Source organism: Modicisalibacter sp. MOD 31.J (assembly GCF_020147985.1).
GTDB classification, from domain to species: Bacteria; Pseudomonadota; Gammaproteobacteria; order Pseudomonadales; family Halomonadaceae; genus Modicisalibacter; species Modicisalibacter coralii.
Map to the genome: position 1 here is coordinate 168,703 of NZ_JAGXFF010000001.1, position 57,671 is coordinate 226,373.

The 57,671-nt window shown below is 66.0% G+C and carries 50 protein-coding genes (2 of these 50 only partly in view); 15 read left to right on the top strand and 35 right to left on the bottom strand.

What is annotated here, in order from left to right; genetic code table 11:
* On the bottom strand, positions 1-1,573 hold the 5' portion of the coding sequence (locus KGR00_RS00780) for a hypothetical protein (RefSeq protein ID WP_224418073.1). 179 nt of this gene lie to the left of the window's left edge; 1,573 of the gene's 1,752 nt are visible here — the first part of the coding sequence; it begins with the start codon at positions 1,571-1,573; its stop codon lies off the left edge, out of view.
* A 287-nt stretch (positions 1,574-1,860) separates the two neighbouring features.
* Between KGR00_RS00780 and KGR00_RS00785 the strand changes: the two genes are divergently transcribed.
* On the top strand, positions 1,861-4,050 hold the full coding sequence (locus KGR00_RS00785; protein ID WP_224418072.1) for an alkaline phosphatase PhoX: 2,190 nt from the start codon (positions 1,861-1,863) through the stop codon (positions 4,048-4,050).
* A gap of 110 nt (positions 4,051-4,160) precedes the next feature.
* On the opposite strand, the gene KGR00_RS00790 is transcribed toward KGR00_RS00785, so the two are convergent.
* The 6 genes from KGR00_RS00790 to hemB form a co-directional block, all read right to left on the bottom strand.
* Positions 4,161-4,514, bottom strand: coding sequence for a cytochrome C oxidase subunit IV family protein (locus KGR00_RS00790; RefSeq protein ID WP_224418071.1), 354 nt, complete (start codon positions 4,512-4,514; stop codon positions 4,161-4,163).
* Positions 4,511-5,131 (bottom strand): cytochrome c oxidase subunit 3, encoded by a 621-nt coding sequence (locus KGR00_RS00795; RefSeq protein ID WP_129140240.1) that lies wholly within the window; start codon positions 5,129-5,131, stop codon positions 4,511-4,513. The genes KGR00_RS00790 and KGR00_RS00795 overlap by 4 nt, the downstream gene beginning before the upstream one ends.
* Positions 5,128-7,239, bottom strand: a complete 2,112-nt coding sequence (locus KGR00_RS00800) for a cbb3-type cytochrome c oxidase subunit I (protein WP_224418070.1) — start codon at positions 7,237-7,239, stop codon at positions 5,128-5,130. Before KGR00_RS00800 ends, KGR00_RS00795 begins: the two co-directional genes overlap by 4 nt.
* Positions 7,236-8,291, bottom strand: a complete 1,056-nt coding sequence (locus KGR00_RS00805; RefSeq protein ID WP_224418069.1) for a cytochrome ubiquinol oxidase subunit II — start codon at positions 8,289-8,291, stop codon at positions 7,236-7,238. The genes KGR00_RS00800 and KGR00_RS00805 overlap by 4 nt, the downstream gene beginning before the upstream one ends.
* A gap of 403 nt (positions 8,292-8,694) precedes the next feature.
* A complete protein-coding gene (gene ppk1, locus KGR00_RS00810; RefSeq protein WP_224418068.1) occupies positions 8,695-10,908 on the bottom strand; it encodes a polyphosphate kinase 1 in 2,214 nt (737 codons plus the stop codon).
* Between the two features lie 42 nt (positions 10,909-10,950).
* Positions 10,951-11,958, bottom strand: coding sequence for a porphobilinogen synthase (gene hemB / locus KGR00_RS00815; RefSeq protein WP_224418067.1), 1,008 nt, complete (start codon positions 11,956-11,958; stop codon positions 10,951-10,953).
* A 285-nt stretch (positions 11,959-12,243) separates the two neighbouring features.
* On the opposite strand from hemB, the gene elbB reads away from it, so the two are divergent.
* A complete protein-coding gene (elbB, locus tag KGR00_RS00820; RefSeq protein ID WP_224418066.1) occupies positions 12,244-12,897 on the top strand; it encodes an isoprenoid biosynthesis glyoxalase ElbB in 654 nt (217 codons plus the stop codon).
* Positions 12,898-12,982: 85 nt separating this feature from the next.
* Here elbB and tatC read toward each other — a convergent pair whose 3' ends face one another.
* The 13 genes from tatC to KGR00_RS00885 all read right to left on the bottom strand — a co-directional run bounded on the left by tatC (position 12,983) and on the right by KGR00_RS00885 (position 25,739).
* A complete protein-coding gene (gene tatC, locus KGR00_RS00825; protein WP_224418065.1) occupies positions 12,983-13,771 on the bottom strand; it encodes a twin-arginine translocase subunit TatC in 789 nt (262 codons plus the stop codon).
* A complete protein-coding gene (gene tatB / locus KGR00_RS00830; RefSeq protein WP_224418064.1) occupies positions 13,768-14,151 on the bottom strand; it encodes a Sec-independent protein translocase protein TatB in 384 nt (127 codons plus the stop codon). Before tatB ends, tatC begins: the two co-directional genes overlap by 4 nt.
* 6 nt (positions 14,152-14,157) lie before the next feature.
* Positions 14,158-14,412, bottom strand: a complete 255-nt coding sequence (gene tatA / locus KGR00_RS00835) for a Sec-independent protein translocase subunit TatA (protein ID WP_129140247.1) — start codon at positions 14,410-14,412, stop codon at positions 14,158-14,160.
* Positions 14,413-14,442: 30 nt separating this feature from the next.
* On the bottom strand, positions 14,443-14,781 hold the full coding sequence (locus KGR00_RS00840) for a phosphoribosyl-ATP diphosphatase (RefSeq protein ID WP_129140248.1): 339 nt from the start codon (positions 14,779-14,781) through the stop codon (positions 14,443-14,445).
* Between the two features lie 196 nt (positions 14,782-14,977).
* Positions 14,978-16,600 (bottom strand): ubiquinone biosynthesis regulatory protein kinase UbiB, encoded by a 1,623-nt coding sequence (ubiB, locus tag KGR00_RS00845; protein WP_129140249.1) that lies wholly within the window; start codon positions 16,598-16,600, stop codon positions 14,978-14,980.
* On the bottom strand, positions 16,597-17,241 hold the full coding sequence (locus KGR00_RS00850; RefSeq protein WP_129140250.1) for an SCP2 sterol-binding domain-containing protein: 645 nt from the start codon (positions 17,239-17,241) through the stop codon (positions 16,597-16,599). The genes ubiB and KGR00_RS00850 overlap by 4 nt, the downstream gene beginning before the upstream one ends.
* Before the next feature lie 7 nt (positions 17,242-17,248).
* Positions 17,249-17,995, bottom strand: coding sequence for a bifunctional demethylmenaquinone methyltransferase/2-methoxy-6-polyprenyl-1,4-benzoquinol methylase UbiE (gene ubiE, locus KGR00_RS00855; RefSeq protein ID WP_224418063.1), 747 nt, complete (start codon positions 17,993-17,995; stop codon positions 17,249-17,251).
* A gap of 205 nt (positions 17,996-18,200) precedes the next feature.
* Complete coding sequence (locus KGR00_RS00860; protein ID WP_224418062.1) at positions 18,201-18,584, bottom strand: DUF971 domain-containing protein; 384 nt, start codon at positions 18,582-18,584, stop codon at positions 18,201-18,203.
* Positions 18,585-18,740: 156 nt separating this feature from the next.
* The gene (gene hslU, locus KGR00_RS00865; RefSeq protein WP_129140253.1) at positions 18,741-20,066 is read right to left on the bottom strand and encodes an ATP-dependent protease ATPase subunit HslU; all 1,326 of its coding nucleotides are present in this window, start codon (positions 20,064-20,066) and stop codon (positions 18,741-18,743) included.
* A 1-nt stretch (position 20,067) separates the two neighbouring features.
* A complete protein-coding gene (hslV, locus tag KGR00_RS00870) occupies positions 20,068-20,589 on the bottom strand; it encodes an ATP-dependent protease subunit HslV (protein WP_129140254.1) in 522 nt (173 codons plus the stop codon).
* A 185-nt stretch (positions 20,590-20,774) separates the two neighbouring features.
* Positions 20,775-21,449, bottom strand: a complete 675-nt coding sequence (locus tag KGR00_RS00875; protein WP_224418061.1) for an SPOR domain-containing protein — start codon at positions 21,447-21,449, stop codon at positions 20,775-20,777.
* Positions 21,450-21,452: 3 nt separating this feature from the next.
* Entirely contained in the window at positions 21,453-23,138 is a 1,686-nt protein-coding gene (argS, locus tag KGR00_RS00880; protein ID WP_224418060.1) for an arginine--tRNA ligase, read from the bottom strand.
* 354 nt (positions 23,139-23,492) lie between these two features.
* A complete protein-coding gene (locus tag KGR00_RS00885; protein WP_224418059.1) occupies positions 23,493-25,739 on the bottom strand; it encodes a primosomal protein N' in 2,247 nt (748 codons plus the stop codon).
* A 297-nt stretch (positions 25,740-26,036) separates the two neighbouring features.
* On the opposite strand from KGR00_RS00885, the gene rpmE reads away from it, so the two are divergent.
* Complete coding sequence (gene rpmE / locus KGR00_RS00890) at positions 26,037-26,252, top strand: 50S ribosomal protein L31 (protein WP_129140258.1); 216 nt, start codon at positions 26,037-26,039, stop codon at positions 26,250-26,252.
* Positions 26,253-26,415: 163 nt separating this feature from the next.
* Here rpmE and KGR00_RS00895 read toward each other — a convergent pair whose 3' ends face one another.
* The 3 genes from KGR00_RS00895 to KGR00_RS00905 form a co-directional block, all read right to left on the bottom strand.
* Complete coding sequence (locus KGR00_RS00895; protein WP_224418058.1) at positions 26,416-27,858, bottom strand: GMC family oxidoreductase; 1,443 nt, start codon at positions 27,856-27,858, stop codon at positions 26,416-26,418.
* On the bottom strand, positions 27,858-28,088 hold the full coding sequence (locus tag KGR00_RS00900) for a hypothetical protein (protein ID WP_224418057.1): 231 nt from the start codon (positions 28,086-28,088) through the stop codon (positions 27,858-27,860). The genes KGR00_RS00895 and KGR00_RS00900 overlap by 1 nt, the downstream gene beginning before the upstream one ends.
* An 82-nt stretch (positions 28,089-28,170) precedes the next feature.
* Positions 28,171-29,049, bottom strand: coding sequence for an AEC family transporter (locus KGR00_RS00905; protein ID WP_129140261.1), 879 nt, complete (start codon positions 29,047-29,049; stop codon positions 28,171-28,173).
* 226 nt (positions 29,050-29,275) lie between these two features.
* Between KGR00_RS00905 and KGR00_RS00910 the strand changes: the two genes are divergently transcribed.
* From KGR00_RS00910 to purU, 7 genes are all read left to right on the top strand, one after another.
* Entirely contained in the window at positions 29,276-30,331 is a 1,056-nt protein-coding gene (locus tag KGR00_RS00910) for a GlxA family transcriptional regulator (protein WP_129140262.1), read from the top strand.
* 289 nt (positions 30,332-30,620) lie between these two features.
* Positions 30,621-31,940 carry a serine hydroxymethyltransferase gene (glyA, locus tag KGR00_RS00915; RefSeq protein ID WP_129140263.1) on the top strand — a complete coding sequence of 440 codons (1,320 nt, stop codon included), beginning with the start codon at positions 30,621-30,623 and terminating at the stop codon, positions 31,938-31,940.
* 24 nt (positions 31,941-31,964) lie between these two features.
* Complete coding sequence (locus tag KGR00_RS00920; RefSeq protein ID WP_224418056.1) at positions 31,965-33,215, top strand: sarcosine oxidase subunit beta family protein; 1,251 nt, start codon at positions 31,965-31,967, stop codon at positions 33,213-33,215.
* Positions 33,216-33,227: 12 nt separating this feature from the next.
* Positions 33,228-33,620, top strand: coding sequence for a sarcosine oxidase subunit delta (locus KGR00_RS00925; RefSeq protein ID WP_129140265.1), 393 nt, complete (start codon positions 33,228-33,230; stop codon positions 33,618-33,620).
* Positions 33,617-36,667 (top strand): sarcosine oxidase subunit alpha family protein, encoded by a 3,051-nt coding sequence (locus tag KGR00_RS00930; RefSeq protein ID WP_224418055.1) that lies wholly within the window; start codon positions 33,617-33,619, stop codon positions 36,665-36,667. The genes KGR00_RS00925 and KGR00_RS00930 overlap by 4 nt, the downstream gene beginning before the upstream one ends.
* Entirely contained in the window at positions 36,660-37,301 is a 642-nt protein-coding gene (gene soxG / locus KGR00_RS00935; RefSeq protein ID WP_224418054.1) for a sarcosine oxidase subunit gamma family protein, read from the top strand. Before KGR00_RS00930 ends, soxG begins: the two co-directional genes overlap by 8 nt.
* A gap of 282 nt (positions 37,302-37,583) precedes the next feature.
* Positions 37,584-38,447, top strand: coding sequence for a formyltetrahydrofolate deformylase (gene purU / locus KGR00_RS00940; protein WP_129140268.1), 864 nt, complete (start codon positions 37,584-37,586; stop codon positions 38,445-38,447).
* Positions 38,448-39,019: 572 nt separating this feature from the next.
* Here purU and KGR00_RS00945 read toward each other — a convergent pair.
* The 10 genes from KGR00_RS00945 to KGR00_RS00990 form a co-directional block, all read right to left on the bottom strand.
* Positions 39,020-39,469, bottom strand: a complete 450-nt coding sequence (locus KGR00_RS00945; protein WP_224418053.1) for an SMI1/KNR4 family protein — start codon at positions 39,467-39,469, stop codon at positions 39,020-39,022.
* A gap of 158 nt (positions 39,470-39,627) precedes the next feature.
* Entirely contained in the window at positions 39,628-40,323 is a 696-nt protein-coding gene (locus tag KGR00_RS00950; protein WP_224418052.1) for a hypothetical protein, read from the bottom strand.
* Positions 40,324-40,409: 86 nt separating this feature from the next.
* Entirely contained in the window at positions 40,410-40,760 is a 351-nt protein-coding gene (locus KGR00_RS00955; protein ID WP_224418051.1) for an SMI1/KNR4 family protein, read from the bottom strand.
* Between the two features lie 225 nt (positions 40,761-40,985).
* Positions 40,986-41,462 (bottom strand): SMI1/KNR4 family protein, encoded by a 477-nt coding sequence (locus KGR00_RS00960; RefSeq protein WP_224418050.1) that lies wholly within the window; start codon positions 41,460-41,462, stop codon positions 40,986-40,988.
* A gap of 401 nt (positions 41,463-41,863) precedes the next feature.
* A complete protein-coding gene (locus tag KGR00_RS00965) occupies positions 41,864-42,442 on the bottom strand; it encodes a suppressor of fused domain protein (RefSeq protein WP_224418049.1) in 579 nt (192 codons plus the stop codon).
* A gap of 410 nt (positions 42,443-42,852) precedes the next feature.
* Positions 42,853-44,154, bottom strand: coding sequence for a TRAP transporter large permease subunit (locus tag KGR00_RS00970; RefSeq protein WP_224418048.1), 1,302 nt, complete (start codon positions 44,152-44,154; stop codon positions 42,853-42,855).
* A 58-nt stretch (positions 44,155-44,212) separates the two neighbouring features.
* Positions 44,213-44,776 (bottom strand): TRAP transporter small permease, encoded by a 564-nt coding sequence (locus tag KGR00_RS00975; RefSeq protein ID WP_224418047.1) that lies wholly within the window; start codon positions 44,774-44,776, stop codon positions 44,213-44,215.
* 61 nt (positions 44,777-44,837) lie between these two features.
* Complete coding sequence (locus KGR00_RS00980; RefSeq protein ID WP_224418046.1) at positions 44,838-45,842, bottom strand: TRAP transporter substrate-binding protein; 1,005 nt, start codon at positions 45,840-45,842, stop codon at positions 44,838-44,840.
* Between the two features lie 73 nt (positions 45,843-45,915).
* Positions 45,916-46,866 carry a LysR family transcriptional regulator gene (locus KGR00_RS00985; RefSeq protein WP_129140272.1) on the bottom strand — a complete coding sequence of 317 codons (951 nt, stop codon included), beginning with the start codon at positions 46,864-46,866 and terminating at the stop codon, positions 45,916-45,918.
* 7 nt (positions 46,867-46,873) lie between these two features.
* Positions 46,874-47,311: a VOC family protein gene (locus tag KGR00_RS00990; RefSeq protein WP_224418045.1), complete on the bottom strand. Its 438-nt coding sequence runs from the start codon at positions 47,309-47,311 to the stop codon at positions 46,874-46,876.
* Positions 47,312-47,684: 373 nt separating this feature from the next.
* Between KGR00_RS00990 and KGR00_RS00995 the strand changes: the two genes are divergently transcribed.
* From KGR00_RS00995 to KGR00_RS01015, 5 genes are all read left to right on the top strand, one after another.
* Positions 47,685-48,437 (top strand): 5-oxoprolinase subunit PxpA, encoded by a 753-nt coding sequence (locus tag KGR00_RS00995; protein ID WP_129140274.1) that lies wholly within the window; start codon positions 47,685-47,687, stop codon positions 48,435-48,437.
* Positions 48,434-49,138 carry a 5-oxoprolinase subunit PxpB gene (gene pxpB, locus KGR00_RS01000; protein WP_224418044.1) on the top strand — a complete coding sequence of 235 codons (705 nt, stop codon included), beginning with the start codon at positions 48,434-48,436 and terminating at the stop codon, positions 49,136-49,138. The genes KGR00_RS00995 and pxpB overlap by 4 nt, the downstream gene beginning before the upstream one ends.
* Positions 49,135-50,067, top strand: coding sequence for a biotin-dependent carboxyltransferase family protein (locus tag KGR00_RS01005; RefSeq protein ID WP_224418043.1), 933 nt, complete (start codon positions 49,135-49,137; stop codon positions 50,065-50,067). Before pxpB ends, KGR00_RS01005 begins: the two co-directional genes overlap by 4 nt.
* Before the next feature lie 97 nt (positions 50,068-50,164).
* Positions 50,165-51,820 (top strand): multidrug ABC transporter permease/ATP-binding protein, encoded by a 1,656-nt coding sequence (locus KGR00_RS01010; protein WP_129140277.1) that lies wholly within the window; start codon positions 50,165-50,167, stop codon positions 51,818-51,820.
* 140 nt (positions 51,821-51,960) lie between these two features.
* Positions 51,961-54,033, top strand: coding sequence for a TonB-dependent siderophore receptor (locus tag KGR00_RS01015; RefSeq protein WP_224418042.1), 2,073 nt, complete (start codon positions 51,961-51,963; stop codon positions 54,031-54,033).
* Between the two features lie 81 nt (positions 54,034-54,114).
* Here the strand turns inward: KGR00_RS01015 and KGR00_RS01020 are convergent, their stop codons facing one another.
* Both KGR00_RS01020 and KGR00_RS01025 read right to left on the bottom strand, forming a co-directional pair.
* Positions 54,115-54,693, bottom strand: a complete 579-nt coding sequence (locus KGR00_RS01020) for a PRC-barrel domain-containing protein (RefSeq protein ID WP_224418041.1) — start codon at positions 54,691-54,693, stop codon at positions 54,115-54,117.
* A 223-nt stretch (positions 54,694-54,916) separates the two neighbouring features.
* Positions 54,917-57,671 carry the 3' portion of a cellulose binding domain-containing protein gene (locus KGR00_RS01025; protein ID WP_224418040.1) on the bottom strand. The gene runs 317 nt beyond the window's last position, so the window shows 2,755 of its 3,072 coding nt (coding positions 318-3,072); its start codon lies off the right edge, out of view; it ends in the stop codon at positions 54,917-54,919.

Consider the following 57,671-nt stretch of genomic DNA (forward strand, 5'->3'; position numbering starts at 1 on the left):
GCCCTGCCGGCAGCGTGTCGAGATGGGCACGTGCCCCCGCGGCGGCGCCGTAGTCGAGCGTCCAGCGGGTTGCCGAGAGGCGCGGCAGGTCGCGGCTGTCATTGAGGATCAGCGGCAGGCCCAGACTGCTGTCCAGCGCGCGTTCGAGCAGGCGCTTCAGCGCGTCGGGGTCCGGCGTGAGGTCGACGACCCGCGCCGGATGGCCGCCGCTCAGGCGCCACAGATGGTCGCGGGTGATCGTTTCGCCGGGGGCCAGCAGGGTGTCGTGGCGTAGCCCCGGGAGCAGCGCGCGGGTGGCGTCGCTATCCGCGCTGAGGGCGGCGGCGATCAGGCCGTCCCAGCTGCCACCGACGCTGTCGCGGCGCCACAGCCAGCCGGGGGCACTGCCCAGCGGGCGGTCGAGCCAGCCGGCGTAGGGCGCGCGCAGGGCGTCGAAGCGCGCCTGCAGCTCGCCAGCCGCGGCGTCCGGGGTGACGTCGTTGCGTTGGAACTCGGCGTGGATCTGCCAGCCGCTCCGGGTGCTGTGGCAACTGAGATGGAAGAAGCCGCTGGCGTGGCTGCCGGGCAGACACAGCGGCACCGGGGCGCCGTGGGGGGTGTCCACCGCGATCAGCGCGGGCCAGAAATCCTGACCGCGGGCGCCCAGCACCAGATCGACCCGCGGCAGGCGTCCGGCCAGCCAGCGTGCGGTGGCGCTGCCGGTATCGGCCATCAGCACCACCAGCTCGGCGTCCTCGGCGGCCTTGGCCACGCTCTCGGCCAGAGCCTGGTACCACTGGTCGAGGGGGCGGGTCTCATCCAGGGCGTTGGGGTCGCTGGCGCCGACCACCGCCACCCGCACGCCGTCGCGCTCGAAGCGGGTCGCGGTGCTGACGCCGGCGGGCGGCGCGGCCAGATTGCCCAGCACCGGGCGTGCGTAGTCGCGGTAGAGCGCTGCGGCACGCTGCGGCCAGAGCACGCGCTCGTCGCTGCTGACCCGGGCATCGCTGGCGAGCAGGCGGCTGGCGGCGACGCCGACGCTGCCGTTGGCGAGATGCCCCAGGCCGCTGCCGCTCCAGCACTGGCCGTTCTCCAGGGTCAGGGTGCGCTCGGCACCGAGTTCACGGCGCAGCCGCGCGAGCTGGGCGGCCAGGCCGCCATAGCCGGCGGTATGGCGCCGCGCGGCGCGGCGTGGGGTATACAGGTCGGCCCATTCGGCGCCAGCGCTGCCGGCCAGCGTAGTCACGCCGTCCGCGGTGGCCCAGGGCGCGCCACCGAGCAGCTCCGCCGGGCCGAGATAGGTGGCGGGGGCGACGATCCGCGTGGGGCCGAGACACTCCAGGGTATCGGCGACATAGAGCAGCTCGACCTGGCGTCCGGGTGTCGAGGCGCGCGCGGCGCCTGTCAGCGGCGTGGCGCAGCCGCTCAGCGCGCCACCCATGCCGGCGCCGAGCCCCGCGCCCAGCAGGGCACCGATGAAGCGGCGGCGGGCCGGGTCGGGTCGCCGGCCGTCGGTGGCCTGAGCTTCAATGGCTGGGGCATTGTTGGCCGGGGCGTCGATGGCCGGAGCATTGATAGAAAGGGGATCGGTCATGGGGCTCCCGCGAATGATCCAACGCGGCGCGCGGTCTTCGCCGCCGCCGGACTCGGCATCCTAATGACTGGGCGATGACGGTTTCGTGACCGTGCAGCGGGCGCGGCGCTGCCGCCAAGTCGTCATGGCGTTGTCACGTTGCTGCTCTAAGTTGCCTCCGGGTAACGCAGCCCGGTGGCCGCAGTCACCGGGACGCCGAGTGGCCGGCGTCGCGCATCGCCGGCCCGGGCGCCGTGGACTGGCAGACCGTCATTAGTGGATCACTCACAGAACAGAGAGGGGACCCCATGAGCAAGGAAATCGAGGATCAGCGCATTCTCAACCAGAGCGTCAACGAGCCATTCTCGGCCGTGCTGTCTCGCCGGCTGTCGCGCCGCGGCATCATGCAGGGGGGCGCCGGACTGGCCGCCATGAGCCTGCTCGGCGGTTTCGGTCTGGCCGGCTGCAGCAGTGACGGTGACGACGACGACAATGGTTCCGCCGGTGGCGACAAGCCGGAAGCCACCCCGCTGGCGCTGGCGTTCGCCGCGATCCGCGGCTCGCGCACCGATGCGGTGGTGGTGCCCGAGGGTTACGTCGCCCAGGTGCTGATCCCCTGGGGTACCCCGCTCGACAACAGCGTTGGCGCCTGGTCGGCCACTCGCGCCGTGACGCCCGACTACCAGGCGGCCAGCGTGGGCATGAACCACGACGGCATGCACAACTTCGCGCTGAGCGACGAGAGCGCCTCGCGCGAATTCATCATGGCGCTCAACAACGAGTACATCGATCAGGGCGCGCTGTGGGCGCCCCAGGGCGGCCCGACCAATGCCGACAGCGGCGCCCGCCCGGCCGACGAAGCGCGCACCGAGATCAATGCCCATGGCGTGACCCTGGTCAAGCTGTCGCTCGGCAGCGATGGTCAGTGGCGTGAAGAGCGCGGCTCGCGCTACAACCGCCGTATCACCTCGGCCACGCCGATCGAGCTCGCCGGCCCGGTGCGCGGCAGCGACTACGTGGTCACCGCCTACTCCACCAACGGCACCCGCACCCGCGGCACCAACAACAATTGCGCCAACGGCTTTACGCCGTGGGGCACCTACCTCACCTGTGAGGAGAACTGGCCCAACGTCTTCACCAAGGCGAGCGATCGCTATCGTGACGACGACCGCCTCGGGGTGCCCACGGGCCGTGCCCGCTATGGCTGGGAGACCGCCCAGGGCGGGTCGAACGGCGAGTTCGCGCGCTTCGATGCCACGCCGAGCGCGGCCTCGGCGTCCGGCGACTACCGCAACGAGCCACGTACCTTCGGCTACGTGGTGGAGATCGACCCCTACGGCAACACCGCCAGCGTGGGCACCGAGACCGCCGCGCTCAAGCGCACCCATATCGGCCGCTTCCGTCACGAGGGCTGCTGGCCGGGCAAGGTGATCGAGGGCGAGCCGGTGGTGCTCTACTCCGGCCACGACTCGCGCAACGAGTACATCTACAAGTTTGTCTCCAAGGCCAAGTGGGATCCCAAGGATGCCAACCGCCCGGGTCAGGACTACGATCGCCTGGCGATCGGTTCCAAGTACCTGGACGAAGGCACCCTCTACGTGGCGCGCTTCAATGCCGACGGCAGTGGCGAGTGGCTGCCGCTGACGCCGGACGCCACCACCCAGGACGGCCGGCCGCTGTGGCAGGCGCTCAATCTGGCCAACGCGCGCGATCTCGCCGGGGTGATCATCAATACCTGCGACGCCGCCGACTTCATGGGCGCGACGCCGATGGATCGTCCCGAGTGGGGCACCGTCGACCCCTCCTCGGGCGAGGTCTACATGACCCTGACCAACAACTCCAAGCGCACCGCCGAGGGCACCGCCGCCACTTACACCAATGGTGGCAGCGACGTCGAGGCGCTGGGCGCGGGTTACGCCACGGCCCCGGTCAACGCCGCCAACCCGCGGCCCGACAACGAGGGCGGTCAGGTCATTCGCTGGCGCGAGCCGTCACCCGCGGACACCCGCTTCGAGTGGGAAGTGTTCGTGTTCGGCGCCGCCGAGAGCGATGCCGACAACTTCTCCGGGCTCACCGAACTCAACCAGTTCGCCAGCCCCGACGGCCTGTGGTACGACGACCGCGGCGACGGCCAGGGTATCCTGTGGATCGAGACCGACAACGGCTACGACAATGTCACCGATTACACCAACGACCAGGTGCTGGCGGTGGTGCCGGGCAACGTCAGCCGCGGCCCGGGTGACAAGGCGGTGATCGATGCCGCCGACCAGGCCCAGCTCAAGCGCTTCGCCGTCGGCCCCAACGGCTGCGAGGTGACCGGTATCTTCGCCACGCCGGACAAGACCTCGCTGTTCATCAACATCCAGCATCCGGGCAACTGGCCGGCCGACCCCGGTGCCAACGAGCAGGATGCCACGGTTGCCGCCTCGGGCGAGGTTCGCCCGCGAGCCTCCACCGTGGTGATCCGCAAGCGCGACGGCGGTGAGATCGGCGTGTGACACGCGTCTGAACGGCCGACAGAGGAAACCGCGCCTCCCGGATGGGAGGCGCGGTTCTTTCTAGGCTTGATACGAAGATTGCCCGCGTTTGCCGACTTTTCGGGCAAAACCTAGGGCAGCATCGCCGGTGCCATGCGCCCATACAGGTTGAAGATGATCCACAGCGTGCCGCCGGCCATGAGGATCAGGATCAGCGTCGAAAAGAGGATCAGGTGCAGGTCCTCGCGCTTCTGCCTGGCCAGGGAGATGTGCAGGAAGAAGCGGAAGTGCACCACGACCTGGACCAGGGCGCAGAGACCGATCGCCCACAGCAGGGTGACCCGCGGCCAGTCGCTCCAGGCCACCAGCGCGAAGGGGGGCAGGGTCAGGGCCAGCGCCAGGCCGTAACCCCACAGGTAGCTGCCCAGCTCGCGCCTGCGCTCCTTGTCGTCGACCACGTCGGATTGCCGTTGCGTCTCGCTCATGCCAAGCCTCCGAGATAGACCAGGGAGAAGATGCCGATCCAGACGATGTCCAGGAAGTGCCACAACAGCCCCAGGCGAACCAGTCCCGTCTTGACGCCGGTATCCAGCCCGTAGACCAGCATCTGGACGATCAGCACGATCATCCAGAGGCAGGCGGTGGCGACGTGCAGCCCGTGCAGCGGGACCAGCCCGAAGAAGGCGGACGCGAAACCGCTTTGGCTCGGCGCACCGCCCTTGTCGATCGTCACCCGGAAGTCGTGCAGCTCGAAGCCGATGAACGACAGCCCCAGCGCCAGCGTGACCACCAGCCAGAACAGCAGGGCGCCCCGACCGTTGCGGTACTTGAGGCAGTAGGCGGCCATGCCGTAGGTGAAACTGCTGGTCAGCAGCAGCATCGTCTCGATGAAGGCGCTCTTCATCTCGAAGAGGTCCTTGGGGCCGGGGCCGCCGGCCAGGGCATCGAGCTGGGTGACGTAGTTGGCGAAGAGCAGCCCGAAGATGATCAGGTCGCTCATCATGAAGACCCAGAACCCGAAAACCAGCCCTTCGCAGGCGTGGTGGGCTTCCGGATGCGCGCGACCGAGGTTGAGGCCCGGGTGCCTGGATGGCGTCGTCATTGCACGGCTCCCGACACGGGGGCGGCGGGCAGCCCCCGGTTGCTGGTGTCTCGTTCCTGGTCACGCTTGACGGCCCGCGTTTCGGCGACCTGGCGCAGCCAGGCCTCGTGGGTCTCGCGGACTTCCGCGGCGCTGATGATCCTGGTGGTCTTGCGCACGAAGCTGCGCGCGATCAGCGCCGCGATCGAGACGCCGCCGGCGAGGAGCACCAGCCACCACAGGTACCACACCAGACCGAAGGCCATCAGAAAGCCGGTGGCGGTGAGGATCGGCCCCAGGGCGCTGTTGGCCGGCATCGTGATATCGCGGTATTCGGCAGGCCGCTGGTAGGCCTGGCCGAGGTCCTTCTCGCGCATGAAGGCGTCGCGACTGAAGACCTCGGGGATCACCGGGAAATTGTATTCCGGCACCGGGGCCGGGGTGGCCCATTCCAGGCTGCGGCCATCCCAGGGGTCGCCCACGGGCACCCGGTTGGCGTGACGCTGGCGCAGGCTCAGCCAGAGTTGCATGGCCAGGCTGAACAGGGCGAAGAGGATCACCAGCGCGCCGAAGCCCGCGATGATCGTCCACGGCAGGTAGGCCGGCTCGACGAAGCTCACGGTGCGCCGCGGCATGCCCAGCAGCCCCAGGGCGTAGAGCGGGAAGAAGGTCAGGATGAAACCGACGATCCAGGCGTAGGCGGCGCGGTAGCCCCAGCGCTCCTCGAGACGGAAGCCGAAGGCCTTGGGAAACCACATGTTGTAGGCGGCCAGCATGCCGAACAGCAGCCCCGGCACCAGCATGTTGTGAAAGTGCGCGACCAGGAACAGCGTGTTGTGGACCTGGTAGTCGATCGACGGGTTGGCCAGCAGGATGCCCGTCAACCCGCCGAGGACGAACAGGGTGATGAAACCCAGCGCATAGACCATGGGGATCGTCACGCGTACCCGCCCGCGGAACATGGTCAGCATCCAGTCGTAGACCTTCACCCCGGTGGGCACGCCGATCAGCATGGTGGCGATGCCGAACACCACGTTGACGTTGGGCGACTGACCCATGGTGAAGAAGTGATGCAGCCAGACCGTGAACGACAGCACGGCGATGACCATGGTCGCGATCACCAGACCGGTGTAGCCGTACAGGCGCTTGCCCGAGAAGGTCGAGAACACTTCCGAGAATACCCCGAAGGCGGGCAGGATCAGGATGTAGACCTCGGGGTGGCCGAACAGCCAGAACATGTTGACGTAGTTCATCATGTCGCCGCCGAGGTCCTGGGTGAAGAAATGGAAATCCAGGTAGCGGTCGAGTGCCAGCAGGGCCGTGGCCACGGTCAGCGGCGGCATGGCGAAGATCATCAGAATCGAGGTGCACAGCGCGGTCCAGCAGAACAGCGGCATGCGGAACAGGTGCATGCCCGGGGCCCGCTCCTTGTAGATCGTCACCGCGAAGTTGATGCCGGTCATCGTCGAGCCGATCGACGACAGGGTCACCGCCCAGATCCAGTAGTCGACCCCGGCGCCGGGATTGAAGGAGCTCTCCGTGAAGGGCGGATAGCCGCTCCAGCCGCCGGTGGAAAAGGGCGTGAGCACCAGCGAGACCATGACGATGGCCGCGCCGGCCGCGGTCAGGCCCAGGCTCACCGAGTTCATCACCGGGAAGGACAGGTCCCGGGCGCCGATCTGCAGCGGCATCACGTAGTTGATCACCCCGGTGAGGAACGGCATCGCCATGAAGAAGATCATGATCGTGCCGTGGGTGGTGAAGAACTCGCCGAAGTGCTCGGCCAGCAGGAAGCCGCCGTCCAGGCCGAATGCCTGCTGGGCACGCATGAACACCGCCTCGATGATCGCGCGAGCCAGCATGACCAGGGCGATGACGATGAACATGATACCGATGCGCTTGTGGTCGACGCTGGTCAGCCATTCCGACCACAGCACCTTCCACTTGCCGTGCCGGGTCAGCAGTACCACCACGGCCAGCGCCCCGAGCACCACCAGGGAGGCGGCGGCCGTGACGATGGCGGCGTTGACGATGTGCAGGGTGTCGGGCGTCTGGATCGCATCCCAGAAGGGCAGGGCATTCCAGTCGAGGCGTCCCAGCGCGATGTCCAGGAAGTGAGTCAGCGTCACGGCGTTTCCCCCTGCTGGTGATGGCGCGGTGATCCTGCCGGTGGCAGGGAAACCATGGCGTCGTCGGCTGCGTGGAGCGGTGTCAGGGTGGCGGCGGCCGCGACCGGGCCATCTACGCCGGTCGCGACGCGTTGAAACGCGAGCGGTGTCTGCTGCGCCGCCATGGAAACCGGGCCGGGAGCGAGGGCCTCGCCCGGGGTGCCCGCCACGATCGCCGAGAACAGGTCGTCCGGCGTGGCCGAGAAGCGCAGCGCCTCGGTCTGCCCGTCCTCGCCCAGCGCCCTGGCCAGTTCGCGGACGGTATTGCGGCCGTCGAGCACCTGATAGGTCGGGCGGTCGAGGGTATGGCCGTGCCGGCGGGCGCCCGCGATGAAGTCGTCGAACGCGGCCTCGGTCACCGCCTTGGCCGTGAAGTGCTGCTCGTGAAAGCGCTCGCCGTTGTACTGGGTGTTCTCGCCGCGATAGGTTCCGGGGTGATCGGCCAGAAGATGCAGGCGCGTGACCATGCCGTGCATGGCGTAGATCTGGCTGCCCAGCGCGGGGACGAAGAACGACTGCATCACGGTATCGGAGGTCAGCTCGAGTTCGAGCGGACGTTCGGCGGGGAAGACCAGTTCATTGACGGTAGCGATGTTCTGCTCGGGGTAGATGAACAGCCATTTCCAGTCGTAGCCCACGACCTGCACGTGCAGCGGCTTTTGATCCGACGGCAGCGGCTTGTAGGGGTCCAGCGAGTAGGTCTGCTGCCAGAGGAAATAGCCCAGGATCGCCACGATCAGGAAAGGCACGCCCCAGATGAGGTATTCCAGACGCTTCGAGAAGCTCCAGCGCGGCCGATAGGTCGACTCGCCACCGTAGCGGTATTTCCAGACGAGTACCGGGGTGAGCACGATGACCGGCAGCACCACCACCAGCGTCAGCGCGACGACGATCCAGAAGTGGGTGCGCTGGGCGGCGGCGACCGGTCCGTGCGGGTCGAGAAAGCTCAGGTTGTTCTGACTGCAGCCGGTCACGACAAGCAGGGCGAGCAGCCCCAGAAACGCACGTGCCAAGGGGCCCGCGTTACGCGGCTGCACGGCGTTGCACGATCCTCCTGTCACGATCTGACTCCCTACGTCCCTGTCGGTTTGGAGGGGATGTCACCTTCATCGATCCGACACCACGAGCCTTCGGAAGGCCCTGCCGGGGTCGATGACGTCATTCCGGCCATTCCCTGGTCGGATGGTTAGCGGGTCACATGGTGTTACCACACCCGGAAAACGTAGTGGATGTTCGGCGCCGGCTCAAATGGTGGTACGGGCCGAGGCGATCTCAGAGGGAGCTTACAAATTAGGCGAGCGAAGACAAGACAAGGCAAAATCGGCCGAAAAAGCGGAGTTTACACGGGGTAAATGAGCATTTTGAGGCCGATTTTAACGCCGTATTGTCAAGCGCAGGCATTTTGTAAACACCCTCTCAGGCCTTGGCGGCATAGGCGTAGAGCAGCGTCTCCTGGGCGCTGATCGGGGCCGCGTCGCCGGGCTCCTGCTTGCGGTAGCTGCCGTCCTCCTGCAGCACCCAGCTCTGACAGTTGTCGACCAGGTAGGTCTCCAGGTCCTTGCGCACGCGTTGGGCGAGCTTCTTGTCGAGGATCGGGAAGCAGGTCTCGACGCGGTGGAACATGTTGCGTTCCATGAAGTCGGCGCTCGAGGCCCAGATCTCGCTCTTGCCGTCGTTGTGGAAATGGAAGACCCGGGTGTGCTCGAGGAAGCGGCCGATGATCGAGCGGACCCGGATGTTCTCGGAGATGCCCGGCACGCCGGGACGCAGGCAGCACATGCCGCGAATGATCAGGTCGCACTGCACGCCGGCGCGCGAGGCGCGGTACAGCGCGCGAATCAGTTGCGGCTCGGTGAGCGAGTTGCACTTGATGATCAGGTGCGCCTTCTTGCCCTTCTCGGCGAACTTCGCCTCGCGGTCGATCATCGCCACCAGCCGATCGTGGAGCACGAAGGGCGCGTGCAGCAGGGTGTGGATATTGCGTGGCTTGCCCATGCCGGAGAGCTGCTGGAAGACCATGTGGACGTCCTCGCAGAGCGTCTCGTTGGCGGTCAGCAGGCTGTAGTCGGTGTAGAGCTTGGCGGTCTTGGAATGGTAGTTGCCGGTGCCCAGATGGGCGTAGTAGCGCAGCTCGCCCTTCTCGCGGCGCACGATGTGCAGCATCTTGGCGTGGGTCTTGTAGGCCATCACGCCATAGATGACGATCGCCCCGGCTTCCTGCAGCCGCGAGGCCAGCGCCAGGTTGTCGGCCTCGTCGAAGCGTGCCCGCAGTTCGATGACCACGGTCACTTCCTTGCCGTTGCGTGCCGCCTCGACCAGCGCGCTGACGATCGGCGAGTCGGCCCCGGTGCGATAGAGGGTCTGCTTGATTGCCAGCACCGCGGTGTCCCGGGCCGCCTCGCGCAGCAGATCCTCGATCGGAGCGAACGACTGGAAGGGGTGGTGGAGCAGCACGTCGCCCTGGTCGATCACCTCGAACAGACTGCCCTCCGGCTTGAGGTTCTTGGGCAGGCCCGGCGTGAACGACCGGTAGAGCAGATCGGGGCGGTCGATATCGCCGAGCACCGACATCATGCGCGTCAGGTTGACCGGGCCGTTGACCCGGTAGAGATCCTGCTCGTCGAGCTCGAACTGCTTGAGCAGGAACGTCGACAGCGTATCGGGGCAGTTGTCGGCGACCTCCAGGCGCACCCCGTCGCCGTAGCGTCGGGCGAGCAGCTCGCCGCGTAGTGCCGAGGCCAGGTCGGAGACCTCCTCGGGGTCCACCGACAGGTCGGCGTTGCGGGTCAGGCGGAACTGATAACAGCCGCGCACCTCCATGCCCGGGAAGACCTCCTGGGCATGGGCATGGATCATCGAGGACAGGAACACATAGTCGGTGTAGCCCTCCTCGGCCAGGTGTTCCGGCAGGCGGATCACCCGCGGCAGCGAACGCGGTGCGGGCAGGATCGCCAGGCCGCCCTCGCGGCCGAAGGCATCCTTGCCCTCGAGCTCGACGATGAAGTTGAGGCTCTTGTTGACCAGCCGCGGAAAGGGGTGCGACGGGTCCAGCCCGATGGGGCTGATCACCGGCATGATCTCTTCGTCGAAGTATTCGCGAACCCAGTCGCGCTGTTGCTGCGTCCACTGCGCGCGGCGCCGGTAGCGGATGCGCTGCTCCTCGAGGGCGGGGATCAGTATCTCGTTGAGGATGCGGTACTGGCGCTCGACCTGCTCGTGGGCGATGCGCGATATCTCGGTCAGGACGCGGCGCGGCGAGAGCCCGTCGCCGCCGGTCTCCTCGCTGCCGAGCATCAGTTGATGCTTGAGGCCGGCGACGCGGATCTCGAAGAATTCGTCGAGGTTCGACGAGAAGATCAGCAGGAACATCAGCCGGTTGAGCAGCGGATGCGAGGTGTCGAGGGCCTGCTCGAGCACCCGGATGTTGAACTGCAGGTTGGAGAGTTCGCGGTTGAAGTACAGCGACGGGTCGTCGAGATCGGCCTCCGGCGAGGGCGTGGGCTTGGCGTGGATGCCGGTGCGGGTGCGATTGACCCGCAGCGGCGGCGCCTCGCCCGACGCCTCGCTGGCGGAGGTGTCCTGGGGGCTGTCCAGCGCGGCGGATACCGGTTGGCTGCGCGACTCTTCCATCGCAAGACTCCTTGGCGACGAGAGGGCGCGCGGCCCCCTCGATCATGAATTGAGAAGCTGGGCGGCGCGTTTGGCGAAGTAGGTCAGCACGCCGTCGGCGCCGGCCCGTTTGAAGCACATCAGCGACTCGAGCATCACGCCGTCGGCATCGAGCCAGCCGTTCTCGAAGGCCGCCATGTGCATGGCGTACTCGCCGCTGACCTGATAGGCGAAGGTCGGCACCCGGAGTTCCTGCTTGATGCGGTGCAGGACGTCGAGATAGGGCATGCCCGGCTTGACCATCACCATGTCGGCACCCTCGGCGATGTCCAGCGCGGTCTCGTGCAGGGCCTCGTCGCTGTTGGCCGGGTCCATCTGATAGGTGGTCTTGTCGGCCTTGCCCAGGTTGCCCGCCGACCCCACTGCATCGCGGAACGGCCCGTAGTAACGCGAGGCGTACTTGGCGGAGTAGGCCATGATCCGGGCGTTGTGCAGCGCTTCCTGTTCGAGTACCGCGCGGATCGCGCCGATCCGCCCGTCCATCATGTCCGAGGGCGCGACCACGTCGGCACCGGCCTCGGCGTGGGACAGCGCCTGCTTGAGCAGGGTCTCGACGGTGCGGTCGTTCTGCACGTAGCCCTGCGCGTCGAGGATGCCGTCCTGGCCGTGGCTGGTGTAGGGGTCGAGTGCCACGTCGGTGATGATGCCCAGCTCCGGGCAGGCGTCCTTGATCGCGCGCACGCTGCGCTGGACCAGGCCGCTGGCGTTGTAGGCTTCCTCGGCGAATTCGCTCTTCAAGGCGGTATCGATCACCGGGAACAGCGCCAGTGCCGGGATCCCCAGGTCGGCGACCTCGCGGGCCTGTTCGACCATCAGGTCGAGCGACAGCCGTTCCACCCCGGGCATCGAGGGCACGGCTTCGCGACGGCCCTCGCCGTCGAGCACGAAGACCGGCAGGATCAGATCGTTCGGGGTCAGGGTCGATTCGCGCATCAATCGGCGCGAGAAATCATCCTTGCGCATGCGCCGCATGCGCGTGGTCGGATACTGGCGTGGCGTTAACGGATTCAAACGGATATCTCCGGTCGTGAATGGGGTCGCGACCGCCATGCGACACAGCCTGACCGACGACTATGACAATGCCATGACAGCGGCGACGCTGACCCCGAGTATATCAACGCAGGCCGATACGCGAATGCCTCCGCTTGTCGCACCGGCGGCCAGCTTCTAGATTGTAGTTTCCCCGCCGCGCTGCATCGGGGTCCGCCATACCCATCGCCGCCGCCAGGCGCGCGCCTTCCAGGTCGGTCCGGGTCGCCGGTGAGCGTCTCGGACGAGCGTAGGAGAATGACGGCTATGAACAAACAGGTCGCGGTCATCCTGTCCGGTTGCGGAACCGAGGACGGTTCGGAAGCCCGGGAAGTGATACTCACCTTGCTGGGGCTCGATCAGCGCGGCATCGGCTATCGCTGTTTCGCGCCCGATGGCGACCAGCCGCGGGTCGTCGACCATCGCAGCGGTGAAGCCTACGACGCGACGCGCAACGTCCTGCGCGAGGCCGCGCGGCTGGGCGGGCGCGAGACGCTCGACCTCGCGGCGCTCGACCCCGACGACGTCGACGGCGTGGTGATCCCCGGCGGGGTGGGCGTGATCCACACGCTCTCGGACTTCGCCACGGCGGGTACCGAGATGAGCGTGCTGCCGCAGTTGCGCGACGCCCTGGTGCCCTTCCACGAGCGGGGCAAGCCCTTCGGCCTGATGGGCTACGCGCCGTTGCTGGTGCCGCGGCTGCTCGGCGAGGGCATTGCCGTCACCGTGGGCCAGAATGCCGAGCTGGCGGGGGCGATCAGCAGCATGGGCGGGCTGCACAAGAGCTGTGCGGTCAACGAGGTGGCGATCGACCGCGAGCACCGGGTGGTGTCGACGCCGGCCTTCCTGCTCGCCGGCGGGCCGGCCGAGGCCTCGACCGGCATCTTCAAGCTGATCGATCGGCTGGCGGAGATGCTCTGAAAGGGTGGCCGTGACAGCGCTGCCGGCGCGACGACAAGCGCCCCGGCTCCCTGCGCCGGGGCGCTTGCGGTCAGGGGCCGATGCGTCAGGTGTCGTCGTCGATATCGTCCGATGGCGTCTTGCGGCGGACGATGCGGCCGAACAGGATGCCGATCTCGTAGAGCAGCCACATGGGCACCGCCAGCAGGCTCTGCGAGATCACGTCCGGCGGGGTCATCAGCATGCCGATCACGAAGCAGCCCAGGATCACGTAGGGGCGTTTCTTCGACAGGTTCTCGACGCTGGTGGCGCCGGTCCAGATCAGCAGGAAGGTGGCGATGGGGATCTCGAACGCCACGCCGAAGGCGAAGAACAGCTTCAGCACGAAGTTGAGATACTGGTTGATGTCGGTCATCACCGCGACGTTCTGCGGCCCGGCATGCACGAAGAAGTTGAACAGCAGCGGAAAGACCACGTAATAGGCGAAGGCGGCGCCCCCGTAGAACAGCGCCACGCTGGAGACCAGCAGCGGCACGGCGAGGGTCTTCTCGTTCTCGTACAGGCCCGGGGCGACGAAGGCCCAGGCCTGATGCAACACGAAGGGGATGGCGATGAATACCGCCACCACCAGGGTCAGCTTGAACGGTGCCAGAAACGGCGAGGCGACCTCGGTGGCGATCATCTGCGAGCCCGCCGGCAGCAGCGCCATCAACGGGTCGGCCACGAAGCTGTAGATGTCGTTGGAGAAGGCGTAGAGCGCCAGGAAGATCACCCCGATGGCGATCACCGCGCGCAGCAGACGGCTGCGCAGTTCGACCAGGTGCTCGATCAGCGGTGCGTGGGAGGCGTCGTCGTGCGGCTTGTCGTCGTCACGCGGGGAGGAGGAGTCACTCATCGCGGCGCGGAATCCTTGTCGGCGGGAGGGGGCGGCGACTCGGCCGTGGTCGATGCCTCGACCGGCTCGTGGGCGGCGGTGTCGACGGCAGTCGACGACGAGGTGTCACGCCGGGGCTCGCTCTCGACGCTGCTCTCGACGTCGCGGCGCGCCTTATCGAGCCCCTCGTTGAGTTTCCGTTCCTGCTCGGCGAGCTTCTGGCGCAGTTCCTCCGCCTCGAGTTGCTCGTTGATCTCGCGCTGCATGCCGGCGACGCTGCGCCTGAGCTTGCCGATCCACAGCCCCGCGGTGCGCGCGGCCTTGGGCAGGCGCTCGGGCCCGAGCACCAGCAGGCCGACCACGCCGATCAGCAGCAGTTCGAGAAAGCCGATGTCGAACATGATCGCCTACTTCTGTTCTTCTTTGCGGCTGTCCCGCTGTTCCGCCTCGGCGTCGTAGGTATGGCCCGTTTCCTCGTGGCGCACCTGCCGCTGGGTGGTGTCGTCCGTGTCCGCCTTGTCGTCGTCGTTCATGGCCTTCTTGAAGCCCTTGACCGCGCCACCCAGGTCGCCGCCGATGTTGCGCAGCTTCTTGGTGCCGAAGATCAGGATGATGATGCCGAGAACGATCAGCAGCTGCCAGATACTGATACCACCTAACATGAACTTTCTCCCCTCGGGCCAGGCCCGGATCTACTCGTTGTTGCGGGCGGCCTTCTCGTCCAGCCCGGAGATGCCGAAACGGCGTGCCAGCTCGTCGAGTACCGCCTGCGAGTCGATGCCCAGATGCGAGAGCATCACCAGGCTATGAAACCACAGGTCGGCGGTTTCGGCGACTACCGCCTGACGGGTGGCGTCATCGTCGGCGCGGGCATCCTTGGCGGCGATGATGGCCTCGGTGGCTTCCTCGCCGACCTTCTCCAGAATCTTGTTGAGCCCCTTGTGGTGCAGGGAGGCCACGTAGGAGGTGTCGGGGGCGGCCTGACGGCGGGTGTCGAGCACCGCGTCGAGCTGTTTGAGAATATCGCTCATCGATGACAATCCTGAGTCAGTGAGTCGAAAGGGCTTGGTAAAACAGGTCACTAAGGAAGCGCTGAATAAATCGGCGAGCGGCGCAAAGCACGAGGCGTACGGAGCACAGGATCCGGAGCCTATGGGGCATAGGTGAGGAATCCGAGCACCGCACAACGAAGTGATTGGCCCGCGCAGCCATTTATGCAGTGTTTCCCTAACGCCAGGCGAGCAGCACGACGCCCACTGCCGCGGCGAGCAGCACCGGCCAGGGCTGCTCCAGCGCCCAGGCTTCCAGCGGCTGCCAGGCCAGCGCCAGGGCCAGCAGCAGCGCGCCGATGCGCAGGCGGCGTGCGCTGCGCCCGGTGCGTGCCATTGATGCCTGCATCTGGGCCAGCGACTCGACCTGCTGATGGCGCTGGCGGCGCTCGCTCTCCACCCGCGCCAGCGCCTGGTGGGCGAGCACCGGCAACTCCGGCAGTTGGCGGCTGAGCTCGGGGGCCTGTTTCTGCAGCGAGGCCCACAGCCCGCGTGGGCCGGCGCGCTCCTTCATCCAGCGTTCGAGATAGGGCTTGGCGGTCTGCCACAGGTCGAGGTCGGGATAGAGCTGCCGGCCCAGGCCCTCGATGTTGAGCAGGGTCTTCTGCAGCAACACCAGTTGCGGCTGGACCTCCATGTTGAAGCGCCGGGCGGTCTGGAACAGCCCCAGCAGCACCTGGCCGAAGGAGATGTCCTTGAGCGGCTTCTCGAGGATCGGCTCGCACACCGCGCGGATCGCCGCGGCGAACTCGTTGGCGCGGGTGCCCTCGCCGACCCAGCCCGATTCGATGTGCAACTGGGCGACCTGGTAATAGTCCTGATGGAAGAACGCCAGCAGGTTGCGCGCCAGGTAGTCCTGATCCTCGCGGGTCAGGCTGCCGACGATGCCGCAGTCGATGGCGATGTACTGCGGGTCGTCGGGCTTGCCGTGGGCGACGAAGATGTTGCCCGGGTGCATGTCGGCGTGGAAGAAGTTGTCGCGGAACACCTGGGTGAAGAAGATTTCCACGCCGCGCTCGGCGAGCTTGTGCAGATCGGTGCCCTGGGCCTCGAGGGCCGCCATGTCGGCCACCGGGATACCATGGATGCGCTCCTGCACGAGGATGCGCCGTCGCGTCAGCGGCCAGTGGATCGTCGGCACGTAGAGCAGCGGCGAGTTCTTGAAGTTGCGCTTGAGCTGCGAGGTGTTGGCGGCTTCCTTGTGCAGGTCCAGCTCGTCGAAAAGCGTCGCCTCGTAGTCCGACACCACCTCCACGGGGCGCAGGCGGCGGGCCTCGGGCACGCGCCGCAGCAGGCGCGCCAGGGTGTACATCAGGCCGATGTCCTGGCGCATCACCCGGTCGATGCCCGGGCGGATCACCTTGACCACCACGTCCGCGCCATCGTGCAGCCGTGCGGCGTGGACCTGGGCCACCGACGCCGAGGCCATGGGGTCGGTGTCGAAATGCGCGAAGGCGGACTCGATGCTGCACTCGAGTTCTTCCTCGACCACCGTGCGGGCGCGCTCGCCGGGGAAGGGCGGTACCTGATCCTGCAGGCGCTTGAGCTCGTCGGCGATGTCCGGCGGCAGCAGATCGCGGCGGGTCGAGAGCATCTGGCCGAACTTGACGAAGATCGGCCCCAGCGCTTCCAGGGCCAGCCGCAGCCGTCGCCCGCGGGAATGGCCCCCGGTGGGCAGCAGGCGCAGCGGCGACAGGCGTACCACCAGGCGCAGCAGCGGCGGCAGGCGGTCGAGCGGGATCAGGCTGTCCAGCCGATAGCGGGCGACCACCCACAGGATGCGCAGCAGTCGCAGGCTCACGTCGTCGCCTCCCGGCGTTCGGCGAGCTTGCGCTGGAGCCGGGCGAGGCGTGCCTCGAGCCGGTCGGTGGCGACCTCGAGTTCGGTGAGATGGTCGCGCAGCACCTCGCGCTGTGAACTGCCGGGCAACAGCCGGGCCTCCTCGAAGAGGTACTCGGCGAGATCGGCGCGCAGCTCACGCTGACCGCGCAGGCCGAAGCGGGCGAAACGCCGCATGCCCTCGGCAAGGGTGTTGGCCGGCACGTCGCCGAACCATTCGGCCAGCGCGCCTTCCCAGTCGAGGTCCAGATCCATCAGCAGGTCGCGGGCCGCCTCGAGCAGGTGGGTCTGGCCGCGCAGCGACAGCCGGCCGTCGAACATCAGGTGTTCCAGCGACTCGCCGGCGAGCAGGGCGCCCAGGGCTTCGCTGTCGACCTCGACGACGGCGTCGGCGTCGCCTTCCTCGGCCTGCGGGTGGTGAAACAGCTTGAGGCCCTGTGCGTGGAAGGCGATCAGCAGTTCGAGCTGCGGGCGCTCCAGGCGCAGCAGCAGGCGCTTGCCGGCGAGCCGGCGCAATCGCGACGGCGCGGCGGGGTCGCGGGCGAGCAGGGTATTGAAGGTCTTCTCGGCACAGGCCAGCAGCAGGGGGGGAGTCAATGCCATCGGGTCCTCACAGCTTGACGCCGCGGTGGAGGGCGACGATGCCGCCGGTCAGGTTGGTGTACTCGACACGCTCGAGCCCGGCGCGCTCCATCATCGCCTTGAGGGTTTCCTGATCGGGGTGCATGCGGATCGATTCGGCCAGGTAGCGGTAGCTGTCGGCGTCGTTGGCGACGAGTTCGCCCATCTTCGGCAGCAGCCGGAAGGAGTATTCGTCGTAGACCTTCGAGAGCGCCTGGTGAGTGGGCTTGGAGAACTCCAGCACCAGCAGCCGGCCGCCCGGTTTGAGCACGCGGGCCATCGAGGCCAGGGCGGCGTCCTTGTCGGTGACGTTGCGCAGGCCGAAGGCGATGGTGATGCAGTCGAAGGTGTTGTCGGCGAACGGCAGGCACTCGGCGTTGGCCTGGACGTACTCGACGTTGCCGCCGGCCCCGTGGTCGAGCAGCTTGTCGCGTCCCACCCGCAGCATCGAGGCGTTGATGTCGGCCAGCACCACCCGCCCTTCGCTGCCCACCCGCTGGGCGAACTTGAGCGTCAGGTCGCCGGTGCCGCCGGCGATGTCGAGCACCGTCTGGCCGCGGCGCACCGCCGAACGCTCGAGAGTGATGCGCTTCCACAAGCGGTGGATGCCCATCGACATCAGGTCGTTCATCAGGTCGTAGCGCCCCGCCACGGAGTGGAAGACGTCGGCGACACGGGCGGCCTTCTCCTCGACCGGAACTTCCTGATAGCCGAAGTGGGTCGTGCGCTTGTTCATGGGCTTCCCTTGCTGTGCAGGTGGCGCGGCTCCGGCCTCGGCATGGGGCCGGCACGTTCCGGCGGCGGCGTGGCGAGCACGGCGGGCCGGGTTCGATGAAGTGGGCGCCATTGTAGCGTCGCCGGACGGGGCTTGTCTGCGCTTGGCGGCCATGCCGCCGCCCTGGGCGTGGCCATGGCGCGCCGCAGACGCGATGGGGCGTGGGCTAGACCGATTTCAGGGGAATGCCCAGCGGCTCGCGGGAGGCGCCGGCCGCCTCGAGCTGCTTCAGGTAATCGGCCCAGTAGGCGTCCCGATGGGTCGCCAGGTCGTAGAGGTATTCCCAGCTGTAGAGGCCGGTGTCGTGGCCGTCGTCGAAGTGCAGCTTGAGCGCGTAGCGGCCGGTCTGGGTGATGTTCTTCAGGCCCACGTACTTCATGCCGGTCTGCAGCGTGGCGGTGTCGGGGCCGTGGCCGCGCACCTCGGCCGACGGCGAGAACACCCGCAGGTACTCGGCGGAGAGCCGGTAGCATTCGCCGTCGGCGTAGGCCAGCTCGAGTTCGCGGGCCTGCTTGTGATAGTGCACGCGGGTGGGGATCGGGGCGGTCATGAGAAAACTCCTGGCTGTAAGCCATAAGCTGTAAGCCGTAAGTCTTGGCCCAGGCCAGGGAGAGATGCAAATGGAAGAGAAGAACCCCGTCCTTGGCCATTCTTCTCTTCCCGCCGCGAAGCGGCGCTCTTCCCGCTTACAGCTTACAGCTCCTCGTCAGAGGATGTAGCGCGACAGATCCTCGTCCTTGGCCAGTTCGCCGAGCTGCGAGTCGACGTAGGCGGCATCGACCACCAGCGGGCCCTGCAGGTCGCCGCCCTGGAACGAGGCTTCCTCGAGCAGGCGTTCCATCACCGTGTGCAGGCGGCGCGCGCCGATGTTCTCGGTGCCTTCGTTGACCTGCCAGGCGACCTCGGCGATGCGCGCGATGCCGTCCTCGGTGAACTCGATCTCGAGGCCCTCGGTGGCCATCAGCGCCTGGTACTGCTTGGTCAGCGACGCGGAGGGCTCGGTGAGGATGCGCTTGAAGTCGTCCGGGGTCAGCGCCGAGAGCTCGACACGGATCGGCAGACGGCCCTGCAGCTCGGGAATCAGGTCCGATGGCTTGGAGAGATGGAAGGCCCCGGAGGCGATGAACAGGATGTGGTCGGTGCGCACCATGCCGTGCTTGGTCGACACCGTCGACCCCTCGATCAGCGGCAGCAGGTCGCGCTGCACGCCCTCGCGGGAGACCTCGCCGCCGCTCGACTGGCCACCGCCCTTGGCGACCTTGTCGATCTCGTCGAGGAACACGATGCCGTTCTGCTCCACCGACTCGACGGCACGGCGCTTGATCTCTTCCTCGTTGACCAGCTTGGCGGCTTCCTCGTCGCGCAGCAGTTGCCAGGCGTCCTTGACCTTGACCCGCTTGGTCTCGGTCTTCTGCTTGTTCATGCTCGAGAACAGGCTCGACAGCTGCTGGGTCATCTCCTCCATGCCCGGCGGGGTCATGATGTCGATGCCGCCGCCGGCCGGGGTGATCTCGATGTCGATCTCCTTGTCGTCGAGCTGCCCTTCGCGGAGCTTCTTGCGGAAGGCCTGACGGGTCGAGGAGTCGTCGCGGGCATGGTCGTACTCGCTGCCCCGCGGGGGCGGCAGCAGCGCGTCGAGGATGCGATCCTCGGCGGCATCGTCGGCCTTGTGGCGAACCTCTTCCTTGGCCTGCTCGCGAACCATCTTGATCGCCATCTCGACCAGGTCGCGGATGATCGACTCGACGTCGCGACCCACGTAGCCGACCTCGGTGAACTTGGTCGCCTCGATCTTGATGAACGGCGCGCGGGCGAGCTTGGCCAGGCGCCGGGCGATCTCGGTCTTGCCGACCCCGGTGGGGCCGATCATCAGGATGTTCTTGGGGGTCACCTCGGGGCGCAGGTCGTCGTCGAGCTGCATGCGCCGCCAGCGGTTGCGCAGGGCGATCGCCACCGCCCGCTTGGCGTCGTGCTGGCCGATGATGAACTGGTCGAGGGCGTGGACGATCTCGCGGGGGGTCATCTGTGACATGTCAGGCGAGCTCCTCGATGACGGCGTTGTGGTTGGTGTAGACGCAGATGTCGGCGGCGATGTCGAGCGACTTGGCGGTGATCTCCTTTGCCGACAGCTCGGTGTTGTCGAGCATCGCCCGCGCCGCGGCCAGCGCGTAGTTGCCGCCGGAGCCGATGGCGATCACGCCGTATTCCGGCTCCACCACGTCGCCGTTGCCGGTGATGATCAGCGAGGCGGTCTTGTCGGCGACCACCAGCATCGCCTCGAGGCGGCGCAGGGCGCGATCGGTGCGCCACTCCTTGGCCAGCTCGACGGCGGCCTTGGTGAGGTGGCCCTGATATTTCTCGAGTTGCGCCTCGAAGCGTTCGAACAGGGTGAAGGCATCGGCGGTGCCGCCGGCGAAACCGGCCAGCACCTGGCCGCGATAGAGGCGCCGCACCTTGCTGGCGTTGCCCTTGAGCACGGTGTCGCCCAGGGAGACCTGGCCGTCGCCGGCCAGGGCGACCTGACCGTTGCGGCGCACGGAAACGATGGTGGTCATGTAACGGAAACTCCGTTGCGGGGTGACGCCGTCGCGCCGGCGGCGTGGCACCCGATGACGAATGATGCACCGGTGTGAAACCAGTACCCGACGAAGGTGTGAGGCAGAGATGCGGGCGGCGTCGACGGAAATCAAGCGATGCCGCGACGGCCCGGGCGGGCCGTCGCGTGTCGGGCGGGCGGGGATCAGTTCTGCAGGCGGATCATCAGCGGTTCGATGCCCTGGGTGACCATCAGGTCCTGGGCCCGGGTGAGCTCGCGGGTGTCCTCGTAGGGGCCGACCTGGACGCGGTGCCAGGTCTGGTCGCCATTGGCCTTGACGTCGGTGATCTTGGCCAGCAGGCCGAAGTCCTTGAGCTTGCCGGCCAGGCGCCTGGCGTCGGCCATGTCCTTGAACGAGGCGGCCTGGAGCATGTACTTGCCGCCCTTGGCCGCGGCCTGGGCGGCGCCTCCGTCGTCATCGTCGCTGGGGCGCGGCGTGGATTGGTAGGCGTCGACCTTGGGCGCGACCACCTCGGATTCCGGCAGCAGGGTGTAGAACTCGAAGGTCGGCATGGCCGGTTCGTCCTTCGCCGCGGCGCTCTCGCCCTGAGACCGGGACGCGGCCTTGCCGGCGGATGCCGCCGTGGCGTCCGCGGCCTCGGTGGCGGGCTTGGGCATCAGCGTCGCCACCGGCGCGGCGCTCTGCTGGAAATACTGCGACAGCGCGAAGCCGGCGATCAGGCCGATCAGACCGCACAGCCAGCCGGGGACGCGCGCCCCCTGACGCGTTTTCTGGCGCGGCGCCCGGCGGGTCGTGGCGCCCTTGCGGGGCGCGGCCTTGCGACGGTTGCCGTTCTGCGCGGCGGCGGTACGGGCCATGGTCTACATCTCCTCGGGAGCGTTCACGCCCAGCAGGTCGAGGCCGTTGCGCAGCACCTGACGCGCGGCCAGCCCCAGGGCCAGGCGCGCGTTGCGCAGGGCCGGCTCGTCGACCATGACCTTGACGGCGTTGTAGCAGCTGTGGAAATCGGCGGCGAGATCCTGCAGGTACTGGGCGACCTGCTGCGGCTCGCGACTGGCGGCGGCGTGCTCGACCACCTCCGGGTAGCGGGCCAGGCGGTTCATCAGCGCCTTTTCCGGGTCGCTGTCGAGCAACGCCAGATTGGCCATCGCCAGGCCGTGGTCGAAGGGCACGCCGTCGGCCTCGGCCTTGCGCATCACGCTGCACAGCCGCGCATGGGCGTACTGCACGTAGTAGACCGGGTTGTCGTTGGACTGCGAACGGGCCAGGTCGATGTCGAAGGTCAACTGCGAGTCGGCGCGCCGCGCGGCGAGGAAGTAGCGGGTGGCATCGCGGCCCACCTCGTCGATCAGATCGCGCAGGGTGACGTAGCTGCCGGCGCGCTTGGAGAGCTTGACCTCGACCCCGGAGCGGGTCACCAGCACCATCTGGTGCAGCACGTAGTCGGGCCAGCCCGACGGGATGCCGGCTTCCAGGGCCTGCAGGCCGGCACGCACGCGGGTCACCGTGGAGTGGTGGTCGGCGCCCTGTTCGTCGATCACCTGCTTGAAGCCGCGCTGCCACTTGTCGAGGTGATAGGCGACGTCGGGGACGAAGTAGGTGTAGTCGCCGTCACGCTTGCGCATCACCCGGTCCTTGTCGTCGCCGAAGTCGGTGGTGCGCAGCCACAGGGCGTCGTCCTGCTCGTAGGTGTGGCCCTTGTCGATCAACTGGCGGACCGTGTCCTCGACCTTGCCCCCGCTGTACAGCGAGGACTCGAGGAAGTAGACGTCGAACTCGACGCCGAAGGCCTTGAGGTCCAGGTCCTGCTCGCGGCGCAGGTAAGCCACCGCGAAGCGGCGGATGGCGTCGAGATCGTCCGGGTCGGCCGCGGCGGTGACGTGCTGGTCGTCGGCGTCGACGGTCTCGCCGGCCAGATAGCTCCTGGCGACGTCGGCGATGTAGTCGCCACGGTAGCCGTCGTCCGGCCAGGCCGGGTCGTCGGGCGTGATGCCCTTGACGCGCGCCTGGACCGAGAGCGCCAGATTCTGGATCTGCACCCCGGCGTCGTTGTAGTAGAACTCGCGGGTGACATCGTAACCGGTGGCCTCGAGCAGCCGGCACAGGCAGTCGCCGATCGCCGCGCCACGGCCGTGGCCGACGTGCAGCGGGCCGGTGGGGTTGGCGGAGACGAACTCCACCTGCACCTTCTCGCCGGCCCCGGTCATGCTGCGGCCGAAGGTGTCGCCGGTATCGAGGATGGCGGCGACCACCCGGGCCACCGCGTCGGTGGCGGCGAAGAAGTTGAGAAAGCCCGGGCCGGCGATCTCCACGCGACGCACCGCCGGGCTTTCGGGCAGGGCGTCGACGAGCGCCTGGGCGACCTCGCGCGGCGGCTTGCCCGCGGGCTTGGCGAGCGTCATGGCCAGGTTGCTGGCGTAGTCGCCGTGGGCCTTGTCCTTGGTGGGGTCGACCTTGTACCTGGGGGCGGCGTCGGCGGGCACGATGCCCTGCTGCTTGAGGGCGGCCAGCGCCTCGTCGAGCAGCGCGATGATGGTGTCTTTCATGTGGCTTGCGTGCAGTATCCTGTGGCCCGGGCGAGCGGCGAGGTCAGCGGGGATACGCGACTCGCGGCGCCGGCGTGGAAAAGCGTCGCTCGTGGAGCATGGCCGCTCATTATCGGCAATTGCGGGTCGGCTTTAAACCCCAGCCCCTAGCGGGGAGCTGTAAGCCATGAGTTTTAAGCTGTAAGACAAATCTACCGGCCGATTCTGCAGGGACAAAACGATGGTGTTCCGGCTTACGGCTTACGGCTTACGGCTTACGGCTTACGGCTTAGGGCTTACGGCTTACGGCTTACGGCTTACGGCTTACGGCTTACGGCTTACGGCTTACGGCTTACGGCTTACGGCTTACGGCTTTTAGGCCAGCGTCTGCGGATCGACGTCCAGCGACCAGCGGACACGTCTCGCCCCGGGGTGGGCCTCGAGCCAGTGGGTCAGCCAGGCGCAGGCTTCGTGGAGCGGCGCGCGGCGCGCGGCGCTGAGCATCAACTGGACGTGGTAACGATTCTGGCGGCGCTCCATGGGCGCCGGGACGGGGCCCAGGCAGTCGACCCCCGGGGCGCGTTCGCCGAGCCAGCCACGCAGCGCGTCGGCGGCCTCGCCGGCGAGTTGGTTGGCGTCGGCCTCGCGCGGGCTCTCCAGGCGCAGCAGGGCCAGGTAGCGGTAGGGCGGCAGGCCGGCCAGGCGGCGATCCTCCAGCAGCGTCTCGGCCAGGGCGTCGTAGCCGCTCTCGGCGAGCAGGCGCAGGTGCGGGTCGTCGGGGTGCAGGGTCTGTACCAGTACCCGGCCGGGGCGCTCGGCGCGCCCGGCGCGTCCTGCCACCTGGACCAGCAACTGGGCGCTGTGCTCGAGCGCGCGGAAGTCGCTGGCGTAGAGGCCGGCGTCGGCGTTGACCACCACCACCAGGGTGACGTGGGGCAGATGGTGGCCCTTGGCGATCATCTGGGTGCCCACCAGCAGCGCCGGCTCGCCGCGACGAATCTCCGCCAGGGTCTGCTCGAAGGCATCCTTGCGCCGGGTGCTGTCACGGTCGATGCGATGCACGGCGACATCGGGAAACAGCGCGCCGAGGGTTTCCTCGCTGCGCTCGGTGCCGGTGCCCAGCGGGCGCAGGTCGGCGCTGCCGCAGTCGGGGCAGGCATCGGGCAGGCGATAGTGGCGCTCGCAGTGGTGGCAGGTGAGCTGCGGCGGCTGGCGGTGCAGGGTCAGGCGCGCGTCGCAGTGCTCGCATTCGGCGAGCCAGCCGCAGGCGTGGCAGGCCAGGGTCGGCGCGAAACCGCGGCGGTTGATGAACACCAGTACCTGGCTGCCGGCGGCGAGGGTCTGGCGAATGGCGTCGATCACCGGCGGAATCAGCCCGCCCTGACGCGGCCGGCCGCGCAGGTCGACGAGTTCCAGCCGCGCCGGGGCATGATGGCTGGCGCGGCGGGTCAGTCGCAGATGGCGATAGTTGCCGGCACGGGCCTGGACCAGACTCTCCAGCGACGGCGTGGCGCTGCCCAGCACCACCGGGATGGCGTCGCGATGGGCGCGGGCGATCGCCAGGTCGCGGGCATGGTAGCGCAGGCCGTCCTGCTGCTTGAACGAGCCGTCGTGCTCCTCGTCGACGATGATCGCCCCGGGCCGGGCCAGCGGGGTGAAGATCGCCGAGCGGGTGCCGATGACGATCGGCGCGCGGCCCGCGCGGGCGGCTTCCCAGGCGTCCAGGCGCTCGGCGTCGGTGAGCTGCGAATGGAGCGCCACCACCGGCACGCGGAAGCGGCGCTTGAAACGCGCCAGGGTCTGCGGGGTCAGCCCGATCTCGGGCACCAGTACCAGGGCCTGGCGGTCGTGGGCCACCACGGCCTCGATCAACTGCAGATAGACCTCGGTCTTGCCGCTGCCGGTGACGCCCTGCAACAGGCAGGGGTGAAAACGATCCAGCCCCTGGTGCAGCTCGGCGAGTGCCGCCGATTGCTCGCGGTTGAGCGTCAGTGCCGGTTCGGCGAGCAGGCCGCCCTGGCGTGGCGCCGGGGCGGCGGTGAGCGGCTCCTCAACGCTGTCGGCCAGGCCCTTGTCGGCCAGCGCCCGGAGCTGGCTGCGCGTGAAGCCCTGGGCGCTGATCACCGAGCCCACCACGCCACGCGGGTGCTGGCGCAGCAGCTCGAGCAGTTCCGCCTGACGGCGTGCCCGGCCCAGGCGCTCGGCAGGCGTGTCGCGACCGGTCTCGGTGAGTTGCCAGCGCTCGCGGGTACGCGCCTCCAGCGGCCGGCCCTGGCGCAGCAGCACCGGCAGGGCCTGATGCAGGGTGTCGCCCAGGGCGTGCTGGTAATAGCGGGCGGTGAAGCGGCACAGCCACAGCCAGTCGGCGGGCAGCGGCTGGGCGTCCAGACAGGTCGTGACCGGCTTGAGCCGATCGAGGGGCAGTTCGCTGGTGGGCCGGCACTCGACGACGATGCCCACCACCTCGCGCTTGCCCAGCGCGACCTTGACGCGCAGCCCCGGCTGCCAGCCGCCCTCGGGCGCGGGCTGACAGGGGCGGTAGTCGAACAGGCGGCGCAGGGGCGTGGGCACGGCGACGCCGAGCACCCGCGGCTCGGCGGTGTCGTCGGGGGTGGTGGACAATTGGCCTCCGCAAATGGCTTTGCTATAATGCCCGGCCTTCTTGCACCCTGGCGATGTCGGCCGGCGGGCGGGGAGGATAACCGGTTATCACAACCCGTGTGCGGTGCCCGACGGGCTGGAAGTCGAGCTACGATCGTCGCTCACGATGGCGAGGCCAGGCGGAATACCTCGAAGACGCGCAGTTTACACGAAGTCCATGCGCATTCTGAGAGGCATTCAACGCCGCATCGCCGAGTGCAGTAGATCATCGCCGGCTTCCCGGATCGGGTGGCGGCACACCGTCCAACGAGGCTCACGATGAAACAAGGTATCCATCCGGAATACAAGACGGTCACCGCGACCTGCTCCTGCGGTGCCACTCACACCGTTGGTTCCACCGCCAGCGAAGATTTCTTCCTGGACGTCTGCTCCAACTGCCACCCGTTCTACACCGGCAAGCAGAAGCAGGCGACCACCGGCGGCCGTGTCGAGCGCTTCAACAAGCGCTTCGGTGCCGCGCTCAAGCGCACGTAAGCCGGCGTTCCCGCCCGCCCCTGGCGCGGGCGTTCTGCCCGAGAAAGACCCCGAACCGCTCCGGCGGCTCGGGGTCTTTTCATTAGCGCTCTTCGCTGCAGCGGGGTGCGCCTCGCCGGGCTGCGGGTCACGCGGGTGCGTGGCCCGTTTTCGGTCGCTGTCCTCAGGCCAGCCGCGCATCGAGATGGTCGGCCAGGCGCATCGCCAGCTGAACCAGGGTCAGGGTGGGGTTGGCGTGGCCGCTCGAGGGGAAGACGCTCGACCCGCCGATATACAGATTGTCCTGGCCGAACACCCGACAGTCGCGATCGACGATGCCGTGTTCGGGGCTCTCGGCCATGCGCGTGCCGCCCATGTGGTGGCGACCGGCCAGTTCGCCATCCGCGGGGAACTGCAGCGTGTCGTCGGTCAGCCATGGGTCGAGCCGGACGCGGCCGATGTCGCGGCGGCGCAGGTAGTCGCCCAGGGTCAGCGCGCAGTCGCGCACGGTGTGATGGTCCAGGGCGGTCTTGCGCCAGACCAGCCGCGAGCGGGGCATGCCCAGGGCATCGAGGTCCCCGTCGGCGAGCTCCACCCGGCTCTCGGGATGGGGCTGCTGCTCCCAGGCGGCACGCAGCACCACGCCGCAACAGCCGTTCGCGGCCAACGGGCGCTGCTTGATCCATTCGCCCAGCCGGGGGGCGGCCAGGGTGAGCTGCTCGACCAGTTCTCCGGTTTCGGCATCGCTCATGCGGTGCAGGCGTAACCCGCAATTGAGAATGCGATGTTCGGCGAGCATCGCCGGGGATGGGGCGAGAAACACGCTCTGACTGGCGTCGAGCCCCAGCGCCGCCGGCTCGAGGATGATCGCCCGACCCAGGGTGGCGTGGGGGTGATCCATCCAGTAGCGGCCCAGCGTCGCCGGTTGCTTGACGACCTGGCCGTGGCTCCGGCGGTTGCACCACAGCAGCAGCCGCGAGTTCTCGATGCCGCCGCAGGCGAGCACGAACTGCCGCGCCCGGACACGGTATTCGCCATCCGTGTAGTCCTTGAAGACGGCGGCGGTGATGCGGCCGTCGCGGGTCTCCAGACCGAACAGGTTGGCGTTCGGGCAATAGTGTAGCTGCGGCGAGCGGGCGACCTCGTCGGCGCAGGTCTCCTTGAGCCGGGTGGCGGGGCCGATCGAGAAATGCACGCGCTTGAGGGCGAGGCCGGGAATCGTCGCGTCCGGCGGAATCGGCGAGACGCCGAGGATCGCTGCGGCATCGGCGTAGTAGGGGGCGAGGGCGTCGCGGTCGATCGGCCAGGCGGTGCCTTCATCGGCCGGCTTGGCGCTGAAGTCGTAGGCATCCAGCGGCCGGCACATGCCGCCCCAGTGGTTGGTCGAGCCGCCGAAATAGCGCAGTCGCGCGGCGTCCAGGGGGATGTAGGGATCGCCGGCGACCGCGCCTTCGTAGAGCGCCTGGGAGCGCAGCGTGAAATCCTGCTCGCCGCCTTCGCAGAGCAGCACGTGCCGGCCGCGCCGCGCCAGGCGCAGGGCCAGTGACAGGCCCGCCGCGCCGGCCCCGATGACACAGACATCGGCGAGCGGATCGGCGGCGGCGTAGCGGGCGAGATCGTCGTGCATCACAGGTCTCCGCTATCGAGCAGCCAGCCGTCGACCCACACGCCGAGATCGCGGCGGGGCACGGCGCCGACCCCGCCGTCGCCGGCGGCAAGCGGCGCCAGCCAGGCGGCGGCGATCGGGGTCAGCAGAAGCCCCAGCGCCTGGCGACGGGTCAGCGTCGGCGGTGAACAGCGGGCGGTGGTGGCGGTTCGGGGGGCGCCGAGGGAAGGCGGTGCATGGCGTCCTGGCATCTGGCGGCTCCGGCGTCTCGCAACAGGGAATGACGTGACGTTACTCCGGCGCCGGTTCCGCGACAATCAGGAAAGGTCCGGATCACATCATGATCGCGAGCAGGGCCGGCAGGTACAGGAACGACAGCAGCGTCGAGCACAGCACCAGGCCGGCGACGAATTCCGGCTCGCGTCGGGAGCGCTGGGCGAACAGGTAGTTGAAGACCGCCACCGGCATGCTCATCTGCAGGATCAGCACGCTCTGCGCCAGCGGCGGCAGACCCAGCAGATGACCGACGGCGAAGGCGAGCAGGGCCGCCGCGGGGATGCGCAGCAGGCTGAAGTGGAACCCCGACGCCAGGTTGCGCACACGGATGCGTGCCAGCGACACGCCCAGGGTGATCAGCATCAACGGCACGCTGAATCCCGAGATCAGGTCCACGGTGTTGGCCAGCCAGGCCGGCAGGGTGGTGCCGGTGAGCAGCATCGCGGTGGCTACCAGGATCGCGTAGACCACCGGCGTGCGCGCCAGGCTGCGCAGCGGCCGACCGCTGCGACTGGAGAGCAGGGTGCCGAAGGTGAACTGGACCAGCGATACCGAGACCATCGAGGTGATCGCGTAGGCGAAGCCGGCATGGCCAAAGGCATAGAGAATCACCGGCAGGCCCATGTTGCCGGTATTGGGAAACATCGTCGGCAGGATCACGGTGCGCCACGGCTTGCCCAGCACCCGCGCGATCACCAGGCTGATCAGCCCCATGCCGGTGACGACCAGCAGCGTGCCGAGCATGGTCAGGCCGAAGCTGCCGGGATCGATGTCGGCACCGTCGAGCGAGGCCAGGATCAGGGTCGGCGTGCCGATGTTGAAGACCAGTCGGGTGATGAACTCGACGGGATAGTCGTAGCCCAGGCGAACCCAGCCAAAGCCCAGGCCGGCGCCGCACAACACCGGCGCCATCACCGCGAAGAGTTCGGCGAGCATGCAGGATCCTCGTGAGAAGTCAGCGAAGGCCGGCAAGCGTACCGGCGAAGCGACCACCATTGTCCCCAGTCTTGCTGTTGCGGTGCAACACCGATGCCGGAAACATGGCGTTCTGGGCCCGCTGTCGTCGTTGCCGAGCCGCGGGCCCGCGCGCCACAGTGGTAGCGGCGAAGCGGGGAGGATACGCTGGGGGCTGGGCCGTATTCGAGGATGCCTCACCGCCGTCATGACGCCAAGAACCTCCAAGCATCCCGGTGCCCGGGGCGAGCCCCTGTCGGTCGGCTTCGTCCTGCTGCACCGCTTCACGCTGATGCCCTTCGCCGCCTTCGTCGACTGCCTGCGTCTGGCGGCGGACGAGGGTGACCGCAGCCGCCAGTTGCGTTGCCACTGGACCTTCATGACCAGCACCGGCGAGCCCGCCGTGTCCAGCTGCGGGGCGGCCGTCTCGCCCTGTCAGCCCTTTCGCAACCCCGACGACTTCGACTACATCGTGGTCATCGGCGGCGTGCAGGACGAAAAGGCCCGGGTGGATACCGCCGCGCTCGCCTACCTCAAGCAGGCGGCTTCCGCCCAGGTGCCGCTGGTGGGCGTGTGTACCGGCGTCTTCGCGCTCATCCAGGCAGGGCTGATGAACGGCCGACGCTGCTGCGTGAGCTGGTATCACCATCGCGACATGGTCCAGCGCTTCCCGGCCATCGAGCCGGTGGCCGATCGGCTCTACATCGACGACGGCGACCGGGTCACCTGTGCGGGCGGCGCCGCCGCGGCGGACCTGGCCGCCTATCTGATCGAGCGTCACCTGGGCAAGGCGTGGGCCATGAAAAGCCTGCACATCATGCTCCTGGAGGAGGCCCGCGCCGGCACCCGGCCGCAGCCGCAGCCGGTGGTGTTCGGCAAGATCGAGGATCGCCTGGTGCGTCGCTCCATCGCGCTGCTCGAGCAGCACCTGGGCGAGTCGATCTCCATGGACGTGCTCGCCGAGCGGGTGGGAACGTCGCGGCGCAACCTGGAGCGCCGTTTTCGCGAGACGCTAGGCGTGGGACCGCAGAAGTTCGCGCGTGACCTACGGCTGCGCTACGGGCTCTGGCTGTTGCACTACACCGGCAAGAGCGTCACCGAGATCGGCGAGCAGTGCGGCTTCGCCGATACGGCGCATTTTTCACGCCACTTTCGTAGTACGTTCGGCATGACGCCGTCGGAAATGCGCAAGCAGGCCGGCGACCCCGACAGCGACCGTGTCGACCCCTTCTTCCTGCATGTCGAGGGCCGCCCGGCGCTCTGAATGGCAAGGCCTTATCCTTCCGTCTCATGCGGTCTGTGACACGGGGAGCCGGGTTCGTCGCGGCGGCTCTCGAGCGGCCGTGAACGATCCCTCGCCTGACTTGGACATTCATCAAGCCTGTCGCATTCGTTCAATCTTTGCGCGGCCGCGTCGCCTTTAATCGAAGCGTGAGGCGGCAGAGCCACATGGCGGGCGTCGAGGCACCCGGATCACTCCGTTTCCCGGGTTGCCGGTCGCCGCCGTATCCGAGGCACGCTCTGCCCATGACCGATAACAACAGGAGTCCATCATGAATCAGGTTGGTCTTGCCGCATTCGATTCCCAGGTCGCCGCCGCCATCGCCGACGAGGTGGCGCGTCAGGAAGCCCATATCGAGCTGATCGCTTCCGAGAACTACGCCAGCCGTGCCGTGATGGAAGCCCAGGGGACCCAACTGACCAACAAGTACGCCGAAGGGTACCCGGGCAAGCGTTACTACGGCGGCTGCGAGCACGTGGACGTGGTCGAACAGCTGGCCATCGAACGGGCCTGCGACCTGTTCGGGGCCGACTATGCCAACGTGCAGCCGCACTCCGGGGCCCAGGCCAACGCGGCGGCCTTCATGGCGCTGGTCAAGCCGGGCGATACCGTGCTGGGCATGAGCCTGGCCCACGGCGGCCACCTGACCCATGGTGCCGCGCCCAACTTCTCCGGCAAGCACTATCACGCCGTGCAGTACGGGCTGAACCCGGAGACCGGCGAGATCGACTACGACGAGGTCGAGCGCCTGGCTCGCGAGCATCGGCCCAAGCTGGTCATCGCCGGCTTCTCGGCCTATTCCCGGGTGGTGGACTGGCGACGTTTCCGCGCCATCGCCGACGAGGTCGGAGCCTACCTGCTGGTCGACATGGCCCACGTGGCGGGCCTGGTCGCCGCCGGCCTCTACCCGAGTCCGATCCCCCACGCCCACGTGGTGACCACCACCACCCACAAGACGCTGCGCGGCCCGCGTGGTGGTCTGATCCTCTCCGCCAATGCCGACGAGGCGCTGGTCAAGAAGCTCAACGGCGCGGTGTTCCCGGGGCAGCAGGGCGGTCCGCTGATGCACGTGATCGCGGCCAAGGCGGTGGCCTTCAAGGAAGCCATGAGCCAGGACTTCGTCAACTACCAGCGTCAGGTCATCGCCAATGCCCGCGCCATGGCCCAGGTGTTCCTCGAGCGGGGTTTCGAGGTGGTCTCCGGTGGCACCGACGACCACCTGTTCCTGGTGTCGCTGATCAAGCAGGGCGTGACCGGCAAGGACGCCGACGCCGCGCTCGGCCGGGCGCACATCACCGTCAACAAGAACGCCGTGCCCAACGACCCGCAGAGCCCCTTCGTCACCTCCGGCCTGCGCATCGGCACCCCGGCGGCGACCAGCCGCGGCTTCGACGACAGCGAGTGCGCCGAGCTGGCGGGCTGGATCTGCGACATCCTCGACGTGCTCGCCGAGCGCGGCAACACCGACGCGGTGGAGGCCGAGGTCCGCGAGAAGGTCGAGGACCTCTGCGCGCGTCACCCGGTCTACGGGGAAGCCGCCGCCAACGGGCAGGCGACCGGCGCGGACGTGCCGGCCGCCTCCGCCCTGTAACGCGACACGAGTCAGGAGACAATCATGCAACGCTATTCGGGCTTCGGACTGGTCAAGCACGCGCTCAGTCATCACGAGAACTGGCAGCGCCAGTGGCGCAACCCCACGCCCAAGAAAGAGTACGACGTGATCATCGTCGGCGGCGGCGGCCACGGTCTGGCGACCGCCTACTACCTGGCCAAGGAGCACGGCATCACCAATGTCGCGGTGATCGAGAAGGGCTGGCTGGGCGGCGGCAATACCGCGCGCAACACCACCATCGTGCGTTCCAACTACCTGTGGGACGAGTCGGCGGCGCTCTACGAGCACGCGATGAAGCTGTGGGAAGGGCTCTCCCAGGACATCAACTACAACGTGATGTTCTCGCAGCGCGGCGTGCTCAACCTCGGCCATACCCTGCAGGACATGCGCGACATCCAGCGCCGGGTCAACGCCAACCGCCTGAACGGCATCGACAGCGAGGTCCTCGACGCCAAGGGCGTGCAGGCGCTGGTGCCGATCATGGACTGCTCCCAGCGTGCCCGTTACCCGGTGATGGGCGCCTCCTGGCAGCCGCGTGCCGGGGTGGCGCGTCACGACGCCGTGGCCTGGGGCTATGCCCGCGGCGCCGACGGACTCGGCGTCGACCTGTTGCAGAACACCGAGGTCACCGGCTTCAAGATCCTCGACGGCCGGGTGGTCGGCGTGCACACCAATCGCGGCGACATCGGCGCCAGGACGGTGGGCTGCGTCACCGCCGGCAACTCCGGGGTGATGGCCAAGATGGCCGGCTTCCAGCTGCCGCTGGAGTCGCATCCGCTGCAGGCGCTGGTCTCCGAGCCGCTCAAGCCGATCCTCGATACCGTGGTGATGTCCAACCACGTCCACGGCTACATCAGCCAGTCCGACAAGGGCGACCTGGTGATCGGCGCCGGTATCGACGGCTACAACGGCTACGGCCAGCGCGGCAGCTACCCGACCGTGGAGCACACCCTGCAGGCGATCGTCGAGATGTTCCCGATCTTCTCGCGGGTGCGCATGAACCGCCAGTGGGGCGGCATCGTCGACACCTGCCCGGACGCCTGCCCGATCCTCTCGCGGACGCCGGTCAAGGGGCTCTACTTCAACTGCGGCTGGGGCACCGGCGGCTTCAAGGCCACGCCCGGCTCGGGTCACGTGTTCGCCTGGTCGCTGGCCAAGGGCCAGATGCACAAGCTGGCCGCGCCGTTTTCCATCGATCGTTTTCGCACTGGGGCGCTCATTGATGAGCACGGTGCGGCAGGCGTGGCTCACTGAGGGGGAATCATCATGTTTCATATCTACTGCCCCTACTGCGAGGAGCACCGCGAGGAAGAGGAGTTCCATCCCAAGGGCCAGGCGCACATCGCCCGCCCGGCGGACCCGGACGCCTGCTCGGATGCCGAGTGGGGCGACTACCTGTTCTTCCGCGACAACCCGCGCGGCATCCACCACGAGCTGTGGGTCCATGCGGTGGGCTGTCGCAAGTTCTTCAACATCACCCGCCATACGGTGACCTACGAGATTCTCGAGACCTACCGCATGGGCGAGCAGCCGACCATCACCGCCGAGAGCCTGGCGCGTGAGGAGAAAGCCGACAAGGTGCAGGTCGCCGATGGCGGCCAGCAGACCGTGGGAGCCAGCGACGCCGCCCTGGCGTCGATGAAGGGAGCGCAGGCATGAGCCAGTCATCATCACAGCCCAACCGCCTGGCGCAGGGCGGCCAGGTCGACCGCTCGCGCGAGCTGACCTTCACCTTCAACGGCAAGCGCTACGTCGGCCACCCCGGCGATACCCTGGCCTCGGCGCTGCTCGCCAACGGTGTCGACATCGTCAACCGCAGCTTCAAGTACTCGCGGCCGCGCGGCATCGTCGCCGCCGGCGCCGAGGAGCCCAACGCCGTGGTCCAGCTGGGCGCCTCCGAGGCCGCCCAGGTGCCCAACGTGCGCGCCACCCAGCAGGCGCTCTACCAGGGCCTGGAGGCGCGCAGCACCAACGGCTGGCCCAACGTCCAGCGCGACCTGATGGCTTCGGTCGGCAAGCTGGGCGGCTCCTTCATGCCGCCGGGCTTCTACTACAAGACCTTCATGGCCCCGGCCTCGATGTGGATGACCTACGAGAAGTACATCCGCAAGTCGGCCGGCCTGGGGCGCAGCCCCGCCGAGTCGGACCCGGACATCTACGATCACCTGAACCAGCACTGCGACGTGCTGGTGATCGGCGCCGGGCCCGCTGGCCTCACGGCAGCGCTGACGGCCGCCCGCAGCGGCGCGCGGGTGATCCTCTGCGACGAGCAGGAGCGCCTGGGCGGTTCGCTGCTCGACAGCCGCGAGCCCCTCGACGATGCCCCGGCCAGCCAGTGGGCGCAGGCCGTGATCGACGAGCTGGCGGCCATGGAAGACGTGACCCTGTTGCCGCGCACCACCGCCAACGGCTATCACGATCACAACTTCGTGACGCTGCACGAGCGGCGCACCGAGCATCTCGCCGATGTCGCGCCGCGCGTCGACGGCCGTCGTCAGTCACGCTCGCGGCTGCATCGCGTGCGTGCCGCCCAGGTGGTGCTGGCCACCGGCGCCCACGAGCGGCCGCTGGTCTATGCCAACAACGACGTACCGGGCAACCTGCTGGCCGGTGCGGTGTCGACCTATGTCCGCCGCTACGGCGTGGCGCCGGGACAGAAGCTGGTACTCACCACCAGCAACGATCACGGCTATCGCGCCGCCCTCGACTGGAAGGAGGCGGGTCGCGAGGTGGTGGCGATCGTCGACGCCCGTGACAACCCCGATGGCGAGCTGGTCGAGCAGGCGCGGGCCGCCGGCATTCGGCTCATCACCGGCAGCGCGGTGATCGAGGCCAAGGGCGACAAGCGCGTCAGCGGCGCACGCGTGGCGCGCATCGACATCGACGGCTTCCAGGTGGTCGGCAAGGTCGAGGAACTGGCCTGCGACACCATCGCCAGCTCCGGCGGCTACAGTCCGGTGATCCACCTCTCTTCCCACACCGGCACGCGTCCCGTGTGGCGCGAGGACATCCTCGGCTTCGTGCCCGGCAAGGTCAAAGGACTGACGCCGGCGGGCGGGGCGCAGGGCATCTATGCGCTCGACGCCGTTCTCGAGGATGGCGTCGCCGCCGGCAACCGCGCCGCCGAGGCGGCCGGTTTCACCGCGGCCCGGCTCGAACTGCCGCGGGCGGTGGCCCGTCGCGAATCGCCGGCCGTGGCGCTCTATCAGGTGCCCCACGAGAAGCCCACGCTGCGCGCGCCCAAGCAGTTCGTCGACCTGCAGAACGACGTCACCGCGGCGGGCATCGAGGTGGCCACCCGCGAGGGCTTCGAGTCGATCGAGCACGTCAAGCGCTACACCGCGATGGGCTTCGGCACCGACCAGGGCAAGCTGGGCAACATCAACGGCATGGCGATCGCCGCGCGCTGTCTCGGCCAGACCATTCCCGAGACCGGCACCACGGTGTTCCGCCCCAACTACACGCCGGTGACCTTCGGCGCGATCGTCGGCCGCCACTGTCGCGAGCTGTTCGATCCCGAGCGCTACACCGCGCTGCATCAGTGGCACGTCGAGCACGGCGCCGAGTTCGAGGACGTCGGCCAGTGGAAGCGCCCCTGGTACTTCCCGCGCACCGTCAACGGCAAGAAGGAGAGCATGCACGACGCGGTGGCCCGCGAGTGCCTGGCGGTGCGCCAGGGCGTGGGCATCCTCGATGCCTCGACGCTGGGCAAGATCGACATCCAGGGCCCGGACGCCCGCGAGTTCCTGGGTCGGGTCTACACCAACAAGTGGGCCAAGCTGGCCCCGGGGCGTGTCCGCTACGGCCTGATGTGCAAGGACGACGGCATGCTGATGGACGACGGCACCACCAGCTGCCTGGGCGACAACCACTTCCTGATGACCACCACCACCGGTGGCGCCGCGGGCGTGCTGGAGTGGCTCGAGCTGTGGCATCAGACCGAATGGCCGGAACTCCAGGTCTACTTCGATTCGGTGACCGACCACTGGGCGACGATGACCGTGACGGGCCCCGAGGCGCGCAAGCTGATGGCCGAGGTCACCGACATCGACCTCGACAAGGAAGCCTTCAAGTTCATGGACTGGCGCGAAGGCACCGTGGCCGGCGTTCCGGCGCGGGTCTTCCGCATCTCGTTCACCGGCGAGCTGGCCTACGAGATCAACGTTCAGGCCAACTACGCCATGCACGTCTGGAAGACGCTGTTCGCGCACGGCGAGAAGTACGACCTGACGCCCTACGGCACCGAGACCATGCACGTGCTGCGTGCCGAGAAGGGACTGATCATCGTCGGCCAGGACACCGATGGCTCGGTGACCCCGGAGGACCTGAACATGTACTGGGCGATCGGCTACGACAAGCCGTTCCCGTGGATCGGCAAGCGTGCGCTGAGCCGCCCCGATACCCGGCGTATCGACCGCAAGCAACTGGTCGGCCTGCGCCCGCACGATCCCAAGGTGGTGCTGGAGGAGGGCGCGCAGATCGTCTTCGACCCCGAACAGGCGATTCCCATGACCATGGTCGGCCACGTCACCTCCAGCTACTACAGCCCGGTGCTCGACAGCGGCTTCGCCCTGGCCGTGGTCAAGGGCGGCCACCATCGCATGGGCGAGACCGTCTACCTGCCGATGGCCGACGGCAAGGTCCATGCCGCCGAGATCGTGAGTACCGTGTTCGTTGATCCCAAGGGAGAGCGCCAGAATGTCTGATGTGCGTCTATTCGACAGCCGCCCGACCGCCGAGGTCGAGGCCGAATCGCCGCTGGCGCTGAGCCAGCTCGACGAGCGCGCCCGGCGCGCGCCCGCCAGCCCCGGTGTCACGCTGCGCGAGCGGGCCTTTCTCGGCCACCTGATCCTGCGCGGCGGGGCGATCGTCCTCGACGAAGCGGTGCGCCAGGTGCTCGGTGTCAGCCTGCCGGCGCGGCCCGGCGCGCTGGTCCTCGACGAGTCGGGCGAGCGCTCGATCCAGTGGCTGTCGCCGGACGAGTGGCTGGTCATCGTCCCCGACGGTGAGGCCTTCTCGCTGGAGCAGCGCCTGCGCGATGCCCTGGGTGATGCCCACTTCGCCATCGTCGACGTCAGCGGCGGGCAGACCGTCGTCGAACTCTCCGGGCCGATGGCCCGCGAGGTGCTGATGAAATCCACGCCCTACGACGTCCACCCGCGGCACTTCCCGGCCGGCAAGGGCGTGACCACGACCTTCGCCAAGGCCACCGCGATCCTGCGTCGGCCGGACGAGGGGCGCTGGGAGCTGGTCCTGCGCCGCAGCTTCGCCGACTACTGCTACCGCTGGCTGGTGGATGCCGGCGAGGAGTACGGCCTGGCGGTGTCCACCGGCGACTGACGGACGTGCCCGGCAAGCGGTATGTCGAGAGGGCGCCACGGCGCCCTCTCGTTCTTTCGTCGGCTGATCGGTGTGTTTGAGGGTGTTTACAAAGTCGGCGAGCGAAGGCAAGACAAGGCAAAATCGGTCGAAAAAGCGGAGTTTACACGGGGTAAATGAGCATTTTGAGGCCGGTTTTAACGCCGTATTGCCGAGCGCAGGCAGTTTGTAAATACCCTCTAAGGCCGACACTGGCGTACCGTCTACAAGACGGGCCAACGACAATCACCAACAGGAGGCGCCATGAGCCGCACCCCCGATACCTGGATCATCGCCGCCCAGTGCCCCAGCCGGCTGGGCACCGTGGATGTGGTCACGCGCTTTCTCAAGGAGCAGCGCTGTTACATTACCGAGCTGCACTCCTTCGACGAGCGCCTGGGCGAGCGTTTCTTCATCCGCGCCGAGTTTCGCCCCGAGGACGGCTTCGATGCCGGGGCCTTCGAGGCCGCCTTCGCGCCGCGCGCCGCCGAATTCGACATGCAGTTCGAACTCACCGCGCCCGGCGCCCGGCCTCGCACGGTGATTCTGGTCTCCAAGGCCGATCACTGCCTCAACGACCTGCTCTATCGCTACCGTATCGGCCAGTTGCCGATCGACATCCGCGCGGTGGTCTCCAACCATCCCGATCTCGAGCCGCTCGCCGCGTGGCACGATCTGCCCTATCACCACTTTCCGATCACCGCCGACACCAAGCCCCAGCAGGAAGCGCAGATCCGCGAGGTGATCGAGGAGACCGGCGCCGAGCTGGTGATCCTGGCCCGCTACATGCAGGTACTCTCGCCCGAGATGTGCGAATTGCTCAGCGGCCGGGCGATCAACATCCACCATTCGCTGCTGCCCGGCTTCAAGGGCGCCCGGCCCTACCACCAGGCCTACGAGAAGGGCGTCAAACTGGTCGGCGCCACCGCCCACTACATCAACAACGACCTCGACGAGGGCCCGATCATCACCCAGGGCGTCGAGCCGGTCGATCACACCCACTACCCCGAGGACCTGGTCGCCAAGGGGCGCGATATCGAATGCCTGACCCTGGCGCGGGCGATCGACTACCACGTCGAGCGTCGGGTGTTCCTCAACCAGGGACGCACCGTGGTGTTCGCGCGCTAGATGTAAACTGTCACTGGGTTTTGGGTTCTCAATTCTACTCGGGTTCGTACCTCGTGTGATTGATATTCCGCTTGGTAAATGGGCAAGGGGGCTACCTCACCCCCTGCCGCCTTGCGGACTACGCGGAACGATTTTGGGGTGGGAGGCATCAAAGTTTTTTGCGTCTGTCCTGTCCATCCCTACAAGCCCCTTTCATCACCTGTCCGTCAGGTATGTTGCTTTCGAGTTCGTTGTACAAAGACACATCAATGTGCCGGTGCGGAATTTCCGTGTTTAAAGGTTCTTCCCATACCTTGTCGATCATTGTGATAACTTGAGTGGTAGGTCCCACCTCATTCTCCTTTAAAATCAGGGCGATCAAGGTCGTAGGGAGGGTCGTGTCCCTGCATTTTTCAGGATAGGTTCCTCTTTCGCCAAATTGTTCCCCGACTACCTGTGTAATAATACTGGTTGCAGGAAAAGAAAACGTCCATGGTATCGAGGAATCTATGTAGAGTGTACAACACCATGCCACCTGGGCCAGATGTCGCAATCAGAATTCTCGGGTAATGATTCCTTGATTTAAAACGGGTTCATGCATTTTCCTGTTCCTCTTCGTCTAACAGGTAAGCGAAAAAGTCCCTGTAGTTTTGCCAGGTATCAGGGGGTGGTCCAAATTCATTCGTGCCCATTTTTTCTATTTCTATAGCGTCGCACCAAATTATAGAAGGTTGACCCTTTGTGTTTAGCAGGATGATGCTTTCGGAAGGCTCTGCGATGACTGCATATTGCTTGTTTAGTCCAGTTTGCTCACGGACCCTTAGTGTTTCCTGTAAAATACTCGTTGAGTTTCCGCAGCTTTCAATATCGTTGTGGCTCACTCCACCTAAGAAACCACCCGAGAAGAACCTGGAGATTTCCTTGAAGTCTTCAGGCAGAATTATTTCCAACGTCCTCTCGATATCTTCCAAGGCACCGTCGCCACATGGTTCGTGTCCGTAAATGGACTCATAGCGAGATTTTAGAGTGGAAATATCCGTCATGTTGTTAACCTGGGTCTTGAATGAGGAGTGAATATCGCCGTTTTTTAGACGTTTAGTTGATGCTTTTTGATAATGGATTAGAGGTTTTTATGAGTTGTTGTTGTTGTCGTTTCCTGGCTGCGCTGCACCTTTGGTGGTTTGAGCTTATGGGGCCGCACTTATTCCTCAAACCCCATTGTTGTCCACGAGTCTACAACAGGCCATAAGTCTAAGTTTAATACAGGGGGGTTGGATTTCCACCAAAGCAAACACTCAGGTTGGTAAGTTGTTAACTCAAGGCAAACATATCCACCCATGCCATTCGTGTATACGGAAACTGTTTTGCTTAAGTTTGGAAGGGGCGTTTCCAGCTCTTCTAGAATCTGCCACTCATCTTCATCTAAAAAGAAAAAATCTTCTACTGGCGATAAGCCCATAGAGCCGGATGCCAAATAAAACCACCCGTTGTGGAGCGTGTCGTAAAACTTTCTCAGTTGTTCAGGCAGTGCTGGCCAGTGTTTTTCCATGTTTTGGTCTAGTTTCTTTTCAATGGGATTTCTTCCTTCGTAACAAAGAATCTTGTTTCCACTGCTGGAGTTTATTTCATAAACTAAGCTGTAACCTGTCTCGTGATGAATCAGACTTACTCTTAGAAGGTTTTTCTTCATATACTCTATGACTTGGGAGAGCTCTGCTTCGAAATTCCGCCATTGCTCAATGGTTTTTAAAACCCTTTTCTCACCGTCGACAGCAAGGATCTCTATCCAACTGTGGGGTAGCTTTTTTTGATCAGGTTCTGGGATTTGATCGAGGCGCAGTATTTGGGGGCGGTGGAAATACATGGTTAAGTATTGTGCAAGAGCTTCTTGAGTCATGTTTGACCTCTGTTCAGGATGCTTGGCTCTATCAGATTGTCGTTTCTGTGCCGAATCAGGGGAGAAGGTAACCACCATCCCGATGGCTAACCTGATCCAGGTTCTATGTTGATCATTTCAAGGAAGTCAGTAAAAGATTTTGCCACCTTCACACATTTGTTCTCTCCTGGTGAATGATCCAGGAAGAATATTTCTCCAGTTGTGTATTTCATGGCAAACCTGTTGTTGAACATGTCATCAGCAATGGGTATTAAGTTTTCAAGCGCGTAACTAGGGTGTATGTGGTAGTCTTCGATCACTCCTCCGGACTCACCCTTTCCAAACATTGTGAATATTTCCCGCTCATTCCCGGCGATGTCTGTTATGGTAGCGTCTCCTGAAAACATACATCTGCCATGGCTGAGTAAAAAAAATTCTGTATGCTTCAGGTAGGGCATGGTTTATGATGTTTTCTATATGTAAGATATTCTCGTCGTCCAAATTTTCAAAATTGTCGTCTATCGGTTCGAATATTCTCATGTCTATTTCCCTGTTCTGGTGTGATGGCCGAGTTTTTTCCTGCCATTATGATTAATTCTGCGTGACTGGGTTATGCAGATATTTTATAATATTATATGATTAGTGGAAGCCTGATAAATGTTGCGCTTGCAGCTTGAAGCTGCCTATTCATCACCATAAAGGGCATCTAAGAAATCACTAAAGGTATTGGCTACCTTTACGATGCTTTCGGGTAGTATATTTTTGCTCGGCTCAAAAGGAGAGAGGTCTTCAAACTCATGGTCTTTATAAAAAATTTCTCCATAGGAGTCTTTTCTCAAAGAAAGCAAGAAGTGGTCTCCTCCAGCAGTGTCAGCAATAAAGATAACGCCTTCAGGAATTTGGTCTCCAATTGACCCGATTTTATGGACGATGTCATCGCATGGTTGTACACCCAGGCCATAAAATACATTGATGGCTTGGCCTGAAAGATTTAGTTTCTCGGCGTCAAAATCTATATAGCTCTCTCTTGGTTCTCCGCCGTTATGCTTCAAGAGGAACTTTTTGTAAGCCATGGGGAGAGGTTTTTTAAGCTTTCTTTCGACTTCTTCAAAATCGCTCAAGCTTAGATTTTTCCCTGTGTTGCATATTTCAAGCAACATACTTGATTCCTGTTGGATAAACGTTTCCTGGGTTGGGTTTATTTTATTTCATCTCGGATGAGTATAGGTCGTCATACATGCACAAGGCCAAACTCCTATGTTGGCTAATTTTCCTGAGATATTTTGCTCGCAAAGATCCCGCTTGGGGTATGCCATCTTGATGTTATCCAAAGAACCCTACAGGATGTATGTTCAACCATTTTCTTACACGGGAGCTAATATATAGCTGCAGGGCCCCGGCTGAGCTTCGCGACCTATTGCAACATGCACAGGCGGCCGCCTGAAGTCGAATGCCGCTCTCGAAAGTAACCTGGCTTCCGAACACCAGCAAAGGTATTCCTGCGGAGTATCAAAGATCCCTGAGTACCGTGGCGACTGTGCTTGTCGCTTGAATTTATTCTTCATAAAAGAGATTTTCTTGACAAGTCATATATGTCTATCTGCTCTTTTTCGAACAAATTTTCCAATGCATCTGTGCCATTGCTTCTTGCGTATTGTCTTTCGTCTTCTGATATGGGGACTGCCAGTAGCCAGGTTACGGTTTTTGTAGGATATTTCGTGGCCCTGAGGTCGTCCCATAAGAATGGCGTGGTGAAGAGCAAATGCTGCATTTCTAAAGATTTTTCATATAATTTTATTGCGTTTTTCAACATCGCGCCTGGACAACAAAACCATTTTTCATTAATTATATAGAATGCTGCCGTGGTCAATGCGTGAGGGAAAATATTATTTGAGCTCTCTGACGCTCCAGTTAGTTCTAGGTGGACAGGGAATTCAACGTTTTTATGAATTAAAGGGTGATCCGACAAGCCAATGGTAGAGTATGAGGTGACCCCCTCGCAGGGACGGTCTTTACACTCAATAAGATCTACGGAGAATATTTTCTTTTCATCCCAATATTTTCGGACTGCAGGGGTTCCGCAGAAGTTGGAGGCTATCTTTTTTGCGATTTCTCGGTTGTCTTCAGTTACGCCTGCCATTTTGGGAGTCCTTTATGGTTGAAAGCCAAAGCACCGTAGTCGCAAACCCTGACCGAGTTTGCCTTGATCCAGCACATATAGCGAAGCGTGCCGTCATGAGCGGTGCATCTCCCGGGTGATGGCGCGGCCCCGAGCCGCGGTTTATCCGACTGTCACGAATGAATCAATGGGAAACTTTACGTAACACGCACCAGTGGGCGCTATCGCGAATGACTGAAAGACCCTGTCGGCAATGTCTTACAACAGTGTCGGCAATAGCGGATCAGTCACCATCCCCGAGGATATTGATCTCGCGCCGCCAGCGGTCCATGAAGGCCGCGCGGCGTCTGGGGCATGGAAGACGACCAGCGGATCGCGTGTGATCGGGCGCGAAACGGCCGGTTCTTCGGGCGGCGACGGGGCCGTTGGGCTCAGTTCATCGCCTGGGGCAGATACAGCGCGATCTCCGGGAAGAGCCGCATCAGCGCGATGGCGACGATCATCAGCAGGAAGAAGGGGATCGTGGCCTTGGTGATGGTGATGATGTCCTTGCCGGTCATGCCCTGGATGACGAACAGGTTGAAGCCCACCGGCGGGGTGATCTGCGACATCTCGACGACGATCACCAGGTAGATGCCGAACCAGATCAGGTCGAAGCCGGCCTTGTCGATCAGCGGCATGATGATCGAGGTGACCAGCAGGATCAGCGAGATGCCGTCGAGGAAGCAGCCCAGCACCAGCAGGAACAGGGTCAGGATCACCAGCAGTGCGGTGGGCGAGAGGCCCAGGGTGGCGATGGCGTTGGCCAGTTTCATCGGCAACTGGGTGAAGCCCATCGCCGAGGAGAGAAAGGACGCGCCGGCGATGATGAAGGCGATCATGCAGGCGGTGCGGATCGCCGCGAACAGCGAGTCGAGGAAGATCGCCTTGTCGAAGTGACCGTTGGCGCGAGCGATCAGCATCGACAGTACCACGCCGGACGAGGCCGCCTCGGTGGGTGAGGCGAAGCCGCCGTAGATGCTGCCGAGGATGCCGCCGATCAGGATCAGCAGCGGAATCAACTGCAGGCTGCCGCGCAGCTTTTCGCCGAGGGTGGTGGAGGCCTCGCGCCGACCGGCGCGACCCTGACGCTCGCCGACCAGCAGCGACCAGCCGATCAGGTAGGCCATGAACAGCACGAGCAACAGCAACCCGGGGCCGATGCCGGCGATGAACAGCCGCGAGATCGACTGCTCGGTGACCACGCCGTAGACGATCATCATGATCGACGGCGGAATCAGCAGGCCCAGCGTCGAGGCGCTGGCCAGGGTGCCGATCGCCAGGTTGGGGTCGTAGCCGCGCCGCTCGAGCTCCGGCAGGGTCATCTTGCCGACGGTGGCGCAGGTCGCCGCCGAGGAGCCGCACACCGCGGCGAACAGGCCGCTGCCGATGATGTTGGAGTGAAGCAGGCGGCCGGGCAAACGGTTCAGCCAGGGCGACAGCGCGCGGAACATGTTGTCGGCGAGCCCGGAGCGGAACAGGATCTCGCCCATCCACACGAACATCGGCAGGGCGGTGAGATCCCAGCCGTAGCTGGCGCCCCAGAAGTCGGAGGCGAGGATCGGCCCCGGGGCGAAGCTCGAGAACAGCGACAGGGCGATCCAGCCGGTACCCAGCAGGGCGAAGGCGATCCACACGCCGCCGCCCAGCAGCAGGGCCAGGGTGGCGATCGTGACGAGGCTGAGGGTCAGCACGGCAGCGGTCTCCTCGGTGATGGTTGGCGTTGGCGCGAGTGCTCGGCGAAACGGGGGCTCACTCGCCGCCGGCCTCTTCGTGCTGTTCGGGGGCGATATAACGGCCGGGCGCCGTGACGGCGAAACGCAGGGTCGTGAGCAGGGCCTCGGCCAGCGCCAGGCCGAGCAGCGCCACGCCGACGCCGAGCACGCTCTGCGGAATCCACAGCGGGATGGCGAGCAGCCCCGAGGAGACGTCGCCGTATTCCAGACTTTCGCGGATCAGCGCGATCAATTCCCAGCCGAGCATCAGGGTCAGCGCCAGGGCGACCGTCAGGCAGGCCGCCTCGACCCATACCCGCGCGGCGGCGGGCAGGCGCGAGATCACCAGCGTCACGCGGATATGCGCGTGGTGCACGAAGGTGTAGGCCAGGCCGAGGAAGGTGGCGCCGACCAGCAGGTAGGCGGCGATTTCCGAGACGCCGCTGATCTCCCAGCCCAGCCGGGCGGTGCCGAGCAGCGACAGCAGGCCGTCGAGGCAGCGAAACAGCACCTGCAGCGTGACCAGCCCACAGATCGCGAGCATGCACAGCGCGGCGCCCCAGGCGCCGAGGTCGTAGAGTCGGGCGAGTCGAAAGGTCATGGCGGTATCCAGGCGGCGGGATGCGAGGCCGGGCCGGCGGAGTAGCGCCGGCCCGGAGGCGTCAGTTCTGCGCCTGCTGGCGGGCGCGATAGTCCTCGACCAGCCGCTTGGCCTGGTCACCGGCGCGCTCCTGCCAGCTCTGGAACAGCGTGTCGCCGGCCGCCTGGAGCTGTTTCTCGAGTTCGCCCTGCGGCTCGCTGATGGTGATGCCGTGTTCCTCGAGGGCCTCGGCGCTGGCCGCGCGGTCCGCCTTGCTCATCTGCCAGCCACGGCGCTCGGCCTGCTTGGCGGCATCGAGCACGGCCTTCCGGGACGCCTCGTCGAGATGGTCGAAGGCGCGCTTGTTGACGAACACGATGTTCTTGGGGAACCACAGGTTGGCGTCGCTGAAGTTCGAGACGTAATCCCAGGCGGCCATCGACTTGCCGGTGGAGACCGAGGTGATCATGGCATCGACGCGGCCGGTGCTGAACGCGGTGGGGATGTCGGCCTCTTCGGTCTCGGTGGGGTTGCCGCCGAGATTCTCGACGAAGCGCTGGGTGTTGATGTTGGGGGCCCGCACGCGCAGCCCCTTGAACTGCGAGGCATCGGTCAGCTCGAAGTCGGTGTAGATGCCCTGCGACGGCCAGGGCACGGCGTACAGCGGCATCAGGCCTTCCTTGGCGAACAGCTCGGTGATGATCGGCTTGGAGGCCTGCCACAGGGCGTAGGCGTCTTCATAGCTGTTGGCCAGGCCCGGCAGGGTGTCGACCTCGTAGATCGGCGACTCGTTGGAGAGCGTCGAGAGGAATATCTCCCCGGCCTGGACGGTGCCCCGGCGGACCGACGGCTTGATCTCGGCGTGCGAGATCAGCGAGCCGCCGCTGTGCACGGTGATCGCCAGTTCGCCATCGGTGGCCTTCTCGACGTCCTCGGCGAACTGCTTGGTGTTCTTGGTGTGAAAGCTGGCATCGCCGTAGGGCGTGGCCAGGTTCCACTGCTCGGCGGCCAGGGCGGGGGTGGAGACGGCGGCGGACAGGGCGCCGGCGGCCATCAGCACGGCCAGCGGAGACAGCGAATGACGCATGGCAGAGACCTCGTGTTGTTGTTGAAAAGGTGCCGAGTCATTCTTCCGGCGCCCGCGGCCGAGGGTCAAATCGTTAATTCTTATTCCCAGTATCGGCCCAGGCTTTCACCTGCGGCAGGCTGGCATCGTCGGCATGATTCCGGTCGTAGTCGGCGGCGCATTGTCGCGCCAGATGCGCCACGCTGCGGCTGAAACGGGGGTAGCTCGCCGCCCGCCATACGGTCTCGTAGACCATCGCCGGCAGGGGCCGCGGCAGGGCCAGTCGTGCCAGTTCGCCGCGGCGCACGCTGTCGGCGACGGTGGAAACCGGCAGAACGCCCACGCCGAGCCCTTCGATGCTCATCCGGGCGATGGTCATCAGGGTGCTGGCGCAGTGGATCTTGGGGGCATCCATGCCCTGCTCGGCGAGATAGGCGACCAGTTCGGTATAGGGCCGGGCCTGCTTGGAAAAGGAGATGAACGGCAGGGCGCCCGGCCCCTCGGCGTGCAGGCGCTCGACGTGCTGCGGGGCGACGAACATGCCCATCTCGTAGGTGCACAGCGGCGTTTCCTCCACGGCCAGGCCCGGCGCCACGCCGTCCATGGCGAACAGCATGTCGAGATCGTTGTCGGCAAACCGTTGATGCAGCTGGGGGGAGATGTCGACGGTGAGTTCCAGGGTCAACTGGGGATAGCGCTCGGCGAGACGGCGCATGAAATCGGGAAACCAGCTGTTGGCGATGGTCTCGATGATCCCCAGGCGCAGGGTGCCGGAGAACGCTTCCTCGTTCTGGAACAGGCGCAGGGCTTCCTCGCGGCTTTCCAGCAGGCGTTCGGCATGGGCGAAGAACTCGCGCCCCCGCAACGTGGGCTGGATGGGGCGAGCGCCGCGGTCGAGCAGCGACTCGCCGACCGCCGACTCGAGCCGGTTGATGCGGTCGGAAATCGACGGCTGGGTCAGGTGCAGCCGGGTGGCGACCTTGCGAAACGAGCCCAGCCTGACGACCCAGACGAAGGCCTCGAGTTCCTTGAAGTCGAAGGTCATGGGCCGCTCAGGCCTTCTTGAACAGCTGCGTCTCGCGATCCTTGAAGGCCTTGAATTCCAGGGCGTTGCCGGAGGGGTCGTAGAAGAACATGGTGGCCTGTTCACCGGGCTCGCCCTTGAAGCGCACGTAGGGCTCGATCTCGAAGGCCACGCCGTTCTCGCGCAGCTTGTCGGCCAGTGCCTGCCAGGCGTCCATTTCCAGCACGATACCGAAATGCGGCACCGGCACGCCGTGGCCGTCGACCGGGTTCTTGTGACTGGCGACCGGGGTGTCCCTGAGCGCCGGATTCAGGTGGCAGACGAACTGGTGCCCGTACAGGTCGAAGTCGACCCAGGAATCCGAGGAGCGGCCCTCGGGGCAGCCCATGAAATCGCCGTAGAAGCGGCGGGCCTCGTCGATGTCGCGGACCTGGACGGCGAGATGGAACGGATCGCTGACGGCCATGGTGGAATCCTCTTGCGTGATTATCGTTGGGAGTGATGGCTTAAAGCTCATTTCAAAGCCGGTAGACGGGATGGGCCACCCGACGACAAGGCTTCGCGAGGGCGCTGTAAACCCTTCCTTGGGCGCTACCTTTGCCATCCATGGCAAAGGGCCCTCGCTTCGCCTTGTCCCCGGCACCCGATTTGGAAACTAACTCTTAGGATTCTTCCCCTCGCCGGCGCGCATCGTCAACGCTTTTCGTGGCTCGCCCGGCCATGAAAAGTTCCGTCGATATTGGGCATCACGAAAAACGATTGGACCCGCTTCCTGGCGGTTCCTACAGTGGAAAACCCGGCGTTGCACCGCTTCATGACAACAATGACGAGGAGACTGCATGCCCCTTCCATTACTCAACTGCGACATGGGCGAGAGCTTCGGCAACTGGACGCTGGGGCTCGACGACGAGGTCATGCCGCAGGTCGACTGTGCCAACATCGCCTGCGGTTTTCATGCCTCCGACCCCATGGTCATGCGTCGCACCGTGGCGTTGGCGGTGGCCAGCGGCGTGCGAATCGGCGCGCATCCCGGCTACCCGGACCTGCAGGGCTTCGGTCGGCGCTCGATGGCCTGCTCGCCGGCGGAGGTCGAGGCGATGCTGCTCTATCAGATCGGCGCGCTGGCGGGCATCTGCCGCGCCGAAGGGGGGCGCGTGGCCTACGTCAAACCCCACGGCGCGCTCTACAACGACATGGCCCGCGATAGCGAACTGCTACGCGCCGTGATGCGTGCGGTACGCGCCTTCGATCCGGAACTGCCACTGCTGGTGATGGCCACCGCGGATCCGCGACCGACGCGGGAGCTGGCCGCGGAAATGGGCGTCACCCTGTGGTTCGAGGCCTTCGCCGATCGTGCCTACGACGCGAAGGGGCATCTGGTCTCGCGCCGCGAGCCCGGCGCGGTGCATCACGACCCGGCGACGATCGTCGATCAGGCGGTGCGCCTGGCGCGCGGCGAGGCGCTCGTCGCCAACGACGGCAGCGCCCTGCAACTGATCGCCGATACCCTCTGCGTGCACGGCGACAACGCCGAATCGGTGGCCGCGGTGCGCGCCATTCGCGACGCCTTCCGGGCGCTGGAGCGCGCATGACACCACGACTCGAGACGGTGGGCATGGATGCGTTGATCGTGCGCCTCTTCGACGCCATCGACGAGGCCAACATGCCCTGGCTGACCGCCGCCGACAGCGCCCTGCGCGCGGCCTTCGACGCGGCGCTGATCGATCTGGTGCCCTCCTATACCACCCTGCTGGTGCAGTTCGACGTGGCGCGACTCTCCCACGGCGAGGCGCGCGCCCGGATCCTGGAAGCCCTCGATGGTCTCGAGCCGGCGAGCAGCCAGCAGGGGCAGCGTCACGTCATTCCGGTGTGGTACGACGCCAGCGTCGGCCCCGAGCTTTCGCGGATTGCCGAGCGCCTCGGCGTCGACGAGCAAACCGTGATCGATCGGCACTGTGCCCGCGACTACTGTGTCTTCGCCCTGGGCTTCGCGCCCGGCTACGGCTTCATGGGGCTGGTCGAGGAAGCGCTGGCCACGCCGCGGCTCAAGACGCCGCGCCAGACGGTGGCCGCCGGCAGCGTGGGCATTGCCGACCGGCAGACCGCGATCTATCCGCTGCGCTCGCCGGGCGGCTGGAACATCCTCGGCCGCAGCGCGGTGACGCTGTTCGATCGCGAACGCGACGGCTACAGCCTGCTGCGTCCCGGTGATCGGGTGCGCTTCGAGGCCGTCAGCCGCCAGGCATTCATCGACCAGGGCGGCGACCCAACCCCGCTGGAGGAGCGCCAATGACGCGTGAAACGACTCAGGGGTTGCGCGTCGAGCGGGCCGGCCCCCAGGCGCTGGTTCAGGACGCCGGGCGCTTCGGCGTGCGCCATCTCGGCGTGACCCAGGGCGGGGCGCTGGACTGGGTGTCGATGGGCTGGGCCAACTGGCTGCTCGGCAATCCGCCGGATGCCGCGGCGCTGGAGATCGCCGTCGGCGGGCTGGAACTGCATATCGAGACCAGCGGCCGCCTGGCGCTGGCCGGGGCCGATCTCGACGCCACCCTCGACGGTCATCCGTTGCCGCTCAATGCCGGTTTCGAGGTCGAGGCCGGCCAGCGGCTGGCCTTCGCGCTTCCGGTCAGCGGCCTGCGCGCCTATCTGGCGGTGCCCGGCGGCATCGACGCCGAGCCGGTGCTGGGCAGTGTCGCCAGCGTGGTCCGCGAGGGCCTCGGCGGCCTGGACGGGCGGGGCCGCGCGCTCGAGGCCGGCGACCGCCTGGGCTGGCGCGGTGCCGCGGGGCCCGCGCGCTACCTGCCGCGGGGCGTCGTGCTGCCGCCCTCCGCCGGGACGCATCTGGCGCTGGTGCCGGGCGCGCAGATCGCGCACTTCACCGGCGAGAGCGTCTTCGCCGCCTTCAACAGCGACTGGCAGGTGGACACCCGCGCCGATCGCATGGGGGTCAGACTGACCGGCCCCGAACTGACCTGCCGGCTGACCGGGATGGTCTCGGAAGGCATTCCGCTGGGCGCCGTGCAGGTGCCGGCCGACGGCCAGCCGATCGTGCTGCTCAACGACCGCCAGACGATCGGCGGCTATCCGCGGCTCGGCGCACTGACGCCGCTGGCCTGTGCGCGGCTCGCCCAGTGCGCCCCGGGGGAGACCCTGCGACTGGCGGCGCAGACGCCGGACGCGGCCCGGCGGGCGTATCTGGCGCAATGGGCCCATTGGCAGTAACGTGCCCCGCTATCGGCGGGGAATGAGAATGATTCGTTGACGCAGGCGGCGTTTTCCTCAATGGTGTGCGCCTCACCCGCTATCCATCGAGGTCCGCATGGAGCTGCTGCGCGTCGTCTTCCGCGATCACCGCTGGCCGTTCATCGGGGTCATGCTGCTCAGTCTGGCCAGTGCCGGGCTGGGCATCGGCATCATCGCCTTCATCAACCAGCGGCTGATCGCCAGCACCGATGCCGCGCTTTCCGCGTTGCCCGGTTTCCTGGGGTTGCTGGTGCTGTTGCTGGGGGTGTCGCTCGGCTCCCAGCTGGCGCTCACCACCCTGGGGCACGATTTCGTCTATCGCCTGCGCGGGCGCTTGATCAAGCGCATTCTCGACACCGACGTCGAACGCCTCGAATCGCTGGGCAGCGCCCACCTGCTGGCCAGCCTGTCGAGCGACGTGCGCAACGTCACCGTCGCCTTCGTGCGCCTGCCGGAGCTGGTCCAGGGGGTGATCCTGTCCGTGGCCTCGGTCGTCTATCTCGGCTATCTCTCGAGCGCGATGCTCGCCGTCACCGCGCTGTGGGTGCTCGTGACCCTGCTGGTCGGCTGGTGGATGGTGTCGCGGGTCTACGCCCATCTGCGTCACGTCCGCGACGCCGAGGACCGGCTCTATCAGGACTTCGAGGCGGTGATCGACGGGCGCAAGGAGCTGGCGCTCAACCGCCACCGCGCGCGGCGTCTCTATCATGAGGTCTATGACCTCGACGCCCGGGACTATCGCCACCACGTGATCCGCGCCGACACCTTTCATCTCAGCGCCAACAACTGGGCCAACATCATGATGCTCGGCGCCATCGGGGTGGCCTTCTACCTGGCCAATGGCCTGGGCTGGGCGGACACCACGGTGGCGGCGACCTATGCGCTGACCCTGCTGTTCCTGCGTACGCCGCTGATCCAGGCGGTGGGGGCGCTGCCCACGCTGCTCAGCGCCCAGGTGGCCTTCGACAAGCTCGAGGCGCTGGCGCTCGCCGAGGCGCAGCCGGGCTTCGTGCCCGGCACGGTGAAGGACGACTGGCAGACACTGGAACTGCGCGACGTCACCTATCGCTATCCGAGCCGCGGGGAGACGCCCGGGTTCGAAGTGGGGCCGATCGACCTGACGCTGCGGCGTGGCGAGCAGATCTTCCTGATCGGCGGCAACGGCAGCGGCAAGTCGACCCTGGCGCGATTGTTGACCGGGCTGTATCGGCCGCTGTCCGGCGAGATCCGCATCGACGGCGAGCCGCTCGCGCCCGAGCAGTGGCCGGCCTACCGGCAGTACTTCGCCAGCGTCTTCACCGACTTCCATCTCTTCGATCAATTGCTCGGGCCGGGCGGCGAGGCGGCGGATGCCGCGCTGCTCGATGCCTGGCTGGAACGGCTGGGCATGCGCGAGAAGCTGGAGTTCGTCGACCGGCGGGTGACGTCCACGCAGCTTTCCCAGGGCCAGCGCAAGCGTCTGGCCCTGCTGCTGGCGATCTGCGAGCAGCGCGACGTGCTGCTGCTCGACGAATGGGCCGCCGACCAGGACCCGGTCTTCCGCCGGGTGTTCTATCGCGAGTTGCTGCCGGCGATGCGCGAGCGCGGCCTGACGGTGTTCGCGATCAGCCACGACGACAGCTACTTCGTGCACGCCGACCGGCTGCTGGAGATGCGCGACGGCCGGCTCGCCGAACTCACCGGCGACCAGCGCGAGCGCGCCACTCGCGACGCGGTCTCGCGCATCGAATAGTCGGCGGCCGCGCAGGAAGCCGTGCGGCGAGGACAGGCCGGGAAGCCGGATGACTTTTTCAGTTGTAGTAGCTAATGACAATCCTTATCATTTTCTTCCACAACTAGAAAACATTCAGACGATCATCCGAGGCCTTTCCCATGCCCCCATTCCCGATTCCGGCCGCCAGGCCAGCGCGGCTGCCGCTGGCGGTCCGCCATGCCCTGGGCCTGACGCTGCTGACCCTGCCCGTGGCCACCTTCGCCCAGGACGCGGCGGATGCCGCTGGCGATCCCGACACCATGGTCATCAGCGCCACGGCCCTGAAGGTCGCCACGCCGCTGGTCGAGACACCGCGAGCCCTGTCGTCGGTCGACCGTGACGAACTCGACGAACGCAACGTGCAGCGGCTGGACGAGTCGCTGCGCTACCGCTCCGGCGTCCTGTCGGGCCAGTACGGCGCCGATAACAACACCGACTGGTTCAAGATCCGGGGGTTCGATCAGGCCACCTATCAGGACGGTCTGCGGATCTACCGCACCGGTTACTACCAGTGGCTACCCGAACCCTACGGGCTGGAACGCGTCGACGTCTTCAAGGGACCGGCGTCGATCCTCTATGGTGAAGCGCCCTCCGGCGGGCTGATCAACGCCGTCAGCAAGCGCCCCACCGCCGAGCGCCGCGGCGAGGTCGAGATTCAGGCCGGTAACCGCCACCATCGGCAATTCGCCTTCGATACCTCGGGGCCGGCCACCGAGAGCGGCGATGTGCGCTATCGCCTCGTGGGGCTCTACAAGGAGCGCGACGGCGATCTGGACGGCACCGATAACGAGCGCTACTACATCGCGCCGAGCCTCGAATGGGATATCTCCGATGACACCCGACTGACGGTGCTGACCAGTTTCCAGAAGGACGACGGCGTTCCCGTCAATCCGTTCAAGCTGGCCTACGGCACGCTGGAAGACACGCCCTTCGGCAAGGTCGACCCCCGGACCAACTACGGGGCGCCCGACTACGACAAGGACGAACACACCCAGACGGCGCTCGGCTACGAGTTCGAGCACCGTTTCGATGACACCTGGCAATTCGAGCAGGACTTCCGCTACAGCCATCTGGACCTGGACCTGCGCAGCACCTACATGGACTTCGCCACCGGCGATGGCCGGACGGCGTATCGCGGTCATCTGCAGCGCAAGGGCGATATCGATAGCTTCACCATCGATAACCGCATGGTCGGCAAGTGGTATACCGAGCGCACGGAAAACACCCTGCTGCTGGGGGTGGACTATCAGGACCTGAGCCTGGATGGCCAGGAGTTCGACGATTATGCCTACGACATCGTCGACATCTTCGACCCCCAGGGGGACATCGTCGCCGTTCCCGGCGATCGCTTGACGCGTCGCCAGATCGACAAGGATCAACTGGGTCTCTATGTGCAGGATCAACTGCGCATCGACGATCGCTGGGTGCTGCTGGGCGCCGTTCGCTACGACCACGCGGACGTGCGCAACGTGTCCGAACGCGAAGACACCACGGTCGACGAGACCCAGGCGGCGACCTCCTGGTCCGGCGGCGTGATGTATCTCGGCGCCAACGGCCTCAACCCCTATCTCAGCTATACCGAGTCCTTCCAGCCGGAGGCACAGACCAATACGGCCGGGGCGATCTTCGAGGAGATCAAGGGCAAGCAGTGGGAGCTGGGCGTCAAGTACGCGCCATCGACCTGGGATGGCTATGTGACGGCGGCGGTATTCGACATCGAAGAGTCGAACTCCTTCGCCACGACACCGGCCGGCTACCAGACCCAGGAAGGGGAAAGGACCTCCACCGGCTTCGAAGTGGAGGGCGTGGGGTATCTCACCGATGCGCTCAAGCTGACGGCGGCCTATACCTACACGGATGCGCGTGACGAAGACGATGAGCGTGCCGGGCTGATCCCCCGCCATATGGCGTCCGCGTGGCTGGATTATGACTTCGAGGGCACCGCCCTGAACGGCCTGAAGATCGGTGCGGGCGTTCGTCATGTGGGCGAGTCGATCGATGGCACGTCGCGCGCCACGGTGCCCGACTACACCGTGGGCGACGCCATGGCCAGCTACGCGTTCAACCGCCACTGGACGGCCCAGGTCAATGTCAACAACGTGACCGACGAGGAGTACGTGGCCAGTTGCGACTACTGGTGCTACTACGGCGAGTCGCGCAGCGTGATCGGCAGCCTGAAGTACCGCTGGTAGCGGGCCTTCAGTGACGCCGTGACGGCAAAAAGCCCGGTCGATGACCGGGCTTTTGCGTGGTGCGAGACATCACCGAGACGATCAGTTGTTGCCGTCCATGTTGTCCGCGGCGTCATCCGCGGCCTGCTGGGTTTTCTCGCCGGCCTTGTCGATTGCCTGACCGGCATCCATCAGCAGCTCGGAGGTCGCGGCCTTGGTGTTCTGCCAGGCGCTCTCGGCGGACTGCTTGGTGTTCTGCCAGGCTTTCGCGGTCGCCTGCTTGGTCTGATTCCACCAGTCGTTGGTGTACTCGGGCTGCTGGGTGATCTCCTGTTCGGTCAGGTCGACGTGCACCTTGTACTCGATGTTGTCGAGATCGTCGCCATTCTCGGTCTCGACGGTGAAATGGCCGGTCTGGATGACGTACTGCTTGGAGCCCATGTCGAGCAGGTTGCCGGTGTCGATCACCAGCGCCTGAACCTGCATGTTGTCGTCGAGCAGCACGTCCTCGACGTCGCCGATCTCCTCGGAGGGATTGTCCTTGCCGTAGACCTCGGCGTCGGTCAGCTCGTCGGCGGAGTAGAGGCCCTGCGGGGCCGCCGTGGCCGCGGTGGCCAGGGTCAGACCGCCGGCGAGCAGCGCGGTGAGAATCGCCTTGTCGAGGGGCTTGCGCATAGCCATATCGTTGCTCCTTGTGAAAATTCCGTTTCGTGGATGTCGCCTCGTGTCCTGAGGCGCCGATGCAGCGACCCGCGGTGCGGGAGAGGCGTCCCGGAAGCGGCCGGCCCTGGCCGCTTCCGGAATGGCGTAACGTTGCCTCACATTCTGCTACGTCGTCTTTCTCAACATAGGGGTTGGCGCAGATATTTCAACCGCTTGGCGACGATTCGTCGATGTGGGTGGTTCACAGCAACAGGCCCTGGGCGTCGAGCGCCGCGACACCGCCGAGTTCGATGGCCAGGTCGGCGACCCCGTCGCCGTTGACGTCGCCGTGCAGGGTGTCCTCGTCCAGGCGGAGTTCGCCGGCACGACCGGTGAATCCCGCCTTGTCGCGCCAGACGAAGGCCTGATCGCCGTCGCGGGTCAGGTCGGCATCGATGCCCGACAGGTCGATGACGTCGCCCTCGTCCAGGGAGAAGCCCTCGATGCGTGCCGGGGCTTCGGGACCGGCGGCCTGCAGCGTGCGGAACACGAAGATGTCCGCGCCGTCACCACCGGTGTGGACGACGGGCCCGGAAACCCCACCCGGGGACACCTCGCCCTCGACATCCAGGTTGGCGAGCGGCGTCTTGTCCGCGTCATAGGTCTTGTAGGCGAAGCGCCAGGTCTCGCCGGGGGCCAGGCTCAGCGGCTGGTCGTCGCCGATCACGTAGTGGCCGGCCGCGTCGTCGGCGACGATCTCGGCGTTCCACAGGCTGCTGAGGCCGGAAGGCAGGTCGAAGGCCAGGGTGACGTCGTCGAGGGTCGCCGCGGAGGTGTTCTCGACGAACACCTCGCCGACATAGCCGCTGCTCCATTCGCTCTTGATATGCGTGGTGATGCTCGTCACGGCATCGGCGTCGAGGGCGTCGCCCGGGTTGGCGTCGGTGGCGAAGAGGCCCTCCGTTTCCAGCGTGGCCGACCGGCCGTTGAGGGTCAGCGCCTCGGGCAGCAGGGATTCCGCGGCATAGGCCTTGAACGAGAAGGTGATGCTCTCGCCGGGCGCCATGACCGTGGTGGCGCCCTCGTAAGCGACGGTATAGCGGCCATCATCGGCGCTCACCAGGCTGGCGTTGTAAAGCTGATCCAGGTCGGTATCCAGGTCGAAGGCGATCGTCGGATCGACGAGGTCCTCGTCGCCATGGTTGGTCACCGTCACGCGCATGACGTAGCCGGTCGACCAGCGATGGACCGGGGTCAGTTCATAGCCGAGGGCGCCGGCATCGTCGCCATCCGCCGGCGGGGCCGGGATCTCGATAGTGTCGTCGGGCGCCGGGGCGTCAAGCGGCGGCTCGACGGGAACCTCGGGCGTGGCATCGGGGCCCGGTTGCTCGTCATGGACGGGCATGGGGGCGGGCTGGGCATCGCCGTCGCCGAGAATCGCTTCCGGGGAGGGCGTGACGAAGGCCTCGCCCTGGCGGACCTCGCCGGTACGCAGGTCGAGTACCTTGCCGTCGGCGAAGTAGGCCGCTTCCATGTCGATCAGCGTGTCGTCCGTGCCGGTGCCGTCCACGCGCCAGTGGCCCGCGGCATTGCGCTCGAGGGTGTAGGTCGCCAGGGCCTCACCGAAGAGTGCGATATCGAATCCCTCGCCACCGTCGAGAAGGTTGTCGCCCCAGCCGTCGCCGCCGCGCAGGATGTCGTCACCGGCGCCGCCATGGAGGCGGTCGTCGCCCAGCCCGCCGTCCAGATAGACGCCGTCGTCGGAGCCGTGGATCACGTCGTCGCGCCGTGAACCGATCAGGTAGTCGAAGGTGACCCGGTTGGTTGACATGTCGGTAATGGCGCCGAAGCTTTCACCGCCCGAGTTGGTCCACAGCGAGGTCGACATGCCGTCGTTGGCCTCGGTACGGATCGAGCGTTCGACGTGAACCGTGTTGTGGTGATCCCGCCCGCCGTGGAAGTTGATGTCCCGGTCGGTCGACGAGACGTGAACGTCGTTGCCGACCGAGGAGCGCCAGGAGGCGAACAGCACGCTGTGGCGCATGCCCGAGTCTTCCAGGTGGGTCAGGGTGCCGTCGTACATCTCGCGCAGTTCGTAGGCATAGCCGATGCCGCCGCTGCCCTTGTTGAAACTGCCGTGGGCGCCCAGTGCCTCGGCCTCGAGGTCGAGCGAACGGGCGAATTCGAAAGCGGTGCCCGGCCCGTTGATCACCTGGATGTCGTCGAGGCGGGCATCGGTCGTGGCGTCGAACTTGACGGCCTGGTAATCCTTGAAATCCGACAGGGTGTTGGCGAACTTGCCCGGGTCGGGCTCGCCCAGTTCATAGCCGATCGAGAAGCCTGACAGGGACACCTTGTCGAGGGCATCCATCTTCTCGATCCTGGCCTCGCCGCCCGCGAAGGTGAAGTGAACGCCACGGTCCAGGGTGACCTGATCGCCGTCGACGGCCACGACCTTCGCCATGCTGGTGCGTAGCGGGGCGTTGTACTTCTGCCAGGAGTCGTCGCCGATCTCGGCGAAGTACTCGGCGGTGTTGTCCTGCCAGAGACGCACCGTGTCGCCGACGGTCAGGCCGTGATCGGCGGCGAGATCGAGGGTCCGGCTGCCCTCGACGGCATCGCTTTCCAGTTGGCCGGCGAAGCGGGTGTTGCCGCCCGCGACGAGAATGCCGGTGTCGGCATCGTTGTCGAGCGCCTCGTCGGTGAAGACGATGCGGGTCGCGTCGGAGCCGGCACCGGCCAGGGTGATGTCGGAACGCGAGACGGTGATCGAATCGTCGAAGCGATAGGTTCCCGCGCCCAGATGGATAGTGGCACCCTCCGGCGACTGGTCGATCAGCGCCTGCAACTGCGCGGCGGTGATGTCGGCATCGACCGTGATGTCGTCGGCGAGGGTATCGCCGCCCCCCGAGATGAGATCGCCGATGGCATCGATGAGATCGCCGATGTCCGAGAAGAGGCCGCCGTCGTCCTCCGAAGTCGGTTCCTCGACCGGCTCGGGGCGGGCGACCGCGTCA

Bases quoted from the DNA above. Each gene is read 5' to 3' on its own strand.
- KGR00_RS00795 (WP_129140240.1), bottom strand. From the start codon at position 5,131: ATGACGACGCCATCCAGGCACCCGGGCCTCAACCTCGGTCGCGCGCAT.
- KGR00_RS00785 (WP_224418072.1), top strand. From the start codon at position 1,861: ATGAGCAAGGAAATCGAGGATCAGCGCATTCTCAACCAGAGCGTCAAC.
- argS (WP_224418060.1), bottom strand. From the start codon at position 23,138: ATGAAAGACACCATCATCGCGCTGCTCGACGAGGCGCTGGCCGCCCTC.
- ppk1 (WP_224418068.1), bottom strand. From the start codon at position 10,908: ATGGAAGAGTCGCGCAGCCAACCGGTATCCGCCGCGCTGGACAGCCCC.
- KGR00_RS01015 (WP_224418042.1), top strand. From the start codon at position 51,961: ATGCCCCCATTCCCGATTCCGGCCGCCAGGCCAGCGCGGCTGCCGCTG.
- glyA (WP_129140263.1), top strand. From the start codon at position 30,621: ATGAATCAGGTTGGTCTTGCCGCATTCGATTCCCAGGTCGCCGCCGCC.
- purU (WP_129140268.1), top strand. From the start codon at position 37,584: ATGAGCCGCACCCCCGATACCTGGATCATCGCCGCCCAGTGCCCCAGC.
- tatA (WP_129140247.1), bottom strand. From the start codon at position 14,412: ATGTTAGGTGGTATCAGTATCTGGCAGCTGCTGATCGTTCTCGGCATC.
- KGR00_RS00790 (WP_224418071.1), bottom strand. From the start codon at position 4,514: ATGAGCGAGACGCAACGGCAATCCGACGTGGTCGACGACAAGGAGCGC.
- KGR00_RS00980 (WP_224418046.1), bottom strand. From the start codon at position 45,842: ATGCGTCATTCGCTGTCTCCGCTGGCCGTGCTGATGGCCGCCGGCGCC.
- KGR00_RS00930 (WP_224418055.1), top strand. From the start codon at position 33,617: ATGAGCCAGTCATCATCACAGCCCAACCGCCTGGCGCAGGGCGGCCAG.
- KGR00_RS01010 (WP_129140277.1), top strand. From the start codon at position 50,165: ATGGAGCTGCTGCGCGTCGTCTTCCGCGATCACCGCTGGCCGTTCATC.
- KGR00_RS00985 (WP_129140272.1), bottom strand. From the start codon at position 46,866: ATGACCTTCGACTTCAAGGAACTCGAGGCCTTCGTCTGGGTCGTCAGG.
- KGR00_RS00945 (WP_224418053.1), bottom strand. From the start codon at position 39,469: ATGACGGATATTTCCACTCTAAAATCTCGCTATGAGTCCATTTACGGA.
- elbB (WP_224418066.1), top strand. From the start codon at position 12,244: ATGAACAAACAGGTCGCGGTCATCCTGTCCGGTTGCGGAACCGAGGAC.
- rpmE (WP_129140258.1), top strand. From the start codon at position 26,037: ATGAAACAAGGTATCCATCCGGAATACAAGACGGTCACCGCGACCTGC.
- soxG (WP_224418054.1), top strand. From the start codon at position 36,660: ATGTCTGATGTGCGTCTATTCGACAGCCGCCCGACCGCCGAGGTCGAG.
- KGR00_RS00950 (WP_224418052.1), bottom strand. From the start codon at position 40,323: ATGACTCAAGAAGCTCTTGCACAATACTTAACCATGTATTTCCACCGC.
- KGR00_RS00850 (WP_129140250.1), bottom strand. From the start codon at position 17,241: ATGGCATTGACTCCCCCCCTGCTGCTGGCCTGTGCCGAGAAGACCTTC.
- pxpB (WP_224418044.1), top strand. From the start codon at position 48,434: ATGACACCACGACTCGAGACGGTGGGCATGGATGCGTTGATCGTGCGC.
- KGR00_RS01005 (WP_224418043.1), top strand. From the start codon at position 49,135: ATGACGCGTGAAACGACTCAGGGGTTGCGCGTCGAGCGGGCCGGCCCC.
- KGR00_RS00920 (WP_224418056.1), top strand. From the start codon at position 31,965: ATGCAACGCTATTCGGGCTTCGGACTGGTCAAGCACGCGCTCAGTCAT.
- KGR00_RS00965 (WP_224418049.1), bottom strand. From the start codon at position 42,442: ATGGCAGGCGTAACTGAAGACAACCGAGAAATCGCAAAAAAGATAGCC.
- tatB (WP_224418064.1), bottom strand. From the start codon at position 14,151: ATGTTCGACATCGGCTTTCTCGAACTGCTGCTGATCGGCGTGGTCGGC.
- hslV (WP_129140254.1), bottom strand. From the start codon at position 20,589: ATGACCACCATCGTTTCCGTGCGCCGCAACGGTCAGGTCGCCCTGGCC.
- KGR00_RS00895 (WP_224418058.1), bottom strand. From the start codon at position 27,858: ATGCACGACGATCTCGCCCGCTACGCCGCCGCCGATCCGCTCGCCGAT.
- KGR00_RS00955 (WP_224418051.1), bottom strand. From the start codon at position 40,760: ATGCCCTACCTGAAGCATACAGAATTTTTTTTACTCAGCCATGGCAGA.
- KGR00_RS00840 (WP_129140248.1), bottom strand. From the start codon at position 14,781: ATGAGCGATATTCTCAAACAGCTCGACGCGGTGCTCGACACCCGCCGT.
- KGR00_RS00925 (WP_129140265.1), top strand. From the start codon at position 33,228: ATGTTTCATATCTACTGCCCCTACTGCGAGGAGCACCGCGAGGAAGAG.
- tatC (WP_224418065.1), bottom strand. From the start codon at position 13,771: ATGAGTGACTCCTCCTCCCCGCGTGACGACGACAAGCCGCACGACGAC.
- KGR00_RS00995 (WP_129140274.1), top strand. From the start codon at position 47,685: ATGCCCCTTCCATTACTCAACTGCGACATGGGCGAGAGCTTCGGCAAC.
- KGR00_RS00975 (WP_224418047.1), bottom strand. From the start codon at position 44,776: ATGACCTTTCGACTCGCCCGACTCTACGACCTCGGCGCCTGGGGCGCC.
- KGR00_RS00910 (WP_129140262.1), top strand. From the start codon at position 29,276: ATGACGCCAAGAACCTCCAAGCATCCCGGTGCCCGGGGCGAGCCCCTG.
- KGR00_RS00990 (WP_224418045.1), bottom strand. From the start codon at position 47,311: ATGGCCGTCAGCGATCCGTTCCATCTCGCCGTCCAGGTCCGCGACATC.
- hslU (WP_129140253.1), bottom strand. From the start codon at position 20,066: ATGTCACAGATGACCCCCCGCGAGATCGTCCACGCCCTCGACCAGTTC.
- KGR00_RS00875 (WP_224418061.1), bottom strand. From the start codon at position 21,449: ATGGCCCGTACCGCCGCCGCGCAGAACGGCAACCGTCGCAAGGCCGCG.
- KGR00_RS00905 (WP_129140261.1), bottom strand. From the start codon at position 29,049: ATGCTCGCCGAACTCTTCGCGGTGATGGCGCCGGTGTTGTGCGGCGCC.
- ubiE (WP_224418063.1), bottom strand. From the start codon at position 17,995: ATGAACAAGCGCACGACCCACTTCGGCTATCAGGAAGTTCCGGTCGAG.
- KGR00_RS01020 (WP_224418041.1), bottom strand. From the start codon at position 54,693: ATGGCTATGCGCAAGCCCCTCGACAAGGCGATTCTCACCGCGCTGCTC.
- KGR00_RS00860 (WP_224418062.1), bottom strand. From the start codon at position 18,584: ATGACCGCCCCGATCCCCACCCGCGTGCACTATCACAAGCAGGCCCGC.
- KGR00_RS00900 (WP_224418057.1), bottom strand. From the start codon at position 28,088: ATGCCAGGACGCCATGCACCGCCTTCCCTCGGCGCCCCCCGAACCGCC.
- KGR00_RS00960 (WP_224418050.1), bottom strand. From the start codon at position 41,462: ATGTTGCTTGAAATATGCAACACAGGGAAAAATCTAAGCTTGAGCGAT.